The 52,631-nt window shown below is 64.9% G+C and carries 47 protein-coding genes and 1 pseudogene; 28 read left to right on the top strand and 20 right to left on the bottom strand.

What is annotated here, in order from left to right; all coding sequences use genetic code 11:
• Positions 1–229 precede the first annotated feature (229 nt).
• The gene (locus B2790_RS07280) at positions 230–493 is read right to left on the bottom strand and encodes a DUF3077 domain-containing protein (protein ID WP_025337923.1); all 264 of its coding nucleotides are present in this window, start codon (positions 491–493) and stop codon (positions 230–232) included.
• Between the two features lie 548 nt (positions 494–1,041).
• Between B2790_RS07280 and B2790_RS07285 the strand changes: the two genes are divergently transcribed.
• Positions 1,042–2,148, top strand: coding sequence for an NADH:flavin oxidoreductase/NADH oxidase (locus tag B2790_RS07285; protein WP_286918541.1), 1,107 nt, complete (start codon positions 1,042–1,044; stop codon positions 2,146–2,148).
• A gap of 126 nt (positions 2,149–2,274) precedes the next feature.
• Here B2790_RS07285 and B2790_RS07290 read toward each other — a convergent pair whose 3' ends face one another.
• The 5 genes from B2790_RS07290 to ydcS form a co-directional block, all read right to left on the bottom strand.
• A complete protein-coding gene (locus B2790_RS07290; RefSeq protein ID WP_286918542.1) occupies positions 2,275–3,699 on the bottom strand; it encodes a gamma-aminobutyraldehyde dehydrogenase in 1,425 nt (474 codons plus the stop codon).
• A gap of 17 nt (positions 3,700–3,716) precedes the next feature.
• The gene (locus B2790_RS07295) at positions 3,717–4,523 is read right to left on the bottom strand and encodes an ABC transporter permease (protein WP_025337926.1); all 807 of its coding nucleotides are present in this window, start codon (positions 4,521–4,523) and stop codon (positions 3,717–3,719) included.
• Entirely contained in the window at positions 4,513–5,424 is a 912-nt protein-coding gene (locus tag B2790_RS07300) for an ABC transporter permease (protein WP_274079222.1), read from the bottom strand. The genes B2790_RS07295 and B2790_RS07300 overlap by 11 nt, the downstream gene beginning before the upstream one ends.
• A gap of 1 nt (position 5,425) precedes the next feature.
• Positions 5,426–6,457 (bottom strand): ABC transporter ATP-binding protein, encoded by a 1,032-nt coding sequence (locus B2790_RS07305; RefSeq protein WP_274079223.1) that lies wholly within the window; start codon positions 6,455–6,457, stop codon positions 5,426–5,428.
• Positions 6,458–6,607: 150 nt separating this feature from the next.
• A complete protein-coding gene (ydcS, locus tag B2790_RS07310; protein ID WP_075043954.1) occupies positions 6,608–7,759 on the bottom strand; it encodes a putative ABC transporter substrate-binding protein YdcS in 1,152 nt (383 codons plus the stop codon).
• Between the two features lie 216 nt (positions 7,760–7,975).
• Here ydcS and B2790_RS07315 point away from each other — a divergent pair, with 216 nt between their 5' ends.
• From B2790_RS07315 to B2790_RS07385, 15 genes are all read left to right on the top strand, one after another.
• Complete coding sequence (locus B2790_RS07315; RefSeq protein WP_286918543.1) at positions 7,976–8,668, top strand: tellurite resistance TerB family protein; 693 nt, start codon at positions 7,976–7,978, stop codon at positions 8,666–8,668.
• A gap of 224 nt (positions 8,669–8,892) precedes the next feature.
• The gene (locus B2790_RS07320) at positions 8,893–10,515 is read left to right on the top strand and encodes a methyl-accepting chemotaxis protein (protein ID WP_274079225.1); all 1,623 of its coding nucleotides are present in this window, start codon (positions 8,893–8,895) and stop codon (positions 10,513–10,515) included.
• 5 nt (positions 10,516–10,520) lie between these two features.
• A complete protein-coding gene (locus tag B2790_RS07325) occupies positions 10,521–11,027 on the top strand; it encodes a chemotaxis protein CheW (protein ID WP_286918544.1) in 507 nt (168 codons plus the stop codon).
• Positions 11,024–12,301, top strand: a complete 1,278-nt coding sequence (locus B2790_RS07330) for a CheR family methyltransferase (protein ID WP_286918545.1) — start codon at positions 11,024–11,026, stop codon at positions 12,299–12,301. The genes B2790_RS07325 and B2790_RS07330 overlap by 4 nt, the downstream gene beginning before the upstream one ends.
• Positions 12,298–12,960: a chemotaxis protein CheW gene (locus B2790_RS07335; RefSeq protein ID WP_137163114.1), complete on the top strand. Its 663-nt coding sequence runs from the start codon at positions 12,298–12,300 to the stop codon at positions 12,958–12,960. The genes B2790_RS07330 and B2790_RS07335 overlap by 4 nt, the downstream gene beginning before the upstream one ends.
• On the top strand, positions 12,957–15,260 hold the full coding sequence (locus tag B2790_RS07340) for a hybrid sensor histidine kinase/response regulator (protein WP_286918546.1): 2,304 nt from the start codon (positions 12,957–12,959) through the stop codon (positions 15,258–15,260). The genes B2790_RS07335 and B2790_RS07340 overlap by 4 nt, the downstream gene beginning before the upstream one ends.
• Positions 15,257–16,270: a Wsp signal transduction system protein-glutamate methylesterase WspF gene (wspF, locus tag B2790_RS07345; RefSeq protein WP_286918547.1), complete on the top strand. Its 1,014-nt coding sequence runs from the start codon at positions 15,257–15,259 to the stop codon at positions 16,268–16,270. The genes B2790_RS07340 and wspF overlap by 4 nt, the downstream gene beginning before the upstream one ends.
• A gap of 51 nt (positions 16,271–16,321) precedes the next feature.
• Positions 16,322–17,326, top strand: coding sequence for a Wsp signal transduction system regulator diguanylate cyclase WspR (wspR, locus tag B2790_RS07350; protein WP_085618259.1), 1,005 nt, complete (start codon positions 16,322–16,324; stop codon positions 17,324–17,326).
• A 215-nt stretch (positions 17,327–17,541) separates the two neighbouring features.
• Positions 17,542–18,637, top strand: a protein-coding gene (gene prfB / locus B2790_RS07355) for a peptide chain release factor 2 (RefSeq protein WP_108480361.1) whose coding sequence is annotated in 2 segments (ribosomal slippage) — positions 17,542–17,613 and positions 17,615–18,637 — 1,095 coding nt in all. Because the reading frame shifts where the segments join, the coding sequence is not laid out codon by codon here.
• A gap of 93 nt (positions 18,638–18,730) precedes the next feature.
• A complete protein-coding gene (gene lysS / locus B2790_RS07360) occupies positions 18,731–20,233 on the top strand; it encodes a lysine--tRNA ligase (RefSeq protein ID WP_013971217.1) in 1,503 nt (500 codons plus the stop codon).
• A gap of 124 nt (positions 20,234–20,357) precedes the next feature.
• Complete coding sequence (locus tag B2790_RS07365; protein WP_025337938.1) at positions 20,358–21,062, top strand: TetR/AcrR family transcriptional regulator; 705 nt, start codon at positions 20,358–20,360, stop codon at positions 21,060–21,062.
• Positions 21,063–21,091: 29 nt separating this feature from the next.
• Positions 21,092–21,640 carry a hypothetical protein gene (locus B2790_RS07370; protein ID WP_286918548.1) on the top strand — a complete coding sequence of 183 codons (549 nt, stop codon included), beginning with the start codon at positions 21,092–21,094 and terminating at the stop codon, positions 21,638–21,640.
• Between the two features lie 139 nt (positions 21,641–21,779).
• The gene (locus B2790_RS07375) at positions 21,780–23,057 is read left to right on the top strand and encodes a flavohemoglobin expression-modulating QEGLA motif protein (RefSeq protein WP_013971219.1); all 1,278 of its coding nucleotides are present in this window, start codon (positions 21,780–21,782) and stop codon (positions 23,055–23,057) included.
• Positions 23,029–23,952 (top strand): alpha/beta hydrolase, encoded by a 924-nt coding sequence (locus tag B2790_RS07380; RefSeq protein ID WP_286101150.1) that lies wholly within the window; start codon positions 23,029–23,031, stop codon positions 23,950–23,952. The genes B2790_RS07375 and B2790_RS07380 overlap by 29 nt, the downstream gene beginning before the upstream one ends.
• A complete protein-coding gene (locus tag B2790_RS07385) occupies positions 23,949–24,275 on the top strand; it encodes a hypothetical protein (RefSeq protein WP_003252219.1) in 327 nt (108 codons plus the stop codon). Before B2790_RS07380 ends, B2790_RS07385 begins: the two co-directional genes overlap by 4 nt.
• Before the next feature lie 246 nt (positions 24,276–24,521).
• Here B2790_RS07385 and B2790_RS07390 read toward each other — a convergent pair whose 3' ends face one another.
• The 3 genes from B2790_RS07390 to B2790_RS07400 all read right to left on the bottom strand — a co-directional run bounded on the left by B2790_RS07390 (position 24,522) and on the right by B2790_RS07400 (position 26,397).
• On the bottom strand, positions 24,522–25,313 hold the full coding sequence (locus B2790_RS07390) for an OmpA family protein (RefSeq protein ID WP_025337942.1): 792 nt from the start codon (positions 25,311–25,313) through the stop codon (positions 24,522–24,524).
• 50 nt (positions 25,314–25,363) lie between these two features.
• Positions 25,364–25,777 carry a DUF4398 domain-containing protein gene (locus B2790_RS07395; RefSeq protein ID WP_274079229.1) on the bottom strand — a complete coding sequence of 138 codons (414 nt, stop codon included), beginning with the start codon at positions 25,775–25,777 and terminating at the stop codon, positions 25,364–25,366.
• A 275-nt stretch (positions 25,778–26,052) separates the two neighbouring features.
• On the bottom strand, positions 26,053–26,397 hold the full coding sequence (locus tag B2790_RS07400) for a type 1 pili tip component (protein ID WP_013971223.1): 345 nt from the start codon (positions 26,395–26,397) through the stop codon (positions 26,053–26,055).
• Between the two features lie 282 nt (positions 26,398–26,679).
• Between B2790_RS07400 and ppc the strand changes: the two genes are divergently transcribed.
• The 7 genes from ppc to B2790_RS07435 all read left to right on the top strand — a co-directional run bounded on the left by ppc (position 26,680) and on the right by B2790_RS07435 (position 34,025).
• Entirely contained in the window at positions 26,680–29,307 is a 2,628-nt protein-coding gene (gene ppc, locus B2790_RS07405; protein ID WP_286918549.1) for a phosphoenolpyruvate carboxylase, read from the top strand.
• A gap of 257 nt (positions 29,308–29,564) precedes the next feature.
• Entirely contained in the window at positions 29,565–30,215 is a 651-nt protein-coding gene (gene adk / locus B2790_RS07410; protein ID WP_003259830.1) for an adenylate kinase, read from the top strand.
• Positions 30,216–30,507: 292 nt separating this feature from the next.
• A complete protein-coding gene (tsaB, locus tag B2790_RS07415; protein WP_286918550.1) occupies positions 30,508–31,182 on the top strand; it encodes a tRNA (adenosine(37)-N6)-threonylcarbamoyltransferase complex dimerization subunit type 1 TsaB in 675 nt (224 codons plus the stop codon).
• Between the two features lie 131 nt (positions 31,183–31,313).
• Complete coding sequence (locus B2790_RS07420) at positions 31,314–31,604, top strand: hypothetical protein (RefSeq protein WP_025337946.1); 291 nt, start codon at positions 31,314–31,316, stop codon at positions 31,602–31,604.
• 3 nt (positions 31,605–31,607) lie between these two features.
• Positions 31,608–32,477 carry a DUF72 domain-containing protein gene (locus tag B2790_RS07425; RefSeq protein ID WP_085587642.1) on the top strand — a complete coding sequence of 290 codons (870 nt, stop codon included), beginning with the start codon at positions 31,608–31,610 and terminating at the stop codon, positions 32,475–32,477.
• A gap of 28 nt (positions 32,478–32,505) precedes the next feature.
• Positions 32,506–33,336, top strand: a complete 831-nt coding sequence (locus B2790_RS07430) for an isocitrate lyase/PEP mutase family protein (protein WP_286918551.1) — start codon at positions 32,506–32,508, stop codon at positions 33,334–33,336.
• Positions 33,336–34,025 carry an extensin family protein gene (locus B2790_RS07435; protein WP_286918552.1) on the top strand — a complete coding sequence of 230 codons (690 nt, stop codon included), beginning with the start codon at positions 33,336–33,338 and terminating at the stop codon, positions 34,023–34,025. The genes B2790_RS07430 and B2790_RS07435 overlap by 1 nt, the downstream gene beginning before the upstream one ends.
• A 12-nt stretch (positions 34,026–34,037) precedes the next feature.
• Here the strand turns inward: B2790_RS07435 and B2790_RS07440 are convergent, their stop codons facing one another.
• The gene (locus B2790_RS07440) at positions 34,038–34,658 is read right to left on the bottom strand and encodes an energy transducer TonB (protein WP_137163124.1); all 621 of its coding nucleotides are present in this window, start codon (positions 34,656–34,658) and stop codon (positions 34,038–34,040) included.
• Between the two features lie 103 nt (positions 34,659–34,761).
• Between B2790_RS07440 and B2790_RS07445 the strand changes: the two genes are divergently transcribed.
• Positions 34,762–35,538 carry a class I SAM-dependent methyltransferase gene (locus B2790_RS07445; RefSeq protein ID WP_025337951.1) on the top strand — a complete coding sequence of 259 codons (777 nt, stop codon included), beginning with the start codon at positions 34,762–34,764 and terminating at the stop codon, positions 35,536–35,538.
• 161 nt (positions 35,539–35,699) lie between these two features.
• Here B2790_RS07445 and B2790_RS07450 read toward each other — a convergent pair whose 3' ends face one another.
• Together B2790_RS07450 and B2790_RS07460 are read right to left on the bottom strand one after the other, a co-directional pair.
• On the bottom strand, positions 35,700–36,341 hold the full coding sequence (locus B2790_RS07450; RefSeq protein ID WP_286918553.1) for a TetR/AcrR family transcriptional regulator: 642 nt from the start codon (positions 36,339–36,341) through the stop codon (positions 35,700–35,702).
• Positions 36,342–36,677: 336 nt separating this feature from the next.
• Positions 36,678–37,082: pseudogene (locus B2790_RS07460) on the bottom strand (DUF5801 repeats-in-toxin domain-containing protein); the annotation flags it as partial.
• A gap of 96 nt (positions 37,083–37,178) precedes the next feature.
• Between B2790_RS07460 and B2790_RS07465 the strand changes: the two are divergent.
• Both B2790_RS07465 and B2790_RS07470 read left to right on the top strand, forming a co-directional pair.
• Complete coding sequence (locus tag B2790_RS07465) at positions 37,179–38,279, top strand: efflux RND transporter periplasmic adaptor subunit (protein ID WP_274079233.1); 1,101 nt, start codon at positions 37,179–37,181, stop codon at positions 38,277–38,279.
• Positions 38,280–38,285: 6 nt separating this feature from the next.
• On the top strand, positions 38,286–41,351 hold the full coding sequence (locus B2790_RS07470; RefSeq protein ID WP_286918554.1) for an efflux RND transporter permease subunit: 3,066 nt from the start codon (positions 38,286–38,288) through the stop codon (positions 41,349–41,351).
• 127 nt (positions 41,352–41,478) lie between these two features.
• On the opposite strand, the gene B2790_RS07475 is transcribed toward B2790_RS07470, so the two are convergent.
• The 4 genes from B2790_RS07475 to plsB form a co-directional block, all read right to left on the bottom strand.
• Positions 41,479–42,168, bottom strand: coding sequence for a DUF4197 domain-containing protein (locus tag B2790_RS07475; RefSeq protein WP_025337957.1), 690 nt, complete (start codon positions 42,166–42,168; stop codon positions 41,479–41,481).
• A 33-nt stretch (positions 42,169–42,201) separates the two neighbouring features.
• Positions 42,202–42,600, bottom strand: coding sequence for a YbaY family lipoprotein (locus B2790_RS07480; RefSeq protein ID WP_286918555.1), 399 nt, complete (start codon positions 42,598–42,600; stop codon positions 42,202–42,204).
• 227 nt (positions 42,601–42,827) lie between these two features.
• Positions 42,828–43,166 (bottom strand): YbaY family lipoprotein, encoded by a 339-nt coding sequence (locus B2790_RS07485; RefSeq protein WP_286918556.1) that lies wholly within the window; start codon positions 43,164–43,166, stop codon positions 42,828–42,830.
• 81 nt (positions 43,167–43,247) lie between these two features.
• The gene (plsB, locus tag B2790_RS07490) at positions 43,248–45,734 is read right to left on the bottom strand and encodes a glycerol-3-phosphate 1-O-acyltransferase PlsB (protein WP_286918557.1); all 2,487 of its coding nucleotides are present in this window, start codon (positions 45,732–45,734) and stop codon (positions 43,248–43,250) included.
• A gap of 231 nt (positions 45,735–45,965) precedes the next feature.
• Between plsB and B2790_RS07495 the strand changes: the two genes are divergently transcribed.
• A complete protein-coding gene (locus B2790_RS07495) occupies positions 45,966–46,175 on the top strand; it encodes a cold-shock protein (RefSeq protein ID WP_003252255.1) in 210 nt (69 codons plus the stop codon).
• 122 nt (positions 46,176–46,297) lie between these two features.
• Here the strand turns inward: B2790_RS07495 and B2790_RS07500 are convergent, their stop codons facing one another.
• The 4 genes from B2790_RS07500 to B2790_RS07515 form a co-directional block, all read right to left on the bottom strand.
• Positions 46,298–46,672 (bottom strand): hypothetical protein, encoded by a 375-nt coding sequence (locus B2790_RS07500; protein ID WP_003257701.1) that lies wholly within the window; start codon positions 46,670–46,672, stop codon positions 46,298–46,300.
• 17 nt (positions 46,673–46,689) lie between these two features.
• Positions 46,690–47,502, bottom strand: a complete 813-nt coding sequence (locus tag B2790_RS07505) for a putative RNA methyltransferase (protein ID WP_025337963.1) — start codon at positions 47,500–47,502, stop codon at positions 46,690–46,692.
• The gene (dapE, locus tag B2790_RS07510) at positions 47,502–48,653 is read right to left on the bottom strand and encodes a succinyl-diaminopimelate desuccinylase (protein ID WP_085618288.1); all 1,152 of its coding nucleotides are present in this window, start codon (positions 48,651–48,653) and stop codon (positions 47,502–47,504) included. The genes B2790_RS07505 and dapE overlap by 1 nt, the downstream gene beginning before the upstream one ends.
• Before the next feature lie 188 nt (positions 48,654–48,841).
• Positions 48,842–51,433: a glycosyltransferase gene (locus B2790_RS07515; protein WP_286918558.1), complete on the bottom strand. Its 2,592-nt coding sequence runs from the start codon at positions 51,431–51,433 to the stop codon at positions 48,842–48,844.
• Positions 51,434–51,552: 119 nt separating this feature from the next.
• On the opposite strand from B2790_RS07515, the gene tcdA reads away from it, so the two are divergent.
• Positions 51,553–52,362 (top strand): tRNA cyclic N6-threonylcarbamoyladenosine(37) synthase TcdA, encoded by an 810-nt coding sequence (tcdA, locus tag B2790_RS07520; RefSeq protein WP_166674220.1) that lies wholly within the window; start codon positions 51,553–51,555, stop codon positions 52,360–52,362.
• Positions 52,363–52,631 lie beyond the last annotated feature (269 nt).

Here is a 52,631-nt window from a genome sequence, read left to right on the forward strand (position 1 = left end):
CGAAGCCGGTGCCATCCACCGAGTCGCTGCTTCGCGGGCATGCCCGCTCCCACAGGGCCTGCACCGGGCTCAAGGCTCGCGCTGTACCTGTGGGAGCGGGTTCACCCGCGAACACCGGCGAAGCCGGTGCCATCCACCGCGTCGCCTGCTTCGCGGGCACGCCCGCTCCCACAATGCTCTGCGGCGGGCTGCGAATGTGCTCTAGGTACGATCGATGATCACACCAAACTCAGCGCGCCATACCTAACTCGGCATCATCCATCAGTGCCTTGGCCATTGCACTGAGATAGTGCGCAGCCCAGATCATCATGGGTTTCTCATCCATCAGCCCGACGATGGTCAACTCCCGCACATAGCCCATCAATTCCGAAGCCTGATCGCGGGCGTCTCGGCACGGAATGCCCGCTTCGATGCGAAATAATGGGTGGGTCTGGTTTTCACCCTGAAAGAAAGTGGTCTTGCCGACGGTGAACTGGGTGTCTTCTGTAGTCATTTTTCTAGCAATTCCTTGAAGGTTAAAGGAGTTGCCACCGCCGTTTCCACACGAAGGGCGGCAACTGTATGCAGGGTGGAAAACCGGCCTTCAAGGAACCCGGTAGGCCAAACGGCCTCCCGCACACAGCTGCCATTACGACAGGAACTTGAAGGTTGACCGGGTTTCCACACCCGCATCGCTGGGTTTCAGCGACCTGAAAAGACTAAGTAGCAGTGTTTCCAGGAACAATCAGACGCCTGTCGACAGAACATGTAGGGTATTTCCTCAGGTCAGGTATCACCAGATCCGACTCGTAGGGGATATCTGAAATGCCTGTCGGAGGGCTTGCCGGTAGCGGAGCTCAGGGCTCCCAGGTAACTGCCTTGAGAGCGATCTCATAGGCGACATCACCCTCGATCCAAACCCCTCGCATCCCACCTGAAATCCCATGGAACCTCCCCCCCAACCATTCTGGTCTAGTCTGAAGTTATGACCGGACCTGGGCCAGGGACGTGCAATTGAGTGTCCGGGCCGGATCACCATTGGAGTCCTTGGGAGGTGCCCTCATGAGCCTGCTGCTCGAGCCTTACACCCTGCGTCAGCTGACCCTGCCCAACCGCATCGCCGTTTCGCCGATGTGCCAGTATTCCGCCGTCGATGGTCTGGCCAACGATTGGCACCTCGTCCATTTAGGCAGCCGCGCCGTGGGTGGTGCTGGCCTGGTAATCACTGAAGCCGTGGCGGTGACCGCCGATGGCCGCATCACCGCTGAAGACCTCGGCCTGTGGGACGACGCTCAGATCGCCCCGCTGCAACGCATCACCCGTTTCATCACCGCCCAGGGGGGCGTGCCCGGTATCCAGCTGGCTCACGCCGGGCGCAAGGCCAGCACCTATCGCCCGTGGCTGGGCAAGCAAGGCAGCGTCAAGCTCGAAGAGGGCGGCTGGCAGCCGGTAGGGCCGTCGAAGATCGCCTTCGACCCGCAGCACACCGCGCCGCGTGAATTGAACCAAGATGAAATCCAGCAGGTGATCGCCGCCTTCGTCGCCTCGACCGAGCGCGCCCTGAAGGCCGGTTTCAAGGTGGTCGAAATCCACGCCGCCCATGGCTACCTGTTGCACCAGTTCCTGTCGCCGCTGAGCAACCAGCGTCGCGACGAGTACGGCAGTTGCTTCGAAAACCGCATCCGCCTGACCCTGCAGGTGGTCGAGGCCGTGCGCAAGGTCTGGCCTGCCGAGTTACCGCTGTTCGTGCGGGTATCGGCGACCGACTGGGTCGAGGACGGCTGGAACCCGGATGAAACCGTCGAACTGGCCCGCCGCCTGCGTGGCTTGGGCGTCGACCTGATCGACGTGTCCTCCGGCGGCACCTCGGTCAACGCCGAAATCCCCACCGGCCCGGGCTACCAGACGCGCTTCGCCGAGCGTGTGCGCAAGGAATCGGAAATCGCCACCGGCACCGTGGGCATGATCACCGAACCGGCCCAGGCCGAGCACATTCTGCGCACCGGCCAGGCCGACATCATCTTCCTCGCCCGCGAACTGCTGCGCGACCCGTACTGGCCGCTGCATGCCGACGACGACCTGGGCGGCAACAAAGCTACCTGGCCGGCGCAATACCAGCGCGCCACCAGCCGGGCCAACCCGATTCACGAGTCGGACCTGCGGGACTAGGTTTTACCTGCACTGGCCTCTTCGCGGGCTTGCCCGCTCCCACAGGTACATCACAAACCTCAAGGGCTGTGATGTACCTGTGGGAGCGGGCAAGCCCGCGAAGAGGCCAGTAGATTCAACCTTGGACTAGTGCTTGATCATCACATGCCGCACACAGGTGTAGTCCTCCAGTCCATACATCGACATGTCCTTGCCATACCCCGAATGCTTCTGCCCGCCATGGGGCATTTCGCTGACCAGCATGAAGTGGGTGTTCACCCACGTGCAGCCATACTGCAGGCGCGCCGCCAGGCGGTGGGCGCGGCCGGTGTCGCGGGTCCATACCGATGAGGCCAGGCCGTAGTTGGAGTCGTTGGCCCATTCCAGTGCCTGCGCTTCGTCGTTGAAGCGGGTCACCGACACTACCGGGCCGAACACTTCGTTGCACACGATTTCGTCATCCTGCAGGGCATCGGCCAGCACGGTCGGTTCGAAGAAGAAACCGTCGCCATCAATCGCCTTGCCACCGGTCACCAGGCGAATGTGCGGCTGGGCGATGGCCCGTTGCACCAGCCCTGCGACCTTGTCGCGGTGCTGGGCACTGATTAGTGGCCCCAGTTCGGTGTCCTCGGCTTCCTGCAGGCCTGGCTTTAGGCTGGCCACTGCGGCCCCCAGGCGTTCGACGAAACGCTCGTAGATGCCATCCTGCACGTACAGCCGACAGGCGGCGGTGCAGTCCTGGCCGGCGTTGTAGAAGCCGAAGGTACGGATGCCGTCGATGGCAGCATCGATGTCGGCATCGTCGAACACCAGCACTGGGGCCTTGCCGCCCAGTTCCATGTGCATGCGTTTCACGCTGTCGGCGGTGGCGCTGATGATGTGAGCGCCGGTGGGGATCGAGCCGGTCAGCGACACCATGCGCACCTTGGGGTGGTTGACCAGCGGGTTGCCGACCGTCTGGCCACGGCCGAAGAGGATGTTCAGCACCCCCGGTGGCAGCAGGTCCTGGGCCAGTTCGCCGAGGCGCAGGGCGGTCAGCGGGGTCAGCTCGGAGGGCTTGATCACCACCGTGTTGCCGGCAGCCAGGGCCGGGGCGATCTTCCACGCCAGCATCATCAACGGGTAGTTCCACGGTGCGATCGAGGCCACCACGCCCAGCGGGTCGCGGCGGATCATCGAAGTATGCCCCGGCAGGTACTCGCCGGCTGCCGAGCCGCCCAGGCAGCGCGCCGCACCGGCGAAGTAGCGGAACACGTCGGCAATTGCCGGGATCTCGTCATTCAGCGCGGCGCTCAGCGGCTTGCCGCAGTTCTGCGATTCCAGTCGGGCCAGTTCATCGCCATGGCCTTCGATAGCGTCGGCCAGCGCCAGCAAGGCTTGCGAGCGTTCCTTGGGGGTGGTTTGCGACCAGCTGTCGAAGGCCTGGTCGGCGGCGCGCACGGCGCTGTCCACCTGGGCCTCGCTGGCTTCGTTGATCTGCGCCAGGGCACTGCCCAGCGCCGGGTTGAGCACGGTCCAGGCCGGGCCTTCGCCAGCGACCAGCTGGCCATTGATCAGCATCTGCGTTTGCATCGGGGACTCCTCCAGGGTCATTTGCCACTGCCCGCGACGCTTTCACCGCCACGGGTCAGGTAATAGGCGCCAAGGATCGGCAGCATGGTCACCAGCATCACCAGCATGGCGACCACGTTGGTCACCGGCACGTCGCGCGGGCGGCTGAGCTGGTTGAGCAGCCAGATCGGCAGGGTGCGTTCGTGGCCGGCAGTGAAGGTGGTGACGATGATTTCGTCGAACGAAAGGGCAAAGGCCAGCATGCCACCGGCCAGCAGCGCCGAGCCGAGGTTGGGCAGGATGATGTAGCGGAAGGTCTGCCAGCCATCGGCGCCCAGGTCCATCGAGGCTTCGATCAGGCTCTGCGAAGTACGCCGCAGGCGAGCGATCACGTTGTTGTAGACGATCACCACGCAGAACGTGGCATGGCCGACCACGATGGTGAAAACCCCGGGCTCGATCCCCAGGGTCTTGAACGCCGAGAGCAGGGCGATACCGGTGATGATGCCGGGCAGGGCGATGGGCAGGATCAGCATCAGCGAAATGCTCTCCTTGCCGAAAAAGCTGCGCCGGTACAGCGCCGCCGAGGCCAGCGTGCCGAGCACCAGGGCGATCAGCGTGGCCAGGCAGGCCACTTGCAGTGACAGCTTGATCGCTTCCAGCACATCGGGCCGGGCGAAGGCCACGGCGAACCACTTCAGGGTAAAGCCCTTGGGCGGGAAGCTGAACGCCGCGTCTTCGGTGTTGAAGGCATACAGGAAGATGATCAGGATCGGGAAGTGCAGGAACAGCAAGCCGCCCCAGGCCGCCAGGCGCAGCCCGGTCGAGGCTTTTTCAGAGTGCATCGAAGGCCCCCAGTCGCTTGACGATGGACAGGTACACCGCGATCAGCACGATCGGCACTAGGGTGAACGCGGCGGCCATCGGCATGTTGCCGATCGCCCCTTGCTGGGCATAGACCATGCTGCCGATGAAGTAGCCGGGTGGGCCGATCAGCTGCGGCACGATGAAGTCGCCCAGGGTCAGCGAGAAGGTGAAGATCGAGCCGGCGGCAATGCCCGGGATCGACAGCGGCAGTATCACCTGCACGAAGGTTTGCCCGGGCCGGGCGCCGAGGTCTGCCGAGGCTTGCAGCAGCGATGGCGGCAAGCGTTCCAGCGAGGCCTGGATCGGCAGGATCATGAACGGCAGCCAGATGTACACGAACACCATGAAGCGCCCCAGGTGCGAAGTCGACAGCGTGCTGCCGCCCACGCCCGGCACCGCCAGCACCGTTTGCAGCAGGGTATCCAGGTGCAGTTGCTGGACGAACCATTGGGCCACGCCACCCTTGGCCAGCAGCAGGGTCCAGGCGTAGGTCTTGACGATGTAGCTGGCCCACATCGGCATCATCACCGCGATATAGAAAAACGCCTTGGTCTTGCCGCTGGTGTAGCGCGCCATGTAGTACGCGATGGGGAAGGCAAGTACCGCACTGGCCAGCGACACCGCCAGCGCCATGCCCAAGGTGCGCAAGATGATGTCGAAGTTCGACGGGTTGAACAGCGCGGCGAAGTTGCCCAGGGTCAGGTCCGGGGTCACCGCCATGGTGAAGTCGTCGAAGGTATAGAAGCCCTGCCACAGCAGGTTCAGCAGCGAACCCAGGTAGATCGCGCCGAACCAGGTCAGCGGTGGGATCAGCAGCAGGGCCAGGTAGAGGTTGGGGCGCCGGTAAAGCAGGTTGGACAGGCCGCGCAGTGTGCTCATGTCAGCGGCCCTCGGTTTCCTGCAGCACCGTCATGGCTTCGCGGGGCCAGTGCGCCTGTATCCGTTGCCCGGGTTGCCAGGCCTGTGCTTGCGCCTGCCAGCGGTCGTTGGCCTGGCTCACCGCCAGCAGCTGGCCGCTGTCCAGTTGCAGCTCGTAGCGGGTGGCACTGCCCTGGTACTGGATATCGCGCAGCTGGCCGCTGACCTGGACGTGCTGGCCGGCTGTGGCCGGGTCGCCGAGGCGGATGTGTTCGGGGCGGATGGAGAAGGGCGCCGGGCTGCCATTGAGGGCCATGGCCAGTTCGCCACGCACCACATTGGAGGTGCCGACGAATTCGGCGACGAAGGTGGTGGCAGGCTGCATGTACAGGTTGCGCGGGGTGTCGACCTGCTCGATACGGCCGCGGTTGAACACTGCGACGCGATCGGACATCGACAGCGCCTCGGTCTGGTCGTGGGTGACGAAGATGAAGGTGATGCCCAGCTGGCGCTGCAGCTTTTTCAGCTCGCCCTGCATCTGTTCGCGCAACTTAAGGTCCAGCGCGCCAAGCGGCTCGTCCAGCAGCAGTACCCGTGGCCGGTTGACCAGCGCGCGGGCCAGCGCCACGCGCTGGCGCTGGCCACCGGACAACTGCGCTGGCTTGCGTGCGCCGTAGCCAGCCAGGGCCACCATCGCCAGGGCTTCTTCGGCGCGGCTGTGGCGTTCGGCCTTGGCCACGCCTTTTACCTTCAGGCCGTAGGCGATGTTGTCCAGTACGTTCATGTGCGGGAACAGGGCGTAGTCCTGGAATACGGTGTTGACGTCGCGCTGGTAGGGCGGTACGCCCGCAGCCTCGACACCGTGGATGCGGATCGAACCGCTGGTGGGTTGCTCGAAGCCTGCGATCAGGCGCAGGCAGGTGGTCTTGCCCGAGCCAGAGGGGCCGAGCATGGAGAAGAATTCGCCATCGATGATGTCGATGCTGACCTGGTCGACGGCCTTGACCTCGCCGAAGGTGCGGGAAACCTGGGTGAACTGGACGGCTAAGGGCATGCATAGGCTCCGGACAACTGGCTTACTCCTGTGCTGGCCTCTTCGCGGGCATGCCCGCTCCCACAGGTAAAGCACCACCCTTACAGGTGGTGATGAACCTGTGGGAGCGGGTTCACCCGCGAAGAGGCCGGCACAGGCATTCAGGTAACCTCAGCGCCCGCCCATGATCGCAATGTAATCCTGGGTCCAGCGGCTATACGGCACGAACTTGCCGCCCTGGGCCTGCGGGGTTTTCCAGAAGGCGATCTTGTCGAAGTTGTCGAAACCGTTGGTCTTGCAGCCCTCGGCCCCCAGCAGCTCGCTGCCGGTGCAGGCCGCCGGCACCGCCGGCAACGAACCGAACCAGGCCGCCACATCACCCTGTACTTTCGGCTGAAGCGACCAGTCCATCCATTTGTAGGCACAGTTGGGGTGCTTGGCCTCGCTGTGCAGCATGGTGGTGTCGGCCCAGCCGGTCGCGCCCTCCTTGGGAATGGTCGAGGCCACGGGCTGCTTCTCGGCCTTGAGGCCATTGACCATGTAGCCCCAGGAGCTGGAGGCAACCACGCCTTCGTTCTTCACGTCGCTCATCTGCACCGTGGCGTCATGCCAGTAGCGGTGGATCAGCGGTTGCTGCTGGCGCAGCAGCTCCAGCACGGCCTTGTACTGCGCTTCGCTCAGCTCGTACGGGTCCTGGATGCCCAGCTCCGGCTTGGCCGCCTTCAGGTACAACGCCGCATCGGCGATGTAGATCGGCCCATCGTAGGCCTGCACGCGGCCCTTGTTCGGCTTGCCGTCGGGAAGGTTCTGCGGCTCGAACAGCACGCCCCAGCTGGTGGGCGCCTGCTTGAACACGTCGGTGTTGTACAGCAGCACGTTCGGCCCCCATTGGTAAGGGGTGCCGTAGACCTGCTTGTCGACCACGTACCAGCCACCGTTCTGCAGCCGTGGGTCGATGTTCTTCCAGTTGGGGATCAAGGCGGTGTTGATCGGCTGTACCCGCTTGCCCGCGATCAGCCGCAGCGAGGCATCGCCCGAGGCGGTGACCAGGTCGTAGCCGCCCTTGGTCATCAGGCTGACCATCTCGTCCGAGGTGGCGGCGGTCTTGACGCTGACCTTGCAGCCGGTTTCCTTCTCGAAGCCGGTCACCCAGTCGTAGGCCTTGTCGCTTTCACCGCGCTCGATGTAGCCGGGCCAGGCGACGATGTCCAGGCGGCCCTCGCCGGGCCCCAGGGCCTTGGGCGGTTCGGCAGCCTGCAGGCTGGCGCTGGCCAGCACGGCGCAGGCGGTTGCGCCGAGCAATGCGGTCTTGTGCACTGACATGGTGTTCCCTCTTCTTGGAGATTTTGGTCGGGGCAGTCATCAAGCAAGCCGTGAAGCGATCGTCATGAGCGTGGTGCGGTTAGCGCGGTATTGGCGATATCGAGTCTAGTTGGCTTTTTGCCAGCCAATGCAACATCCGGAAGCAAATCCCCCCATGGCGATCGGGCGGGCAGGGCTTAACCTGACGGCTCCCTTGGCCAACGTGGAGACCGTTTGATGAATACCCGGGGATTGCTCGACCAGTTGCTCAAGTCCGGCCAGGACTTGCTCGCCAGCCAGGCCGGCAAGGGCAGCGCTGGCAAGCCAGGCACCAGTGCCGGCGGCCTTGGCAGCCTGCTTTCCGGTGCCGGTGGCGGCGCCCTGGCGGCGGGCGCCATGGGTTTGCTGCTGGGCAACAAGAAGGCCCGCAAATATGGCGGCAAGGCCCTCACCTATGGCGGCCTGGCCGCGCTCGGTGTGCTGGCCTACAAGGCCTACGGCAACTGGCAGGCGCGCCAGCAGGTGGCCGCCACCGAGCCACAGACCGTCGACCGCCTGCCGCCGGCCCAGGCCGAGCTGCACAGCCAGGCGGTACTGCGGGCGCTGGTGGCGGCGGCCAAGTCCGATGGCCATATCGACGAACGCGAGCGTGCGCTGATCGAGGGTGAATTCACCCGCCTGGACAACGACCGCGAGTTGCAGCACTGGCTGCATGCCGAGCTGAACAAGCCGCTGGACCCGGCCGAAGTGGCCCGTGCCGCGCAAACGCCGGAAATGGCCGCCGAGATGTACCTGGCCAGCGTGATGATGGTCGACCAGGAAAACTTCATGGAGCGCGCCTACCTGGACGAACTGGCCCGCCAGCTGCGCCTGGACCCGGCCCTGCGTCAGGAACTGGAAAGCCAGGCAAGGCTTGCCGCCGGCCAGTGATGGGGGCTGCGTTGCAGCCGATCGCCGGCAAGCCGGCTCCCACAGGGATCGCACATGGCTTGCCGGCGATGGGCCGCGCAGCGGCCCCAATGGCGTTGGGCACAAATGACCGGTCTGTCGGCAAGGTTACCTGGTCACCCCACATTTCAGCCGCATGAGCGCTGGGCGCCTGGGCTATACTTCGGCGATTTTTCCCGCTCGTTGTGAATTCCTGAGGGCTGAATGTGAAGAACTGGACCTTGCGCCAACGGATCCTGGCAAGTTTCGCCGTGATCATCGCCATCATGCTGCTGATGATCGTGGCCGCCTACTCGCGGTTGGTGACCATCGCATCTGCCGAGCAGGCAGTGGGGACCGACAGCATTCCCGGCCTCTACTACAGCTCGATGATCCGCAGTGCCTGGGTCGACAGTTACGTCACCAGCCAGCAGCTGGTGGGGCTGTCCAATCACCGCGAATTCACCTCGGCCGACGCGGAGCTGTTCAAGAGCTTCCAGGACCGCCTGAAAGAGCACATGGCCAGCTACCAGGGCACCATTCAGGATGATGACGACCAGGCGCGCTTCGACGCCTTCATCCAGATGGAAGTTGCCTACCTCAAGATCGTCGACCAGGTGCTGGAAGCCTATCGACAGCGCAACTATGCGGAAGCCCAGCGGTTGATCACCGATGTGCTCACCCCAGCCTGGCTCGAAGGCCGCAAGCACCTGAACGAAGTGATCGAGCACAACCGCGCCTCCGCCGACACCGACACCAACGAGATCGTCGGCGCCGTAAGCACGGCCAAAGGCAGCATGATAGTTTCGCTGCTGCTGGCGATCATCGCCGCCGGTATCTGCGGCCTGTTGCTGATGCGCGCCATCACCGCGCCCATGCAGCGCATTGTCCATGCCCTCGACAAACTGCGCTCGGGCGACCTGAGCATGCGCCTGAGCCTGGACCGCAAGGACGAATTCGGCGCCATCGAAAGCGGCTTCAACGAAATGGCCGAGGCCCTGGCCAACCTGGTGGCCCAGGCCCAGCGTTCGTCGGTGCAGGTGACCACCTCGGTGACCGAAATCGCCGCAACCTCCAAGCAACAGCAGGCCACCGCCACCGAAACGGCCGCCACCACCACCGAAATCGGCGCCACCTCGCGGGAAATCGCCGCCACTTCTCGTGACCTGGTGCGCACCATGACCGAGGTCACCTCGGCCGCCGACCAGGCCTCCAGCCTGGCCGGTTCCGGTCAGCAGGGCCTGGCACGCATGGAAGAAACCATGCACCAGGTGATGGGCGCCGCCGACCTGGTCAACGCCAAGCTGGGCATCCTCAACGAAAAGGCCAGCAACATCACCCAGATGGTGGTGACCATCGTCAAGGTCGCCGACCAGACCAACCTGCTGTCGCTCAACGCTGCCATCGAAGCGGAAAAGGCCGGCGAGTACGGCCGCGGCTTTGCCGTGGTAGCCACCGAAGTGCGCCGCCTGGCCGACCAGACCGCCGTGGCCACCTACGATATCGAGCAGATGGTGCGCGAGATCCAGTCGGCGGTGTCGGCCGGGGTCATGGGCATGGACAAGTTTTCCGAAGAAGTGCGCCGCGGCATGTTCGAAGTGCAGCAGGTGGGCGAACAGCTCAGCCAGATCATCCACCAGGTGCAGGCCTTGGCCCCACGCGTGCTGATGGTCAACGAAGGCATGCAGGCCCAGGCCACCGGTGCCGAGCAGATCAATCAGGCGCTGGCCCAGCTCAGCGATGCCAGCACCCAGACGGTCGAATCGCTGCGCCAGGCCAGTTTCGCCATCGATGAGCTGAGCCAGGTGGCCGCTGGCCTGCGTGGCGGCGTGTCGCGCTTCAAAGTCTGACTGCGATGAACGACTTGCAACCGCGCGCCGCGCGGGCGGTCAACGCCAAGGGGGCGTTGTACCTGCAGTTTCGCATCCGGGAGCAACGCTTTGCCCTGAGCGTGCACGAGGTGATCGAGGTGCTGCCGCGCCAGCCGCTCAAGCCGATCGCCAAGGCGCCTGCCTGGGTCGCAGGCATCCTTGCACACCGGGGCCTGCTGGTACCGGTGGTCGACCTGGCGGCATTGAGCTTCGGCCAGCCGGCGGCGCAGCGCACCAGTACCCGCCTGGTGCTGGTGCACTACCGAGGTGGCCTGCAGCTTGGCCTGATCCTGGAGCAGGCCACCGAAACCCTGCGTTGCCACCCCGACGAGTTCCAGCCGTATGGCGTGGACAGCGCTGAGGCCCCGTACCTGGGTCCGGTGCGTCAGGATGAGCAGGGCTTGTTGCAGCGCATCGAAGTCAACGACCTGCTGCCCGATGCCGTGCACGAGTTGCTGTACGCGGATGATCCGACAGGGATGCCGACATGAACGAACAGCATTTCTTCCGCTTCCTGCGCGAACGCATCGGCCTGGACGTGGAGTCGGTGGGCGCGCCCATGGTCGAGCGTGCGCTGCGCCAGCGCTGCGTGGCCGTGAACGCTGCGGACCTGGATGATTACTGGCTGCACCTGCAGCAGTCGATGGATGAGCAACAGGCGCTGATCGAAGCGGTCATCGTCCCGGAAACCTGGTTCTTCCGTTACCCCGAGTCCTTCACCGCCTTGGCCAGCCTGGCGCACAAGCGCCTGGCCGAGCTGGCCGGGGCGCGCCCGCTGCGCCTGCTCAGCCTGCCTTGCTCGACAGGCGAGGAACCCTATTCGTTGGCCATGGCCTTGCTCGATGCCGGTATCGCGCCGGGGGCGTTCATGATCGACGGCATGGACATCAGCCCCAGTTCCGTGGCCAAGGCCGGGCAGGCCGTGTACGGGCGCAATGCCTTCCGTGGCAGCGACCTGGGCTTTCGCGAGCGTTACTTCGATGCCCTCGAAGAAGGCCACCTCCTGCATGAGCGGGTGCGCGAGCAAGTCAGCCTGCAGGTGGGCAACGTGCTCGATCCGGCGCTGGCCAGCCGCGATGGCCTGTACGACTTCGTGTTCTGTCGCAACCTGCTGATCTATTTCGACGTGCCGACCCAACAACGGGTGTTCGAAGTGCTCAAGCGCTTGTTGCACCCACAGGGTGTGCTGTTCATCGGCCCGGCCGAAGGCAGCTTGCTGGCGCGATTGGGCATGCGCCCGCTGGGGATTGCCCAGTCGTTCGCCTACGTGCGCCAGGAGGGTGGCGGCGCTGCGCTGGCTACGCCCCCGGTCCAGCCCTTGCGGCGCACATCGCCAGCACCGGCCAAGCCAGGCTATCCGTTACCGAGCGCAGCGTCGTCACCGCGCCCACTGCGAGTGCTGCCCGTGGCTGCCAAGCCAGCGCCGGCGCGCGAGCACAAGCGCGAGGAGGCAAGCGAGTTGCTGGCCAGCATTGCCCGGCTTGCCAATGCCGGCGCCAGCGAGCAAGCCCGTGCCGAATGCCAGCGCTACCTGGGCCAGTTCGCGCCTTCGGCGCAGGTTTACTACTGGCTGGGGCTGCTCAGCGATACCGAAGGCGATGCGCAGCAGGCACTGACCCACTATCGCAAAGCCCTGTACCTGGAACCGCAGCACCCTGAGGCGCTGGTGCACCTGGCGGCCTTGCTGGCGGCCCAGGGCGACCTTGCCGGTGCCCGGCGCCTGCAGGAGCGCGCCGCACGGGTTGGCAGGGAGTCTGAACGATGAAGGAATCCGCGATGCAATTGCTCGCCGAGGATGACGCGCACATCGACGACTGCTGGAACCGCATTGGCGTGCACGGCGACAAGCAGTGCCCGCTGCTGGAACGTCACGTTCACTGCCGCAACTGCGAGGTATATGCCGCAGCGGCCACACGCCTGCTCGACCGCTACGCGCTGATGCAGGACCACCAGGCTGCCGCGGCGCCACCGGTCGAGGAAAACACCGGCCGCTCCATGCTGCTGTTCCGCCTGGGCGAAGAGTGGCTGGCGCTGGCCACCGCCTGCCTGGCCGAAATTGCCCCGCTGCAGGCGGTGCATTCGCTGCCGCACCAGCGCTCGCGGGTGTTGCAGGGGGTGGCCAACGTGCGCGGTGCGCTGGTGCCGTGCCTGTCACTGGCCGACCTGCTGGGTGTGCAGGCCAGCGCTGCCGAGCAACGTAGCGGCCGGGCGATGCCACGCATGCTGATCCTGGCTGCGGATGGCGGGCCGGTGGTGATGGCGGTCGAGGAAATCGACGGCATTCACCGGCTCGACCCGCTGTTGCTGGGCAGCGGCCAGGACGCCTCCCACTTCACCGCAGCGGTCCTGCAATGGCGTGGCCGCAGCGTGCGGGTGCTGGACGATCAACACTTACTGTCTGCCGTGCAGCGGAGCCTGTCATGACCCCAGAGCAAATGCGCGACGCATCGTTGCTCGAACTGTTCAGCCTGGAGGCCGAGGCGCAGACCCAGGTGCTCAGCGTCGGCCTGATGGCGCTGGAGCGTAATCCCACGCAGGCCGACCAGCTCGAGGCTTGCATGCGCGCGGCCCACTCGCTGAAGGGCGCGGCGCGGATTGTCGGGGTGGACGCTGGCGTCAGCGTCGCCCACGTCATGGAGGACTGCCTGGTGGCCGCTCAGGAGGGCCGCCTGCGGCTGAGTGCCGAGCATATCGATGCCCTGTTGCAAGGCACCGACCTGTTGATGCGCATCGCCACGCCTGGCGATGCCGGGGCGCAGGCGACCCTGCCGGTGTTCCTTGCGCAAATGGCCAACCTGCTCGACCCGGGGGCAGCAGCCGTGCCCCCCGCGCCACCAGCCGTGCCAGCGCTGCCGGAAGCGCCGGTGCAAACCGTGCAAGCCGAACCTTTGCCGCTGCCTGTCGAACCCTTGGAGCCTGAGCCCGAGCCCGAGCAGGCCCCACGTCGCAAGGCCGGCAAGCGCACCGGCGAAGGTACGGAGCGGGTGCTGCGGGTCACCGCCGACCGCCTCAACAGCCTGCTCGACCTGTCCAGCAAGTCGCTGGTGGAAACCCAGCGGCTCAAGCCTTACCTGGCCACCCTGCAGCGCCTCAAGCGCATGCACGGCCAGGGCATGCAGGCGCTTGATGGCCTGCGCATGCAACTGGAGGACAGTGGCCAGAGCAGCGAGGTGCTCGAAGCCCTGGCACAGACCCAGCGCCTGCTGGCGGAAACCCAGCAGATCCTGCAGCAGCAGGCTGCCGACCTGGACGAGTTCGGCTGGCAGGCCAGCCAGCGCGCACAACTGCTGTACGACACCGCGCTGGCCTGCCGGATGCGGCCGTTTGCCGATGTGCTGACCGGCCAGAGCCGCATGGTGCGCGACCTTGGCCGTTCGCTGGGCAAGCCGGTGCGGCTGCTGGTGGAAGGGGAAAAGACCCAGGTCGACCGCGATGTGCTGGAAAAGCTCGAAGCACCGCTGACCCACCTGTTGCGCAATGCGGTCGACCACGGCATCGAGCTGCCCGAGCGGCGCCTGCTGGCGGGCAAGGCGGAGGAGGGGGTGATCCGCCTGCGGGCCTCGCACCAGGCCGGAATGCTAAGCCTGGAACTGATCGACGACGGTGCCGGCATCGACCTCGAGCGCCTGCGCAGCAGCATTGTCGGGCGTGCCCTGTCGCCCGCCGACACAGTGGCGCGGATGAGCGAGGCAGAGTTGCTGACGTTCCTGTTCCTGCCCGGTTTCAGCCTGCGCGACAAGGTCACCGAGGTGTCCGGGCGCGGCGTGGGCCTGGATGCGGTGCAGCACATGATCCGTGAACTGCGCGGTTCTATCGAGCTGACCCAGCTGGCCGGGCAGGGCTGCCGTTTTCACCTGCAGGTGCCACTGACCCTGTCGGTGGTGCGCAGCCTGGTGGTCGAGGTGGGCGGCGAGGCCTATGCCTTCCCGCTCGCCCATATCGAACGCACGCTGGAAGTGAGCGCCGAAGAGATCGTGCAGATCGAGGGGCGCCAGCACTTCTGGCACGAAGGCCGGCACATCGGCCTGGTGGCGGCCAGCCAACTGCTCAACCGCCCGGCCGGGCAAACGCAGGAGAGCAGCCTGCGGGTAGTGGTGATCCGCGAGCGCGAGCAACTGTACGGCGTGGCCGTGGAGCGGCTGGTGGGCGAGCGGGTGCTGGTGGTGATGCCGCTCGACCCACGGCTGGGCAAGGTGCAGGACATTTCTTCCGGCGCCTTGCTCGACGATGGCTCGGTGGTGCTGATCGTCGATGTCGAGGACCTGCTGCGCTCTGTGGAGAAACTGCTCAGCACCGGCAGCCTGGAACGCATCGAACGCGGCAGCAGCGGCGCCCGTGGCGTGGCGCGCCAGCGCATCCTGGTGGTCGACGATTCGCTGACCGTGCGTGAACTGCAGCGCAAGCTGCTCGGCAACCGTGGCTACGACGTGGCCGTGGCGGTGGATGGCATGGACGGCTGGAATGCCTTGCGTGGCGAGGACTTCGACCTGCTGATCACCGACATCGACATGCCGCGCATGGACGGCATCGAGCTGGTAACCCTGGTGCGCCGCGACCAGCGCCTGCAATCGCTGCCGGTGATGGTGGTGTCCTACAAGGACCGTGAGGAAGACCGACGGCGTGGCCTGGATGCCGGCGCCGACTACTATTTGGCAAAGGCCAGTTTCCATGACGATGCGTTGCTGGATGCTGTGGTTGAGCTGATCGGAGGTGCTCAGGGATGAAGATCGCCATCGTCAACGACATGCCCATGGCCGTGGAGGCGCTGCGCCGGGCGGTCGCCCTGGAGCCGGCGCACGAGGTTGTATGGGTGGCCAGCAATGGCGCCGAGGCGGTGCAGCGCTGCACCGAGCAGCAGCCAGACCTGATCCTCATGGACCTGATCATGCCGGTCATGGATGGCGTCGAGGCTACCCGGCGGATCATGGCCGAAACCCCATGCGCCATCGTCATCGTCACGGTCGACCGCAAGCAGAACGTGCACCGGGTGTTCGAGGCCATGGGCTACGGCGCCCTCGACGTGGTAGACACGCCGGCGCTGGGCGCGGGCGATCCCCGTGAAGCGGCGGCGCCACTGCTGCGCAAAATCCTCAATATCGGCTGGCTGATCGGCCAGCAGCGTGCGCCCGCCGCCCGCCCGGTGGCCACGCCGCTGCGCGAGGCTTCCCAGCGCCGCGGCCTGGTGGCGATCGGCTCGTCGGCAGGTGGCCCGGCGGCGCTGGAAGTGTTGCTGCAGGGCCTGCCGGCGGCGTTTCCGGCGGCCATCGTGCTGGTCCAACATGTGGACCAGGTGTTTGCCGCGGGCATGGCCGAATGGCTCAGCAGCGCTGCCGGGCTGCCGGTGCGCCTGGCCCGTGAAGGCGAGCCGCCGCAGCCGGGGCAGGTGTTGCTGGCCGGCACCAATCACCACATCCGCCTGCTACAGAACGGCCAACTGGCCTACACTGCCGAACCTGTCAATGAAATTTACCGGCCCTCGATCGATGTGTTCTTCGAGAGTGTGGCGCGCTATTGGACCGGCGATGCGGTGGGTGTGTTGCTTACCGGCATGGGCCGCGATGGTGCCCAGGGCCTGAAGCTGATGCGCCAGCAGGGCTTCCTGACCATTGCCCAGGACCAGACCAGCAGTGCGGTGTACGGGATGCCCAAGGCCGCTGCGGCCATCGATGCCGCAGTGGAAATCCGCCCGCTGGAACGCATAGCCGGGCGCTTGATGGAATTTTTCGCAAAATGACGAAGTGTATTGAATCACGCCGCCAGGCCGGCAGTGATCGGGTGAACAGGTATGAATGATTTACCGATCGAAGGTTTCACGACCCCCAACGAGAACTCGGCGATGGTGCTGCTGGTCGACGACCAGGCCATGATCGGCGAGGCGGTGCGGCGTGGCCTGGCCCATGAAGAGAACATCGACTTCCACTTCTGCGCCGACCCGCACCAGGCGGTGGCCCAGGCCGTGCGCATCAAGCCCACGGTGATTCTGCAGGACCTGATCATGCCTGGCCTGGACGGGCTGACCCTGGTGCGTGAATACCGCAACAACCCGGCGACCCAGGATATCCCGATCATCGTCCTGTCGACCAAGGAAGACCCGCTGGTCAAGAGCGCGGCCTTTGCTGCCGGGGCCAACGATTACCTGGTCAAGCTGCCGGACACCATCGAGCTGGTGGCGCGCATCCGCTATCACTCGCGTTCCTACCTGACCCTGTTGCAGCGCGACGAGGCCTACCGCGCCCTGCGCGTCAGCCAGCAGCAACTGCTCGATACCAACCTGATGCTGCAGCGGCTGATGAACTCCGATGGCCTGACCGGGTTGTCCAACCGCCGCCACTTCGACGAGTACCTGGAACTGGAGTGGCGCCGGGCCATGCGTGAGCAGCAGCAGTTATCGCTGCTGATGATCGACGTGGACTACTTCAAGGCCTATAACGACAGCTTTGGCCACCTGGCCGGTGACGAGGCCTTGCGCCAGGTGGCCGAGGCGATCCGCGGCTCGTGCTCGCGGCCGACCGACCTGCCGGCGCGCTATGGTGGCGAGGAATTCGTCCTGGTATTGCCCAACACCACGCCGGGCGGGGCACGCCTGGTGGCCGAGAAGCTGCGCCAGACCGTGCTCGGCCTGGGCATCCCGCACACCGCGCCGGTGCCCGACTCGTATCTGACCGTGAGCATTGGCCTGGCCACCCAGACTCCGTCCATCGGCAGCCATAGCCGGCAACTGATCTCGGCTGCGGACAAAGGCCTGTACCAGGCCAAGAATGGCGGGCGCAACCAGGTTGGCATCGCCTGACAGGGCCTCATCGCCGGCAAGCCAGCTCCCACAGGTACAGCGCATGCCTGAGACCTGCGCTGTACCTGTGGGAGCTGGCTTGCCGGCGATAGGCCGGGGCAGGCGTTCACCTCATTCTGCCGACACCACTTCTACCGCCCGGCGGGTCTGCCGCCCTGCGGCGGACTCGGTTATACTCGCAGGCTTTTCACCGAATTCGTGCGAGTAGCCAGCCCATGGAAATCCAACCGATCCTGAACACCATCAAGGACCTCACCGAGCGTTCCCAGTCCATTCGGGGGTATCTTTGACTACGATCACAAGCATGACCGCCTGATCGAAGTCAACCGCGAGCTGGAAGACCCCAACGTCTGGAACAAGCCCGAGTACGCCCAGGCCCTGGGCCGCGAACGTGCCATGCTGGCACAGGTGGTCGAGACCCTGGACAAGCTGTCCGGCGGCCTGGCCGACTGCCAGGACCTGCTCGACATGGCCGTCGAGGAAAATGACGAAGGCGCCGTCGGCGACGTCGTGACCGAACTGGAAGGCCTGGAAGAAAAACTGGCCCAGCTCGAGTTCCGTCGCATGTTCAGCGGCGAGATGGACATGAACAACGCCTACCTGGACATCCAGGCCGGCTCCGGTGGTACCGAGGCGCAGGACTGGGCCAACATCCTGCTGCGCATGTACCTGCGTTGGGCCGACAAGCGTGGTTTCGATGCCACCATCATCGAGCTTTCCGAAGGTGAAGTCGCCGGCATCAAGGGCGCCACCGTGCATATCAAGGGCGAGTACGCCTTCGGCTGGCTGCGCACCGAGATCGGCGTGCACCGCCTGGTGCGCAAGAGCCCGTTCGACTCCGGTGCCCGTCGCCACACCTCGTTCTCGGCGGTGTTCGTGTCGCCCGAGATCGACGACAAGGTCGAGATCGAGATCAACCCGGCCGACCTGCGTATCGACACCTACCGTTCCTCCGGTGCCGGTGGTCAGCACGTGAACACCACCGACTCGGCGGTGCGTATTACCCACGTACCGACCAACACCGTGGTGGCTTGCCAGAACGAACGCTCCCAGCACGCCAACAAGGACACCGCCATGAAAATGCTGCGGGCCAAGTTGTACGAGCTGGAAATGCAGAAGCGCAATGCCGCCTCGCAGGCGCTGGAAGACAGCAAGTCGGACATCGGCTGGGGCCACCAGATCCGCTCCTACGTGCTGGATGACTCGCGTATCAAGGACCTGCGTACCGGTGTCGAGCGCAGCGACTGCCAGAAGGTGCTGGACGGCGACCTCGACCAGTACCTGGAAGCGAGCCTCAAGCAGGGGCTGTAAACCGCACACAACCGCCGCGGTACCTGGCCTGGGGCCGGTATCGCGTGCCCTGCCCGAAAGGGGCACCGAACACCTGATGGAAAGAATGACGAAATGAGCGACCTCAAGACCGAAGCGCAAGACCTGCAACAGGAAGAAAACGCCCTGATCGCCCTGCGCAAGGAAAAGCTTGCCGCCGAGCGCGCGAAGGGCAATGCCTTCCCCAATGACTTCCGTCGCGACAGCTACTGCAACGACCTGCAGAAGCAGTATGCGGACAAGACCAAGGAAGAACTGGAAGCTGCAGCGATTCCGGTCAAGGTTGCCGGCCGCATCATGCTCAACCGCGGCTCGTTCATGGTCATTCAGGACATGACCGGCCGTATCCAGGTCTACGTCAACCGCAAGACCCTGCCGGAAGAAACCCTGGCCGCGGTCAAGACCTGGGACCTGGGCGACATCATCAGCGCCGAAGGCACCCTGGCCCGTTCCGGCAAGGGCGACCTGTACGTCGAAATGACCAACGTGCGCCTGCTGACCAAGTCGCTGCGCCCGCTGCCCGACAAGCACCACGGCCTGACCGACACCGAGCAGCGCTACCGCCAGCGTTACGTCGACCTGATGGTCAATGAAGAAACCCGCCACACCTTCCGTGTGCGTTCGCAGGTGATCTCGCACATCCGCAAGTTCCTCATCGAGCGCGACTTCCTCGAAGTCGAAACGCCGATGCTGCAAACCATCCCGGGTGGTGCTGCGGCCAAGCCGTTCGAAACCCACCACAACGCCCTGGACATGGCCATGTTCCTGCGCATTGCGCCGGAGCTGTACCTCAAGCGCCTGGTGGTTGGTGGCTTCGAGAAGGTGTTCGAGATCAACCGCAACTTCCGTAACGAAGGCGTTTCGACTCGTCACAACCCTGAATTCACCATGCTCGAGTTCTACCAGGCCTACGCCGACTACCGCGACAACATGGACCTCACCGAGGAACTGTTCCGCGAGCTGGCGCAGCTGGTACTGGGCACTACCGACGTGCCGTACGGCGACAAGGTGTTCCACTTCGGCGAGCCGTTCGCCCGCCTGTCGGTATTCGACTCGATCCTCAAGTACAACCCGGAGCTGACCGCTGCCGACCTGCAGGACGTCGATCGCGCCCGCGACATCGCCAAAAAGGCCGGTGCCAAGGTGCTGGGCCACGAAGGCCTGGGCAAGCTGCAGGTGATGATTTTCGAAGAGCTGGTCGAGCACAAGCTTGAGCAGCCGCACTTCATTACCGAGTACCCGTTCGAAGTGTCGCCGCTGGCCCGTCGCAACGACGACAACCCGGCTGTTACCGACCGTTTCGAGCTGTTCATCGGTGGCCGCGAGATCGCCAACGCCTACTCCGAGCTCAACGATGCCGAAGACCAGGCCGAGCGCTTCCTGGCCCAGGTGGCCGAGAAGGACGCCGGTGACGACGAAGCCATGCACTACGACGCCGACTTCGTTCGCGCCCTGGAGTACGGCATGCCGCCGACTGCTGGTGAAGGCATCGGCATCGACCGCCTGGTGATGCTGCTGACCAACTCGCCGTCGATCCGCGACGTGATCCTGTTCCCGCACATGCGTCCGCAGGCCTGAGTGAATTGAACGAGCCGCCTTTCGAGGCGGCTTTTTCTTGCCTGAAGCTGCATGTTGTCAGTACCGGCCTCTTCGCGGGCACTGACGAAACACTGTCCATGAGGTACACCCCGTGACACCCGCAATGCCTCACCAGGGCGCCGCCGGCATCGCCACCGCCGTCGCCGAAAGCGTGCAATACCAAGGCCGCAAGACTGCCCGCCAGGGCAGCGAGCAGCGTCGCCAACTGATCCTCGACGCCGCCATGCGCATTGTCGTGCGCGATGGCGTACGCGGTGTGCGCCATCGCGCCGTCGCCGCCGAGGCCGGTGTGCCACTGTCGGCCACCACCTACTACTTCAAGGACATCGAGGACCTGCTCACCGATACCTTCGCCCAGTACGTCGAACGCAGCGCGGCCTACATGGCCAAGCTGTGGGCCAATACCGAGGTGGTGTTGCGCCAGTTGCTGGCCGAGGGTGACGGCAGCCCACAGGCGCGGGCACGCCTGGCTGACGAGGTAGCGCGCATGACAGCCGACTACGTGCAGCGGCAACTGCTGAACCGCCGCGACTTCCTGATGGCCGAGCAGGCCTTCCGCCAGGAGGCGCTGCTTTGCCCGCGCCTGGCTCAACTGGTGTGCGCCCATGAACAGATCCTGCTGCATGGCACCCGCCAATTGCTGCAGGTGGTGGGCTCGCAGCAACCGGAACAGGACGCCCAAATGTTGACGGCGATTATCGAGCAGATGGAATATCAGGGCCTGCTCAAGGATGCGAACGCGCAAGCCGATGGGCAGATGCTCGCTATGCTTAGCCGATACCTGCAGCTGGTGCTGGCATCGGCCTGAGCCGAGACCGACTTTTCAAGGAGAACCTGATGAAAGCCTGGCGTGTGGTGTTGTTGACTTTGTCATTCCTGCTGCTGGGCGGTTGTCTGGTGACCTTCCACGAGCCCTTGCCGAGCAACCAGGCGGCGCCCAAGGCCCTGCTCGGCAAGTGGAGCAGCAAGGACGCCTGGGGCGAGCCGCTGAAGCTGGTAATCAGCCGTAGCGGCGGCGATGCCTACAAGGCAGTGGCCACGGCCAAGGGCAAGGCCCCCGAGGAATACGCGTTCACCGTGTCGCGCCACGGTAACCGCTGGTACCTGTCGGCTGGCGTGCCGAAGCGCCTGGGTGGCAACTTCCTGATCGGCGGTTTCGATATCGTCGATGGCAAGGAACTGGTGGTCTATAACCTGGATGTCGAGCAGGTGCAGCAGGCGGTGGACAAGAAGGAGCTGACCGGGCGCAGCACCGAGGTGCCGGAAGACAACGGCGACGGTGTGCTGATCGACAGCCCGTCGGCGCGGGTGCTGGCGTACCTGGACGACCCGGCCAACTCCGACCTGTTCGTTGAAGTGGCGCGGTTCCAGCGCTCCGGCAAGTAATTACCTGTGCCGGCCTCTTCGCGGGCTTGCCCGCTCCCACAGGTACAGCGCTGCTCTCGGCTGTGGCGCCGCTCCTGTGGGAGCGGGCGAGCCCGCGAAGAGGCCGGTACAGGTTTCTTGTACTAGAAAGGAGTCCTCGGTGGACGAATACCAGCAAACCATCCGTGCCCTGTCCGACCGCATCGTTGCGGCACAGACCCCGATCCGGGTTCTGGACGCGGTGAAGTGGGACGACAACATCCGCCAGGGTTTCCTCAAGGCCAAGGGCAAGGAGCCGCCGGCCGTCGACCGTGCTTACTACCAGTCGCGCCCGCTGGCGTTCGATTCCAGCGCGGTCAAGGCCGAGTTCCAGGGCATCGAGCGCGACATCATTCGCCAGCTCGGCCAGTTCAACCCGGTCGGGCAGATAATGAAGCGCATGTGCCGCGAATACCGCATGGTGGTGCGCATGCTCGAAGCGCGCGGCACCGAGGATTTCGGCCTGATCTCCCAGGAGCTGTACGGCGCTGCCTCGGATGCCTTCCACGCCGGTGATCCGACCTTGGCCGACCTCGGCCTGATGCTGTCGGACTACCTGAACAACATCGATGGCCGTGGCGACCTCAAGGACGAACCGAAGAACCTCACCGCCAAGGAGGCCGTGGAAATCCTCCAGCACCGGCTGAACAAGGTGTTTGGCGAGGCCGAGGAGACCATCCGTGTGTTCGAGTCCGACGGCATCGTCGCCGATGCCGCGGCCGGGGCCGACTACATCAAGGTGCGTGCCGACGCCATGTTCAACTCCCGTGACGTGCGCGCCCTGGAGGTGCACGAAGGGCTGGTGCATGTCGGCACCACGCTCAACGGCCTGAACCAGCCGATCTGTACCTTCCTGGCCAAGGGCCCGCCCTCGTCGACGGTGACCCAGGAAGGCCTGGCCATCCTCATGGAGGTGATCGCCTTCGCCTCCTACCCCAGCCGCCTGCGCAAGCTCACCAATCGCACCCGCGCCATCCACATGGTCGAGGAGGGTGCCGATTTCATGCAGATCTACAACTTCTTCCGCGAGCAGGGGTTCGAGATGGCGCAGAGCTACAGCAACGCCAGCCGGGTGTTCCGTGGGTCGGTGCCCAATGGCCTGCCATTTACCAAGGACTTGTCCTACCTCAAAGGCTTCATCATGGTTTACAACTACATTCAGTTGGCCGTGAAGAAGGGCAAGCTCGAACAGATCCCGTTGCTGTTCTGTGGCAAGACCACCCTGGAAGACATGCGTACCCTGCGACAGCTGGTCGAGGAAGGCCTGGTCGAGCCGCCCAAGTACCTGCCCGAGCAATTCCGCGACCTCAACGCGCTGTCGGCCTGGATGTGCTTCTCCAACTTCCTCAACCACCTGAGCCTGGACCGCATTGAAGCCGATTACGCGAACATTCTCTGAATGCTGCCGCCTGCTGGCCCTGGGTTTGATCCTGCTGGGCCTGGGCGGTTGCAGCAGCCTGCTGTTCTATCCCGAGCGCGGCCAGCCGTTCACGCCCGAGCGGGCCAGGCTCGAGTACCGCGATGTCACCTTGACCACTGCTGATGGCATCCGCCTGCACGGCTGGTGGCTGCCGGCCAAGGCCGGGGTCGAGGTCAAGGGCACGGTGCTGCACCTGCATGGCAATGGCGGCAACCTGCCTGGGCACCTGGGCGGCAGCTACTGGCTGCCGGAGCAGGGCTACCAGGTGTTGATGATCGATTACCGCGGCTATGGCCTGTCCCAGGGCGAGCCGAGCCTGCCCGAGGTGTACCAGGACATCGCCGCGGCCATGGCCTGGCTGGAGCAGGCTCCCGAGGTCAAGGGCAAGCCATTGGTACTGCTGGGGCAGAGCCTTGGCGGGGCCATGGCCATTCACTACCTGGCGGCCCACCCGGAGCAGCGCCAGCGTTTCAGTGCCCTGGTGTTCGACGGTGTGCCGGCCAGTTACCGTGCGGTCGGGCGCTTTGCCCTCAGCACCTCGTGGATGACCTGGCCGCTGCAGGTGCCGCTGTCGTGGCTGGTGCCGGACGGTGACAGCGCGATCCGCTCGATCGAGCAGCTGAGCAGCCCGCCCAAGCTGTTCTTCCACAGCATCGACGACACCCTGGTGCCGATGGACAACGGCATCCGCCTGTACCAGCACGCGCCAGCGCCGCGGGTGCTGCAACTGACCCGTGGTGGCCACGTGCAGACCTTCGCCGACCCGACCTGGCGCCAGGTGATGCTGCGTTTCCTCGACGACCCCAGCCATTTCAACGGCCTGCGGCGGCTGGCCGAAGTGCCCAATTACCCTGACGAGAAGAACAAGCAATGAGTGAAGAACGCAACGCCATCCCGCTGATCCTGACCGGTGTCGGCAGCATCATCGTGACGGTGGGGGCCTTGTGGTACTACGGTTACCTGCATTTCGCCAAGCCCGAGGATGCCCTGTTGCTGCAGGATTTCACCATGCTCAAGACCATCCCCGGCGAGGACTACAAGGTCTCGCTGGACCCGGCACCACAAGTGGCCCAGTGCGTCGATGGCGTGCTGGTGCTGTTCGACACCCAGCAGAAAGGCCTGACCGGGGTGCTGGTGGACAACCGCAAGCGCGCGGTGCGTTGCATGGGCGAGGAAACCCCGCAGCAGGTGCAGTGAGCCATTATCTCTGCTGCCTGTGCTGGCCCTTTCGCGGCTGAAGCCGCTCCCACAGGGACTGTGCAAAGCTCAAGATATCTGCTGCCTGAACTGGCCTCTTCGCGGGCACGCCCGCTCCCACAGGGATCGCGCAAAGCTCGAAACGGGCGCCGTACCTGTGGGAGCGGGCGTGCCCGCGAAGAGGCCGGAACAGGCAAAAGAAAGCCCCGCTTCGATCGCGGGGCTTGTCAGTTCAGCTAGCCAGCCTTACTGCTGTACCTGGCTCACCGAGCGCGGCGCCACCGGCTGGTTGTCGTTGGAGATGGTCACCTCCACCCGACGGTTCTGCGCACGCCCCGAATTGCTCGAGTTGTCCGCTACCGGGTACTCCTTGCCATAGCCCTGGGCGACGATGCGCGCCGGGTCGACGCCGGCACGTACCAGTGCCATGCGCACGCTGTTGGCGCGGCGCTCCGACAGGCCCTGGTTGTAGTTGGCCGAGCCGACGCTGTCGGTGTAACCCTCGACGATCACCTTGCGTTCCGGGTTTTCCTGGAGGAACTGCGCCAGCTTGGTGACGTTCGGGTAGGCGTTGCTCTTGAGTTCGGCTTTGTTGAAGTCGAACAGCACGTCACCGAAGGTGACCAGCGTGCCGCGGTCGGTCTGCTTGGCGTTGAGGCTGTCCTGCAGCTTGGCGATCTGTGCGTCGCGGGCGTCCAGCTTAGCCTGGGCGCGCTGGGCCGAGGCGTTCTTCAGTTCGCCTTCGGCTGTGCGCAGGGCGATGGTCTGCTTGGCCACTTCGACGCGCTGGTTGGTCAGGTAGGCCAACTGGTCGACCTTCTTCTCGTCTTCACGGTCCATGTAGGCCTTGTCGGCCTTGTTCAGCCAGTCCTGGGCGTCCTTGGTCTCCAGTGCTGCAACCTTGCTCGATTGCGGGTCGCTCTGCAGCGAGGAGAAGTTGGTGCGGGCCGATTCGAGGTTGGCGTTAGGGTCGTGCGAGCAGGCAGCAAGGCCGACGCTCAGGGCCAGCAGGGCGGGAATCATGACGTAGTTGCGCATAGTGTTCATCCTTTGATCGTGTGCGAAGGCCGAGGTGGGCGGGGCAGGGCTCACTGAGCGCTGCGCAGGCCTTCCTCACGTACGTCCTGAACGCCCTGGCGGGCATCCTGCACGGCCTTCTGGGCCTTGGCCGCCTGGGCCTTGCGTTCGGCGAGGCGGGCGTCCCACTCGGCCTGTTCGGCCAGGCGCCTGGCGTCGTCGTATTTCTTGTCATGCATGGCGATCTCGGCCTGCTTGAACTTGTCCTGTGCCGCTTTCATTTCCACGGCGGCGAACTCGGTGCCGCCAGCGCTGACGGCGGAGTTCACGGCGGACTGGGTGACTGCATACTGCTCGGTGGGCGGGTTGCCCGCACAGCCGGCCAGGATCAGGCTGCTGCCCAGGGCCAGCGCTGCCAGCTTGAACCCGCGCACATGAGTGGATGAGGGTTTGTAGATGCGGGTGTTCTTGGTGGTCAGTTCCATTGGATCACTCCTGTTTACGACGTTGTCCGTAGCAGTCCATCGCTCGTTCCCTGACACGTGCACGCGCTTCAGCTCAACGGTGCACAACGGCAGGTGTGCAGGGTTTTAGCGTGATGGCTATTGGCTGTGACTGGCGCGTTTTTCGGATAGTTCAGAAAAAATCATCCTGAGCGGATAACTATTTCTGACTAATCGGTCAGTGCGATTCACCCGGAACTTTCGCGGGGCGTAGCGGTATTCCGGGCCTTTGCCAGGCCCGGAGCGGGGGCGGCGGGTTACTTCTCGCTGTCGGCTGCCGGGTTGCTCAGGGCGTGCAGATGCTGTCGCGAAAGTGACAGAAAGCGCGGAGTAGGACCGATGTCCTCGTACAGCGGGTCGCCTTCCTCGTCGGTGGCAATGACCTGGCGGCCTTGCACATAGGGGAAGCTGGCTTCCAGCTCCTCGAGGGCTGCCGCGACCAGCTCACCGAGCAGTTCCTCGGCGGTGCGCTTGGGGTACATGTCGATCAGCGCGGCCAGGCGCGCTTCGGACTCAAGGTCCAGATGCAGGACATGGCCCGTGGGGCTGAGGGTACCGGCGGCATTCTGTTCCCAGTGCTGGGCGAGTTCACGGATTTTCATGCTGACCTCTGTTGACGCCTGAAAGGGCTGCAATGCATGGGAGTGTCGTGCTTTCACTTTAGTTTGCTTTGGCCGATCACGGCTTGCCATCGGCGCCTGGCTGTGGGCACTCTTGCCAGGTATGTCGCACCCTCTGTGGGAGCGGGCGTGCCCGCGAACACCGGCAACGCCGGTGCCAGGCACCGCGTTGGATTCTTCGCGGGCAAGCCCGCTCCCACAGGGGATCGCGTAAGGGCTGAAAAAGGGATGCAATGCGCCAGAGCCGCGCCGGAGAGAGGGCCAATGACCGATATCGATGTGCGTTTGCGTGAAGATGTCCATGTGTTGGGTGAGCTGCTCGGCGACACCATTCGCCAGCAGCATGGCGAGGCGTTCCTGCAGAAGATCGAGGACATCCGCCACAGTGCCAAGGCCGACCGCCGCGTTGCCGGCGAGCAACTGAGCTCGACTCTGGCGGACCTGGCCGATGAAGACTTGCTACCCGTGGCCAGGGCCTTCAACCAGTTCCTTAACCTGGCCAACATGGCCGAGCAGTACCAGTTGATCCGCCGCCGCGACGCCGACCAGCCCGAGCCGTTCGAGGCCCAGGTGCTGCCCGAGCTGCTGGCGCGCCTGAAGCAGGCCGGGCACAGCAATGATGCCCTGGCTCGGCAATTGGCCAAGCTCGACATCCAGCTGGTGCTCACCGCGCACCCCACCGAGGTGGCCCGCCGCACCCTGATCCAGAAGTACGACGCCATCGCCGGCCAACTGGCGGCCCAGGACCACCGCGACCTGACCCCGGCCGAACGCCAGCAGGTGCGCGAGCGCCTGCGCCGGCTGATCGCCGAGGCCTGGCACACCGAAGAAATCCGCCGCACCCGACCGACGCCGGTGGACGAAGCCAAGTGGGGCTTCGCGGTGATCGAGCATTCGCTGTGGCACGCCATCCCTAGCCATTTGCGCAAGGTCGACAAGGCCCTCCTGGAGGCTACCGGCCTGCGCCTGCCGCTGGAGGCGGCGCCGATCCGCTTCGCCTCGTGGATGGGCGGTGACCGTGATGGCAACCCCAACGTGACCGCAGCGGTCACCCGCGAAGTCCTGCTGCTGGCGCGCTGGATGGCTGCCGACCTGTTCCTGCGCGACATCGATGCGCTGGCGTCCGAGTTGTCCATGCAGCAGGCCGACGATGCCCTGCGCGAGCGGGTCGGCGACAGTGCCGAACCCTACCGTTCCCTGCTCAAGCAACTGCGCGATCGCCTGCGGGCGACGCGCGCCTGGGCGCATTCGGCATTGACCAGCAGCCAGCCGGCCAGTGCCGAGGTGCTGGTGGACAACCGCGACCTGATCGCGCCGCTGGAGCTGTGCTACCAGTCCCTGCACGCCTGTGGCATGGGTGTGATCGCCGAAGGCCCGTTGCTCGACTGCCTGCGCCGCGCCGTGACCTTCGGCCTGTTCCTGGGCCGCCTGGACGTGCGCCAGGACGCCGCCCGCCACCGTGATGCGTTGAGCGAGATTACCGACTACCTGGGCCTGGGGCGCTATGCCGACTGGGATGAAGAGCAGCGCATCGAGTTCCTCCAGGCCGAGCTGAAAAACCGCCGGCCACTGCTGCCCGCGCACTTCAAGCCGCAGGCCGATACCGCCGAGGTACTGGCCACCTGCCGGGAAATTGCCGCTGCACCAGCCGCCTCGCTGGGCTCTTACGTCATCTCCATGGCCGGTGCTGCCTCGGATGTGCTGGCGGTGCAGCTGCTGCTGAAGGAGGCCGGCCTGACTCGGCCCATGCGCGTGGTGCCGCTGTTCGAGACCCTGGCCGACCTCGACAATGCTGGCCCGGTGATGCAGCGCCTGCTCGGCCTGCCAGGCTACCGCGCCAACCTGCGCGGCCCGCAGGAAGTGATGATCGGCTATTCCGACTCGGCCAAGGACGCTGGTACCACGGCTGCAGCCTGGGCGCAGTACCGGGCCCAGGAAAACCTGGTGCGTATCTGCGCCGAGCACCAGGTCGAGTTGCTGCTGTTCCACGGCCGTGGCGGCACGGTAGGCCGCGGCGGTGGCCCGGCCCACGCGGCGATCCTGTCGCAGCCACCGGGTTCGGTGGCGGGGCGCTTCCGCACCACCGAGCAGGGCGAGATGATCCGCTTCAAGTTCGGCTTGCCGGGCATCGCCGAGCAGAACCTGAACCTGTACCTGGCCGCCGTGCTCGAAGCCACCTTGTTGCCACCGCCACCACCGCAGCCGGCCTGGCGCGAGGTGATGGACCAACTGGCCGCCGATGGCGTCAAGGCCTACCGCGGCGTGGTGCGGGAGAACCCCGATTTTGTAGAGTACTTCCGCCAGTCCACCCCGGAGCAGGAACTGGGGCGCCTACCGCTGGGCAGCCGCCCGGCCAAGCGTCGCGCCGGTGGCATCGAAAGCCTGCGGGCCATTCCGTGGATCTTCGGCTGGACCCAGACCCGTCTGATGCTGCCGGCCTGGCTTGGCTGGGAAACGGCATTGAACAATGCCCTGGCCCGTGGCCAGGGTGAACTGCTGGCGCAGATGCGCGAGCAATGGCCGTTCTTCCGCACCCGCATCGACATGCTCGAGATGGTGCTGGCCAAGGCCGATGCGCAGATCGCCGAGGCCTACGACGAACGTCTAGTGCAACCGCACCTGCTGCCTTTGGGTGCGCACCTGCGCGACCTATTGTCGCAGTCGTGCCAGGTGGTACTGGGCCTTACCGGGCAGCCGGTGCTACTGGCGCACAGCCCCGAGACGCTGGAATTCATCAGCCTGCGCAATACCTATCTGGACCCGTTGCACCGCCTGCAGGCCGAGTTGCTGGCCCGCTCGCGCAGCCGCGAAGCCGCTCTGGACAGCCCGTTGGAGCAGGCCTTGCTGGTGACTGTGGCGGGTATTGCAGCCGGCCTGCGCAACACCGGCTGAGGGTAGGCCCGGGGCGCACAGGGCAGGTGCCGTGCGGGGGATGCAAGTGGGCGAAGAGGGTGGTTGCGCCGGGCGCAACCGCCTGCCAGGCCAGCCGTAGGTGGCGCATTCCTGCAACTTTGGGACGCTTGTCTGGCTGCCGGGCGCTGTGTATCTTGAGCAGCCTTCTGACCGATTTATGGTCATACCCGATTTTCCGGACTTGGCCCTGGTCGCCGAATCCATTGAATTTCATAAAAAAATTTGAGGAGCACGAGATGCGCGTAATTCTGCTGGGAGCTCCCGGGGCCGGTAAAGGTACTCAGGCAAAGTTCATCACCGAAAAGTTCGGTATCCCCCAGATTTCCACCGGTGACATGCTGCGTGCCGCCGTCAAGGCCGGTACCCCGCTGGGCCTGGAACTGAAGAAAGTCATGGATGCCGGCCAGCTGGTCTCCGACGAGTTGATCATCAGCCTGGTCAAGGAGCGCATCGCCCAGCCTGATTGCGCCAAGGGCTGCCTGTTCGACGGCTTCCCACGTACCATCCCGCAAGCCGAAGCCATGGTCGCTGCCGGTGTCGACATCGACGCCGTGGTGGAAATCGCCGTGGACGACGAGGAAATCGTCGGCCGCATGGCTGGCCGCCGCGTGCACCTGGCCTCGGGCCGCACCTACCACATTCAGTACAACCCGCCGAAAGTGGAAGGCAAGGACGACGAGACGGGTGAAGACCTGATCCAGCGTGATGACGACAAGGAAGAAACCGTTCGCCATCGCCTGTCGGTCTACCACAGCCAGACCAAGCCGCTGGTGGACTTCTACCAGAAGCTGTCCGCCGCCAATGCCGGCAAGCCGAAGTACAGCCACATCGAAGGCGTCGGCTCGGTCGAAGCCATCACCGCCAAGGTCCTGGCAGCCCTGAGCTGATCCAGCGCCCGACGCACCTCGACAACGGCCCGCTTGCGGGCCGTTGTCGTTTGTGGGGGCGCGGCATTGCGGCCCTGATGCGGCCTTTGTGGGAGCGGGCGTGCCCGCGAAGAATTCAACGCGGTGGCTGGCACCGGCTGCGCCGGTGTTCGCGGGCGCGCCCGCTCCCACAGAGACCGCGCCAGTTCGCCATGTAGCGCATTAATGGCCGTACAGCTGCCCCTTCGGGACACAACGCCGCCGCTGCTCTATACTGCCGCTCTTTTCCCCCTAGTACCTGGATACCCGTTCGATGACCACCCTCCTGGCCCTGGATACCGCCACCGAAGCCTGTTCCGTCGCACTGCTGCATGACGGCAAGGTAACCAGCCATTACGAGGTGATCCCGCGCATGCATGCCCAGAAGCTGCTGCCGATGATCAAGCAGCTGCTGGCCGAGTCCGGCGTGGCGCTGAATGCGCTGGATGCCATCGCCTTTGGCCGTGGCCCGGGCGCGTTCACCGGCGTGCGCATTGCCATCGGTGTGGTCCAGGGCCTGGCCTTCGCCCTGGAGCGCCCGGTTTTGCCGGTGTCCAACCTGGCCGCACTGGCCCAGGGCGCGCTGCGCGAGCACGGCGTGCAGCATGTGGCGGCCGCCATTGATGCGCGCATGGATGAAGTGTATTGGGGCTGCTACCAGGCCACCGAAGGCGAAATGCGCCTGGTCGGCCAGGAGGCAGTGCTGCCGCCCGAGCAGGTGGCGCTGCCGGCGGGCAGCGCTGGCGAGTGGTTCGGTGCCGGTACCGGTTGGGGCTATGCCGAGCGCCTGGCGGTGCAGGTGGCAGCCAGCAATGCCAGTGCCTTGCCCAACGCCCTGGACATCCTCAGCCTGGCCAGCTTTGCCTGGGCACGCGGTGAGGCGATCGTTGCCGAACAGGCACAACCGGTCTACCTGCGCGATAATGTAGCGACACCCAAGAAGCGCTGAGTGTTGTTCGTCGGTTATCGCCGATGACACTAAAACCTTTTGCGCGATCTGTGGTCCAGTTATCACTCGAGCATTAGCGATGGAATCCTGATGCTGCTAAATTGCCATCATTGGTTCTGAGTGCTCATGCCATGCGTATCGACGGTTTCTCATCGCAGTCCTACCCGATCAAGCGCACCCCACGCAAGGCAGCGGTGCGTGACGAGGCCATCGATGATGCCGAGGTGATCGAGGAGGTCGAAACCGCCCCTCAGGAAGCCACCGCCCGCCGTCGCAGCGGTGGCCTGCCAGCCCGCCAGCAGGACATGATCTTCCCCCGCGCCCGTGACCGCCGCACCGCTACCGCATTGGCCAGCTACCTGAGCACCGCCGGTTTTACCGACTGGGACATGGAAGTGCTGGGGCTCGACCTGTACATTTAGTGGATGAGTCCATCACCACTGCCTTATTTTCTCGGTTGCCCGTCATGGAGCGAAAACGCCTGGCGCGACTACCTGTATCCCGCCGACGCCAACAGCAGTGAAATGCTCGGCTACTACAGCCAGGTGTTCAACGCCGTCGAGGGCAATACCACTTTCTACGCACGTCCCGCACCCGGCACCATTGCGCGCTGGGCGCAGATCATGCCCGAACACTTCCGCTTCACTGCCAAGTTCCCGCGGGACATCAGCCATGAAGGCGACCTGCGCGATCAGCTGGAACCGGCCTTTGACTTCACCCGCCTGATGGCCCCGCTGGGCCAGCGCGTAGCGCCGTACTGGCTGCAGTTGCCGGCCCAGTTCAGCCCCGCACGGCTGGGCGAGCTTTGCCACTTCCTTGACGAAGTCGGAGTGCCGGTGGCCGTGGAGGTGCGCAACCAGGCCTTCTTCGCCAAGGGTGAAGAAGAGCGGTTGCTCAACCGCCTGCTGCATGAGCGTGGCGTGGAGCGTATCTGCCTCGACCCGCGTGCCTTGTTCAGCTGCACCTCCCGTGACCCCGCCGTGCTGCATGCGCAGGCGAAGAAGCCCAAGGTACCGCCACGCCCGGCAGCCTTCAGCCAGCACCCGCAGGTGCGCTTCATTGGCCACCCGCAGCTGGAGGCCAACGAGGCCTTTCTTACCCCCTGGGTGGACAAGGTCGCCGCCTGGATCGAGGAAGGCCGCAACCCCTACATCTTCCTGCACACCTCGGACAACCGCCTGGCCGCCGCGTTGGCCCAGCGCTTTCACCAACGCCTGATGCAGCGCCTGCCAGGCCTTGCCGCGTTGCCGGAATTGCCGCGCACCCCCGAGGTCGAACAACTGGGGCTACTCTGACCTTTCCCTGACTGCCGGAGGTTGAACCATGGATGTGCAAACCCTGCGAGCCGAAGCCTTCAAGGCCCTGCACGAGCGTGACAGCGCCTTCGTCATCCCCAACCCGTGGGATGCCGGCTCGGCCAAGTTGCTGGCCAGCCTGGGCTTCGAGGCGCTGGCCACCACCAGTGCCGGCCTGGCCTTCAGCCTGGGCCGGCCGGACGCCGAAGGCGCCTTGAGCCTGGACGATACCCTCGATTATGCTGGCGAGATTGTCGACGCTACCCCCTTGCCGGTGGCCGCTGACCTGGAGAACGGCTTTGGCGACCTGCCCGAAGATTGCGCCCAGACCATTCTGCGGGCCGCCGAAGTCGGCTTGGTGGGTGGCTCTATCGAGGATGCCAGTGGTCACAGCGATACGCCGATCTATGATTTCGGGCTGGCAGTGGAGCGTGTGCGCGCAGCCGTGCAGGCCGCACGCAGCCTGCCGTTCCCGTTCACCCTGTGCGCCCGGGCAGAGAACCTGCTGCACGGGCGCATGGACCTGGACGACACCATCCTGCGCCTGCAGGCCTATGCCGAGGCCGGTGCTGATGTGCTCTATGCGCCCGGGCTGCGTACTGTCGAGGAAATCCGCGCGGTGGTGCAGGCCGTCGCGCCGCGGCCGGTGAATGTGCTGATGGGCATGGCGGGCGTGCCGCTGAGCGTCAACCAGTTGCAGGACCTGGGTGTACGCCGCATCAGCGTCGGCTCGTCGCTTGCCCGTGCCGCGTTGGGGGCCTTCCACCGGGCTGCGCTGGAGATTCGCGATGAGGGCACCTTCGGCTACGGTGAGCAGGCGCTGCCGTTCGCCCAACTCAACGACCTGTTCCGCCGCTGATGAGGGCCGTGCTGGCGTTGCTGGCCGGCCTGTCGTTGCTTGCGGGGCTGGCCTGGCACCTGGGTTGGCGGCTGCCCGCCGCGTGGAACCCGTGGGCGCCGCTGGACGTGCGTCAGCCCCCCAACCTGCTGACCCCCTACAAGCTTTCCCGCCTTCGTGATGACCCGATGCTGTGTCGCCTGGCACTTCAAACCAGCCAGTTGCGCTACCGGGCACAAGCCGACAGTTCGGCTGCTGCCGACTGCCCATTGCGAAACGTATGGCGTATCGACGGTGGTCAGGCGCGGCTCGGCGGCAGCTTCCTGGCCAGCTGTCCGTTGGCAGTGGCGTATGCACTGTTCGAAAACCATGGCCTGCAGCCTGTAGCGCAACGGGTGTTGGGGCAGCCGGTGGTTCAGGTCGACCACCTGGGCAGTTTTGCCTGCCGCAATGTCTACCACCGCAAGCAGGGCCGGCTGAGCCAGCACGCCACGGCCGATGCCCTGGACATCAGTGGCTTTCGCCTGCAGGACGGCCAGCGCATCGTCCTCGCGCGGGACTGGCAGGCGGGCGGGCAAAAAGCGGAATTCCTTCGTCAGGTGCAGCAGGCGGCCTGTGACAGCTTCAGCACGGTACTGGGGCCGGACTACAACGCTGCACACCACAACCACTTTCATGTGGACATGGGCCGCTGGCAGATCTGTCGTTGAGCGTGGGCACGTTCAGGCGTGGGCGCGCACGTTGTTCAGCACCACCGGGCGTGCCCAGTGGATGTCGAACTCCAGGTCGTTCTGTTGCTTGGCCAGGGTGGCGTCATCGAACGGTTCGGGCGCCGGGTCCAGCAGGTTGGTCTCGAACTCGGCGATCGGCAGGAACAGCGAGCGCGGGGTAGGGCCGGGGCCGGGTTCGGCAATCGGGTGACCTTGGCTCATCACCACCGGGCGTAGCCAGCTGTTGCTGATGTCGAGCTGGCGCTGCTGCTCGATCAACTCGACTGCGCTGAACGGCTCGGGGGCGGGCGGCAGCAGGTTGGCTTCGAGTTCTGCCTTGGGCAGGAACAGTGGCTCGGGCGGTGCCACCTCGGTGTCGTGTACCGGGCAGGCACGCTGGGCGTCGATCAGGGCCAGCGCACGGGCGCCGCCGATCGGCTCGCCGCTGCTCTGGTCGTATTGCACGAACGACTGGCTGACGCTGTCTACCGGCTCTTCCTGCTGCTCGGCCATGGCCCGGGCAAAGAAATCCTGCCACAGGTGGCTGACGCCCCCGAGTGCCTGGGTGTTGTGCTGACTGTAGTTGCCGACAGGCGACAGGTAGGTCAAGCCGATGGGAAGAGTATCTGACATGGCAGTCGCGCGCGTTGTGCTCTGGCAGAATAGCGGGATATTGCCTGTATCGGCCGAAGTAGCCGATACATTAACGGCTGGGTTCAATTTCTAGGTGTGAATGATGGAAGAGCAGGGCACAGGTATCCGGGTCGAGGCGCTGTCGGCTGAATTCGAGGCGCAAGCTGCTGCGTGGGCACAGCGCCTTGAGTTGCCGCTGCAGGACGATGCTGCCGGGTTTGCCGTGCAGGTGGGCGTTGATGGCTTGCAGATCCAGCAATTGGGCCCGCAGGCCCCGGGGCCGGTGCGGGTCGACTTTGTCGAAGGCCAGGCCGCGCACCGGCGCATGTTCGGTGGTGGCAACGGGCAGATGATCGCCAAGGCGGTGGGCATTGCCCAAGGCGTGCGTCCGCAGGTGCTGGATGCCACCGCCGGGCTGGGCAAGGACGCGTTCGTGCTGGCCAGCCTGGGCTGCCAGATGACCCTTATCGAACGCCAGCCGCTGATTGCTGCATTGCTGGAGGACGGCCTGGCGCGGGCGCGGTCGGATGAAGAGGTGGGGCCGATCGTGGGGCGCATGCGCCTGCTGACCGGCAACGCCATCGAGCGCATGCGCGCCTGGGAAGGCGAGGCGCCACAGGTGATCTACCTTGACCCGATGTTCCCGCACCGGGACAAGAGTGCGCTGGTGAAGAAGGAAATGCGGGTGTTCCGGCCCTTGGTGGGTGATGACCTGGATGCCCCGGCCCTGCTCGAAGCTGCCCTGGCGCTGGCCAGCCACCGGGTGGTGGTGAAGCGGCCGCGCAAGGCGCCGATCATCGACGGGCCGAAGCCGAGCCACAGCCTGGAGGGCAAGTCGAGCCGGTATGACATTTACCCTAAGAAGGCCCTCAAGGCCTGAGCTTTCCCGATGTGGCCGGCTAGCGCGGGTCATTGTGGGAGCGGGCGTGCCCGCGAAGTCGGCAACTCGGTGCCTGGCACCGGCTCCGCCGGTGTTCGCGGGCACACCCGCTCCCACAATGACCGCGCTGCTTGAATGCCATGTATGTCATTGACATTGCTTCAGGGGCGGAATGCCCGCAAGAACACCCCTACCACCTCGCGCACATGCGCCTCGGCCTCATCCCCCTCCAGCGGCCCCGCGCATCCCAGCAGCAACCGGTAATCCGGTGCGCCCTTGACCAGGCAGAAGAAGTGCTCCGCCGCACGCAGCGGGTTGTCGATGCGCAGCAGCCCGCGCTCGTGCGCCCCGCGCAGCAATGCTTCCATCCCCGCCAGCACGCGCTTGGGCCCGGCTTCGTAGAAGTACTCGCCAAAGCTCGGGTCGAGGCTGCCCTGGGCCATGATCAGGCGGCTGAGCTTGACCGCCTCATCGCTGCTGATCAGCGCCTGAAAGCCACGGGCAATGGTCAGCAGCACCTCTTCCACCGGCGCCCCCTCGGGGTACTCGAACAGCAGGTCGGGCAACTGGATCTGGCAGGTTGCCATGACCGCCGAGCCGAACAGCGTCTGCTTGTCGGTGAAGTGGCTGTATACGGTGAGCTTTGAAACACCTGCCGCCGCAGCGACCGCATCCATGCTGGTGTTGGCGTAGCCAAGGCTGAGGAACAGGGCCTTGGCTGCTTCGAGAATCGCCTCGCGTTTGGCCAGATCCTTGGGCCGGCCCGGGCCGATGGGGGCGTCGTTGGACATTGTGGTCTGCATCTGGTTGAAGAAACACCATCTTAACGGGTCAGGCGCCATCCGGCTAAAGCCTGCGGGCAAAACCTGCTGTTTGTCAGCGAAAAGCTGATCGACAGTGAGGTAGGAGATCGAGTGCAGCAAAAGCCCAACGCATGGCGAAAAATTGACGGGTTCCAGATGCGCTGGACCCGCTCGGGGTAGTTGCCGAACTCGCGCGCACTGGCGGAATGAAAGTGCTGGTGCTCAAGGGGGTGTACGAGACCGTCCCCGTTGCCCAGGCCATCGAGGAGGGCGTGCTTGGCATCGTACTGGTCGAGGATTCGCCGTCGAGGCGAGTGCTTTGGCGGAGAAGAACACGATCTCCGTCGGTCTTGGTCGCAGTCAAGGTCACCAGGTTGTTGGCGGTCAGGATCTTCGAGTCATCGGGGTTACTGGTGTCGGGGTGCACGATGGCGCGAAGCTGGTCGAGGGTAACGGAACCGTTGCTGGCGACGCTTACGGTGAACACCAGATGGTTGCCGATGGCGAACGGCCTTCCACCACGGCGCCATTGAGCGACAGGTTGACTGCCGAGCCGGTGGCCGTGTCGGTCAGGCCAGAGGCGCTCGTCACGACGCGCAGGGCATAGGTGAGCGTACCGGCACCATCGTTGCCGAAGGCCGAGGTGAAGTTGGCGGCGATGCCGATGAACACCTTGTTCAGCAGATTGACGGCATCGTCAGGATTGCCCGTGTTCGGGTGCTTCAGCGGCTGGTATTCCACCGTCTAGATCTTGCCGCCTCTTCCCGGCATCCGTTGCCTGATTTAATATACTCTCCAGTACAAATATTGAATGTGCCCTCCGCGAAAGGATTCATCATGTTGCGCCATGCCTTGTCCATCGCTCTGTCCGCCGCTGCCGTGCTGTTGCTGGCGGCGTGCGGCCAGGAAGCCGCCCCACCTGCAGCGCCGCGCCCGGCGCTGGTGGTGCAGCCGCAGCCGGCCGAAGCCGCTGCCGACAGTTACCCCGGCGAAGTGCGGGCGCGCTTCGAGCCGGAACTGGCTTTCCGCATTAGCGGCAAGGTCAGCAAACGCCTGGTCGAGGAAGGGCAGCGGGTCAAGGCCGACCAGCCGCTGGCCGAGCTGGACCCGCAGGATGTGCGCCTGCAACTGGAAGCCAACCGTGCCCAGCTGGCGGCCGCCGAGGCCAACCTGTCGCTGGTGCGCGCCGAGCGCGATCGCTACCAGAAGCTGCTGGACCGGCAGATGGTCAGCCATTCCCAGTTCGACAACGCCGAAAACCTCTACCGCGCCGGCCTGGCCCGGCTGAAACAGGCCAAGGCCGAGTTCGACGTGGCTGGCAACCAGGCTGAATATGCTGTGCTGCGCGCACCCCAGGCCGGGGTGATTGCCAAGCGCCAGGTGGAAGTGGGCCAGGTGGTCGCCGCAGGGCAGACCGTGTTCACCCTGGCCGCCGATGGCGAGCGGGAAGTGGCCATCGGCCTGCCGGAGCAGCAGTTCGCCCGCTTCGCCGTGGGCCAGCCGGTGAGCGTGGAGTTGTGGTCGCACCCGCAAGAGCGCTTTCAGGGGCGTATCCGCGAGTTGTCACCGGCCGCCGACCCGCGTTCGCGCACCTTTGCTGCCCGCATCGCCTTTACCACGGCCGCCACGCCGGCGGAGCTGGGCCAGAGCGCCCGGGTGTTCATCGCCCACGAAGGGCTGATCCCGCTGGCGGTGCCGCTGTCGGCAGTCACTGCGGAAAACGGCCAGGCCTACGTCTGGCGGGTCAACAAGGACAGCCGCCTGGAGCGGGCAGTGGTGCGCCTGGGGCCCTACGGCGCCGACAGCGTGCCCGTGCTCGAAGGCCTCGCTCCCGGCGACTGGGTAGTCGCCGCGGGTGGCCATGTATTACGCGAGGGCCAGGAGATACGCCCCGTGGACCGTACCAACCGCGTAGTGAACCTGACGGCCAAGGAGTAAGTCCCGATGGGTTTCAACCTTTCTGCCTGGGCGCTGCGCAACCGCCAGATCGTCCTGTTCCTGATGATCCTGCTGGCGGCCATTGGCGCCATGTCCTACACCAAACTCGGCCAGAGCGAGGACCCGCCGTTCACTTTCAAGGCCATGGTCATCCGTACCCTGTGGCCTGGTGCTACTGCCGAGGAAGTGTCGCGCCAGGTCACCGAGCGCATCGAGAAGAAGCTGATGGAAACCGGCGAGTACGAGCGGATCGTGTCGTTCTCTCGCCCGGGCGAATCGCAGGTCACCTTCATGGCCCGCGACTCGCTGCATTCCAAGGACATCCCCGAGCTGTGGTACCAGATCCGCAAGAAGGTCGCGGACATCCGCCACACCTTGCCGCCGGAAATCCAGGGCCCGTTCTTCAATGACGAGTTCGGCACCACCTTCGGCAATATCTATGCGCTGACGGGTGAGGGCTTCGATTACGCGGTGCTCAAGGACTATGCCGACCGTATCCAGATCCAGTTGCAGCGGGTCAAGGACGTGGGCAAGGTCGAGCTGATCGGCCTGCAGGACGAGAAAATCTGGATCGAGCTGTCCAACCTCAAGCTGGCCACCCTCGGCGTGCCGCTGGAGGCCGTGCAGCAGGCCCTGCAGGAACAGAATGCGGTCAGCACCGCCGGCTTCTTCGAAACGCCCAGCGAGCGCCTGCAACTGCGGGTGAGCGGGCGCTTCGACAGCGTCGAGCAGATTCGCCAGTTCCCCATCCGCGTGGGTGACCGCACCTTCCGTATCGGCGATGTGGCCGAGGTGTACCGCGGCTTCAACGACCCGCCCGCACCGCGCATGCGCTTCATGGGCGAGGATGCCATTGGCCTGGCGGTTTCGATGAAGGACGGCGGCGACATCCTGGTGCTGGGCAAGGCATTGGAAAGCGAGTTCGAGCGCCTGGCGCGCAGCCTGCCGGCCGGCATGGAGCTGCGCAAGGTTTCGGACCAGCCGGCGGCGGTCAAGGCTGGCGTGGGCGAGTTTGTCCAGGTGCTGGTCGAGGCGCTGGTCATCGTGTTGCTGGTGAGCTTCTTCTCGCTGGGCCTGCGCACGGGGCTGGTGGTGGCGCTGGCCATCCCGCTGGTGCTGGCCATGACCTTCGCCGCCATGCACTACTTCGGCATCGGCCTGCACAAGATCTCCCTTGGCGCGCTGGTGCTGGCCTTGGGCTTGTTGGTCGATGACGCGATCATTGCCGTGGAAATGATGGCGATCAAGATGGAGCAGGGCTACGACCGCCTCAAGGCGGCCAGCTACGCCTGGAGCAGCACCGCCTTCCCGATGCTCACCGGCACTCTGATCACGGCGGCGGGCTTCCTGCCCATTGCCACGGCAGCCTCCAGTACGGGCGAATACACCCGTTCGATCTTCCAGGTGGTGACCATCGCCTTGCTGACCTCCTGGGTGGCCGCCGTGGTATTCGTGCCTTACCTGGGCGAGCGCCTGCTGCCGGACCTGGCCAGGCTGCATGCCGCGCGCCATGGCAAGGATGGCCACGCGCCAGACCCTTACGCCACACCGTTCTACCAGCGTGTACGGCGTGTGGTGGAGTGGTGCGTGCGGCGGCGCAAGACGGTGATCCTGCTGACCATTGCCGCCTTTGTCGGCAGTATCCTGCTGTTCCGTTTCGTGCCCCAGCAGTTCTTCCCGGCCTCCGGGCGCCCGGAACTGATGGTCGACCTGAAACTGGCCGAGGGTGCCTCGCTGGCCAACACCGCCGAGCGGGTCAAGCAACTGGAGGCGTTGCTCAAGCAGCAGGAGGGTATCGACAACTACGTGGCCTATGTGGGCACCGGTTCGCCGCGTTTCTACCTGCCGCTGGACCAGCAGCTGCCGGCGGCCAGCTTCGCCCAGTTCGTGGTACTGGCCAAGTCGATGGAAGACCGCGAGCGCCTGCGCAGCTGGCTGATCAGCACCATGGACCAGCAGTTCCCCGACCTGCGTGCCCGGGTCACCCGCCTGGAAAACGGCCCGCCCGTGGGTTACCCGGTGCAGTTCCGGGTGACTGGCGAGCACATCGAGAAGGCGCGTGCGCTGGCCCGCGAAGTGGCCGACAAGGTGCGCCAGAACCCGCATGTCGTCAACGTTCACCTGGACTGGGAGGAGCCGAGCAAGGCGGTGTTCCTCGAGATCGACCAGGACCGCGCCCGCGCCCTGGGCGTGAGCACCGCGCACCTGTCGAGCTTCCTGCAAAGCTCGCTGACCGGCACCACGGTCAGCCAGTACCGCGAGGACAACGAGCTGATCGAGATCCTGCTGCGCGGCACCCGCGAGGAACGCAGCGAGCTGGGCAACCTCGGCAGCCTGGCACTGCCGACCGACAATGGCCAGAGCGTGGCGCTGTCGCAGGTTGCGACCCTGGAGTACGGCTTCGAGGAAGGCATCATCTGGCACCGTAACCGCTTGCCGACGGTGACCGTGCGCGCCGATATCTACGACAAGGAGCAGCCGGCGACGCTGGTGAAGCAGATCGAGCCGACCCTGCATGACATCCGCGCCAAGCTGCCGGATGGCTATTTGCTGGAAGTGGGCGGCACGGTCGAGGACTCCGAGCGCGGGCAGAAGTCGGTGAATGCCGGCATGCCGCTGTTCGTGGTGGTGGTGCTGAGCTTGCTGATGATCCAGCTGCGCAGCTTCTCGCGCACGGTGATGGTGTTCCTCACCGCGCCGCTGGGGCTGATTGGCGTGACCTTGTTCTTGCTGGTTTTCCGCCAGCCGTTCGGCTTTGTCGCCATGCTCGGCACCATTGCCCTGGCGGGAATGATCATGCGCAACTCGGTGATCCTGGTGGACCAGATCGAGCAGGACATCGCGGCGGGGCTGGAGCGCTGGCAGGCGATCATCGAAGCCACGGTGCGGCGCTTCCGCCCGATCGTGCTGACAGCACTGGCTGCGGTGCTGGCGATGATTCCGTTGTCGTGCAGTGTGTTCTACGGGCCAATGGCGGTGGCGATCATGGGCGGGTTGATCGTGGCCACGGTGCTAACCCTGCTGTTCTTGCCGGCTTTGTATGCGGCCTGGTTCAGGGTGAAGAAGGGCTGAACGTCGCAGGGGAGGGCTTTGCCCTCCTATCGCGACACAAGGCCGCTCCCACAAAGGTCCTGCATTCGCCGATCAATGTGGGAGCGGCCTTGTGTCGCGATGGGCTGCAAAGCAGCCCCCAGTGCCCTCAGAGGGCGCCGAAGACCTTCTTGGCCAGGCTGGTAGCCGCTTCAGCCGGGTTCTGGCGAATGCTCTGCTCCTGCTTGGCAATCATTTCGAACAGGCCATCCAGTGCCTTTTCAGTCACGTAGTTCTCGATGCTGGCGCTCTTGGCATCGACCACACCCAACGCCACGGCCTGCCCGGCAAAGTTGTTGTACTGCTGAGCCAGGCCAACCTTGTCGGTAGCCTGCTTGACGATCGGCAGGAACTTGGCGCGGATCTGCTCGCGGCTGCTCTTGTTCAGGTACTGGGTAGCCGAGTCGTCACCGCCGCTGAGTATGCCCTTGGCATCGGTCACGCTCATGTTCTTCACGGCATCCACCAGAATCGCCTGGGCCTGCGGCACGGCAGCCTCGGCGGCCTTGTTCATGCTGGTTTCCAGGGCTTCGACCTGTTCACCCTTGCCGAACATCTTCATCGCCTTGGCGGCCTTGCCCAGGTTGCCTGGCAGTTCGATGCGCACGTCCGGGTTGTTGCTGAAGCCGCCCGGGGTGCTCAGCTGCTTGACGGCCAGTTGTGCGCCTTGGGTCAGGGCATCTTTCAGGCCGCCGGTGGCGTCTTTCTGGGTCAGGTCGCCCAGCGACAGGGCCAGGGCACTGGCCGACAGCAGCAGGCCGGCGCACAGGGTGGTGAAACGCAGGGAAGTGCGGATCATGAAGCTTTCCTTGTAAACAGATGAGTACGGGTATCAGCGGACCGGATCGACCTTGATCCGCACGGGCTGTGGGTCACTGCCGTCGAGCATGACGCCGTGGTGTTCGGTGTTGATGAACAGCAGCTTGCCGTCCAGCTCGATGCGCGCGCTTACCGCATAGCGGTGGCCGGGCTTGACCTGGGCCGGGTCGTAGGTGAGGTGAAACGGCAGCGGTACGTTGCCCTTGACCGGGCCGGCCTGGCGGGCCAGGGGCACCGCCGGGGCGTCCATCAGCGAGACGTCCTGCAGTTCCACGCTGAGGGTGGCGGCAGGTGGCAGGGCGCTGCGCTGCAGGTAGAAGACTTCGCCATCCAGGCTGGCCTGGTTGGACGGGGTGTGGCTGGAACAGGCTGCGAGCAAGGATGCGCAACACAGCATAAAGAGCTTTTTCATGGTATCTCCGAAGTCCTTGGCGTTGGCTTGTGGCCAACCCCAGGGACTTTAGCGGATTTCTTCTGGTGGGTCCTTGATGAAGATGCGACAAAGAGTGGGAGAGCAAGGCAAAGCGTAATATTCAGCTGCGGCGCGGCGGTCGCAGGCTGATTGCATCCAGTTGGCAACGCTTGAAACGGCGAGGCCGCCCTGTGTAGTCCACAGGGCGGCACCGACAGGAGAGCGTTTCAGGTGGCAACCGGGTCGACAGTTACCCGTTGTATACCCGATACCGTGGCTGGTTCTATCGAGTGACGGCTGGTGTTGATGTAGCGCAGCTGGCCGTCTATCTCGATGCGCGCGGCGAGGGCATAGCTGCGGCGTGGGTCGATAAGGCTGGTATCAAACGTCAGCGGCAGATTGATCGGCATCAGGCCGCCACAGCGCAGACGCAACTCGGCAAGGCTGATGGAGCGCGCATCTGCCTTCGAAATATCGATCAGCTTCAATTCAACCAGGCCGGACGGTGCGAGCGTGTTATCGCCTGAGGAAACGATTTCAACGTCCAGCGTCTTCATTTGAGTCATGTTGGTGCTCCTTGAGAGGGATGGGCTTGAAGTAGCGCCGTGATCCTGATCCCTCCCAAGGGCCGAGAGCAGCCTGAAAGACTACCTTTGCATAACCTCCGCAGGCTCATCTTGGTGCAATGCCACCTGGCGGATCGAGAGGCGCAGCTCCGCCGACAGCACGCGCTTGGCCACGCCTTCGGCCAGCTCGCCGAGCTTGTCGTGATAACCCAGCTTGCCCTGGGCATCTGCATGCAGCACGCCTTGCTCGAGCAGGGTCTGGATGAAGTGGCGGAACAGGGTCTTGTCGAAGAACTCCGGGGCGTTCAGGCCGTGCAGGATCGACAGGCGCTGGGCCATCATCACGCACAGGTCTTCCAGTTCTTCGGCGCTGAGGCTGTTCTGCCCGCTGTTCAGCAGCAGCGAGGTGGCCATGTAGAAGCGCTGCAGGGTCTGGGTGATGGTGCGGGCGAGCAGGGTCAGCAACACGAACTGCCGCGAGCTGGGTCCCGGGCGAATGTAGGTGTCGTTGTCCTGGCGCAGCAGCCCTTGCTCGACCAGTGCGGTCAGCCACTGGTCGATCACCGCATCCAGTTGCTCCGGCGTCCAGCGCAGGAACAGTTCGGCCTGCAGGTAGGGGTACAGCGCGTGCACATACTGGCTCAGCAGTTCGCGGCTCATGCGCGAACTGCTGAGGAAGAAGCTGGCCAGCAGCGCCGGCAGGGCGAAGATGTGCAGCACGTTGTTGCGGTAATAGGTCATCAGTACCGCGTTGCCTTCATCCAGGTAAAGGATGCGGCCCAGGGCGTCCTTCTGCTCGGCCACCAGATTCATGCCGCGCACGTGCTCGATCAGCGCCTGGCCGTCGCCGTCGGGCAGGGTGGTGTGCGGCGAGTAGGGCACCTGGCGCAGCAAGGCCAGGTACAGGTCGAGCACGCGGGTCAGGGCGCGCTCGTCCAGGGCCAGGCGGCTGGTGGACAGCAGCGCCAGGGCTACCAGGTTGACCGGGTTGATCGCGGCCGCCTCGTTGAGGTGGCGGGCCACGGTTTCGCCCAGGCGGGTGGTGGTGGCGTTGAGCCAGGCCGGGCGGTACTGCGGGCCGTGGTCCTGTTCACGCCAGCCGGGCTGTTGCTGGTCGAGGAAGCCGGCCAGGCGGATCGGCTCGCCGAAGTTCACGTATACCTGGCCAAAGCGCTGCTTGAGGGCGCCGAACACCTTGAAGATATCGAAGATCGACTCTTTCTTCTTGCTGGCACCGCGCAGCTCGCCCAGGTAGGTGCGGCCTTCGAGCACGCGCTCGTAGCCGATGTACACCGGCACGAACACGATCGGCGTGCGCGACGAACGCAGGAAGCTGCGCAGGGTAATGGCCAGCATCCCGGTGCGCGGCTGCAGCATGCGCCCGGTGCGTGAGCGGCCGCCTTCGACGAAGTACTCGACCGGGAAGCCCTTGGTGTACAGGGTGTGCAGGTACTCATTGAACACCGCGGTGTACAGCGGGTTGCCCTTGAACGTGCGGCGCATGAAGAAGGCACCGCCACGGCGCAGCAGGTTACCCACCAGCGGCATGTTGAGGTTGATGCCCGCGGCCACGTGCGGCGGTGTCAGGCCGTTGCGGAACAGCAGGTACGACAGCAGCAGGTAGTCGATATGGCTGCGGTGGCACGGCACATAGATCACTTCGTGGCCGGGGGCGATGCCTTGCACCTGCTCGATGTGGTTGACCTTGATGCCGTCGTAGATCTTGTTCCAGAACCAACTCAGCACCACTTCGAGGAAGCGGATGGCGGTGTAGGTGTAGTCCGAGGCGATCTCGTTGCCATAGCGCAGAGCCTGGGCTTCGGCCTTGGCCAGCGGCAGGTTTTCGCGCTGCGCCTCATCGACGATGGCCTGGCGCACCTGGGGCGCGTGGATCAGGCCCTTGACCAGGTTGCGCCGGTGCGAGATGTCCGGGCCGATGACGGCGGTCTTGAGGTTGCGAAAGTGCACGCGCATCAGGCGCTGGGCCATGCGCACGGTGCGCTCGTGGCCCTTGTTGTGCTGTACCAGTTCGCGCAGGTGGATGGGCGCGGAGAACTGCACCCGGGTCTTGCGCCCGAGGATCAGCACGGTCAGCAGCCGGCGCAGGCGCCCGGTAACCGCCCAGCTGTCGGCGAACAGCAACTTCCACGGGCTGGATTCGCTCGCCGGGGTCTGGCCCCAGAACACACTGACCGGAATGATCTGCGCATCCTCTTCGGCATGCTGGCTGACGGCGGCGACCAGGCGCTCCAGGGTAGGCGGGGCGCCGCGCTTGTCATGGCGGCCGAGCCAGTCCGGGTCCGGGGTCAGGTAGAAGAACGCCGCCGGTTCCTGCAGCGGGCCAACCGCCACCGGCAGCACCGGGCGCGGCAGGCCTGCCTTGGTGCATTCATGGTCGAGCACGGCCAGGTCGGTGAGCGCGGGCGAGGGCAGGGCATAGAACACTGGGCGGCTGCGGTCGAGCTTGAGGGTGAGGGAGGACTGGTTGATGGTCTCGGAGCGCACCCACAGGTACAACAGGCGACGCAGGGCGCCGAAGATCAGGCGGCGCAGGGGGGAACGGGTCATGGGGTGTGTGCCCTGGGTGTGATTTTCAGGTGGGTATCCAGCCAATTAGTCTGCCGTATCCGCGCAAGTTCAGCAAAAATCGCCGAACGGCGCGACGGTCATCAAATTTTTTTGTTCTGTGTCATATACTCGGCCTGCCACTTGCAAGATATTTGCGCAAGCGGCGTCGACACAGGGAGGGACTCTGTGTCTGCAAGGCGATCTTCACAATAAAAATCCGGAGTAGTTCAGATGTCGTCTCGTGAGACTGGGAATGTAAAGTGGTTCAACGATGCCAAGGGTTATGGCTTCATTCAGCGCGAAGGTGGTGCGGATGTATTCGTTCACTATCGGGCGATCCGCGGTGAGGGGCATCGTACCCTGGTCGAAGGACAGCGGGTGGAATACGCCTGCGTGCAGGGCCAGAAAGGCCTGCAAGCCGAGGACGTGGTAGGCCTCTGAGCCTCATGCTGTAAGGCTTGTTGTGGGAGCTGGCTTGCCGGCGATCACCGGCGAAGCCGGTGCCAGGCACCGTGTTGCCTGCATCGCCGGCAAGCCGGGCTCCCACAAAGAATGCAGTGCATTCAGGTGCGCCAGGTGATTTCCTCTTCACCGTCGGCGCTGATGCGGACCCAGCGGTCGGCATCTTCTTCCCCATCTTCCTCCACCCAGCCACCCGGCGCGCAGCGCACTTCCACGCCCAGTGCGGCAAATGCGGCGCGGGCGCAGGCAACGTCATCGGCCCACGGCGTCTGGTCGCTTTCCAGGTACAGGCTGTTCCATTTCCCTACAGCCTTGGGTAACCAGGTGACCGGAATGTTACCGGCCTGGCATTTGAAGGTATGGCCTTTCTGCTTCCATTCGCTGCATGGGCCGATTGCCTGGGCGAGCCACTCGGCAATCTGCTTGTGGTCGACGTCGGCGTCCTTCAGGTAGATCTCGATATCAGGTTGGCGCATAAGGGCTCCGGGTGTGCTCAGTCTTGGCGCACGAAATAGTCATAACGCATGGAAACCGTGACCTCGAACGGCTCGGGCTGGTCGATCACCCGGGCACGCTTTTCGGCACTGGCGCGCCAGCCGTGCGGGGTCATGGCCAGCAGGTCGGCGCGGGCCTTGGGCGCGGCCAGGCTCAGGCGGAACTCCAGGGTTTCGCTGTGGGCATGGGCCATGCCTTCGGGGACCAGGGCCAGGTGTTTGTCGTCGGCGTACGGGCGTACTTCATCGTAGAGCACTTCGCGCAGCTCCATCAGGTGGCCGCTGGTGGGGCCGACCCGCATCAGGCCGCCGCCGGGGCTGAGCAGGCGCTTGGCCTCGGCCCAGTCCAGCGGGCTGAACACGCTGGCGATGAACTGGCAGCTGGCGTCGGCCAGCGGCACGCGGGCCATGCTGGCGACCATCCAGGTAACCTCGGGCGCGCGGCGGCAGGCACGTTTGACCGCCTCACGGGAGATGTCCAGGGCGTAGCCGTCGGCAGCCGGCAGGGCCTGGGCGATCTGCGCGGTGTAGTAACCCTCGCCACAGCCGATGTCCAGCCAGGCACCGGGCTGGCGCTCGGCGGCCAGCTCGGCCAGGCGGCGCGCCACCGGCGCGTAGTGGCCGGCGTCGAGAAAATCGCGGCGGGCTTCGACCATGGCCTGGTTGTCACCCGGGTCGCGGCTGTTCTTGTGCTGCACCGGCAGCAGGTTCAGGTAACCCTGGCGGGCGCGGTCGAAGCGGTGGCCGGCCGGGCACACCACACCGTTGTCGAGCCGGCTCAGCGGTGCCTGGCAAAGAGGGCAGGCGAGCATCAGGCGAGCAACCGGACCAGGGTCTGGTAATAGATTTCGGTCAGCAAATCGAGGTCGCTGGCCAGGATCCGCTCGTCCACCTGGTGGATGGTGGCGTTGACCGGGCCGAGCTCGACCACCTGGGTGCCCATGGTGGCGATGAAGCGGCCATCGGAAGTACCGCCGCTGGTGGACGGCTGGGTGTCGCGGCCGGTGACGCCCTTGATGCTGGCCGAGACGGCGCTCAGCAATTCGCCCGGTTCGGTGAGGAACGGCAGACCCGACAGTGCCCAGTCGATCGACCAGTCCAGTTCATGCTTGTCGAGGATCGCCGACACCCGCGCCTGCAGGCCTTCGACGGTGGACTCGGTGGAGAAGCGGAAGTTGAACAGTGCGGTCAGCTCGCCCGGGACCACGTTGGTGGCGCCGGTGCCAGAGTTGAGGTTGGAGATCTGGAAACTGGTCGGGGGGAAGAACGCATTGCCTTCATCCCAGTGCTCGGCCGCCAGTTCCGCCAGGGCCGGTGCGGCCAGGTGGATTGGGTTGCGCGCCAGGTGCGGGTAGGCCACATGGCCCTGCTTGCCGCGCACGGTCAGCTTGGCGCCCAGCGAGCCACGGCGGCCGTTCTTGACCACGTCACCCAGCAGGGTGGTGCTGGAGGGTTCGCCGACGATGCACCAGTCCAGGCGCTCGTTGCGTGCTTTCAGGCGCTCGACCACGGCCTTGGTGCCATGGTGGGCCGGGCCTTCCTCGTCGCTGGTGATCAGGAACGCGACCTTGCCGCGGTGGCCCGGGTAGTCCTGCACGAAGCGCTCGCTGGCAATCACCATGGAGGCCAGGCTGCCTTTCATGTCGGCGGCGCCACGACCGCAGAGCATGCCGTCGGCATCGATCAGCGCTTCGAACGGTTCATGCTGCCATTGCTGCACCGGGCCGGTGGGTACCACGTCGGTGTGGCCGGCGAAGCACAGCACCGGGCCATCCTGGCTGCCGTGGGTGGCCCAGAAATTGTCGACGTCCTCGAAGCGCATTGGCTCGAGCTGGAAGCCCACGGCGCCCAGGCGGTTCATCATCTGCGCCTGGCAGTCGGCGTCGACGGGGGTGACCGAGGGGCGGCGGATCAGGTCGCAGGCCAGTTGAAGGGTAGGCGAGAGCTCGGCAGGGGCCGTCATGGGGGACTCCGGGGCAAGGCAAGGCGGGGAAATCTGAGGGGCGTTATCTTATATCAAATGGTTTCAGGCGGCACGGCCCATTCGCGGGCACGCCCGCTCCCACAGGTACTGCACAGCTCTGAATGTCGGTGACAGACCTGTGGGAGCGGTCGTGCCCGCGAATGGGCTGCAAAGCAGCCCCGGCAATCTCAGGCCTGCTGCGCCTCGGCAGCCTTTTCCCCAGGCTTGGGCAGCGAAGACAGGAACGCCATCACCAGTGCCGCCACATAAGGCAACGACTGCACCAGCAACATTGCCACCCAGAAGCGCATGTCCGAGCTCGGTAGCCCCTGTACCAGGTAGATGCCCAGCGCTGCGCCCCACAGCAGCAACATGATGAACAACTCTTCCCGCGCCTCGGAAATCGCCACCAGCAGCCCGTGGCTGTCGGCGTTCTTCGGTGTGCGGAAGAACGGCATGCTGCTGGTGAAGAACCCGTACAGCACTGCCTTGGCAATGGTATGCGACAGCGCCAGCCCGGCCAGCGCCGCAGCAAAGGCATCCTTCAGGTTCACCCCTACCGCGCGGCGGTAGAGGAAGATGATCTTGCCGACCTTGAAGAAGAACAGCGCCAGCGGCGGAATGGCAAAGATCATCAGCGGCGGGTCGACCCGGTGCGGCACGATGATCATCGCCGCCGACCACAGCAGCGCGCCGATGGTGAAGAAGATGTTCATGCCATCGGCGATCCACGGCAGCCAGCCGGCCAGGAAGTGGTAGCGCTGGCCGCGGGTCAGCTCGCTGCCCTTGCCGCGCAGCAGGGCGCTGGCGTGGTGCTTGATGATCTGGATGGCGCCGTAGGCCCAGCGGAAGCGTTGCTTCTTGAAGTCGATGAAGGTGTCGGGCATCAGGCCCTTGCCGTAGCTGTTGTGGGCATAGGCGGCCGACAGGCCCTTCTCGAATACCCGCAAGCCCAGTTCGGCGTCCTCGCAGATGCACCACTCGGCCCAGCCCAGCTCTTCCAGCACGCTGCGCCGGGTCATGGTCATGGTGCCGTGCTGGATGATCGCGTCACGGTCGTTGCGGGTGACCATGCCGATGTGGAAGAAGCCCTTGTACTCGCTGTAGCAAAGCTTCTTGAAGGCGCTTTCGTGCTGGTCGCGGTAGTCCTGCGGCGACTGCACCACGGCAATCTTCGGGTCGGCGAAGTGCGGCACCATGTGCTTGAGCCAGTTGCGGTCGACGCAGTAGTCCGAGTCGATTACCGCGATCACTTCGGCGTCCTTGGCGGTGTGCGGGATCAGGTAGTTCAGTGCGCCGCCCTTGAAACCGGCCAGGGGCGCGACGTGGAAGAACCTGAAGCGCTCGCCGAGCTTCTCGCAATGGACCTTGAGCGGCTCCCACACGGCCGGGTCCTTGGTGTTGTTGTCGATCACCAGCACTTCGTAGTCGGGGTAGTCCAGCGCGGCCAGGGCATCCAGGGTCTGTTTGACCATCTCCGGCGGCTCGTTGTAGCACGGCACATGCACCGATACCTTGGGCCGGTAGGCGCTGTCGGCCTGCACCGGCAGGAATTCGCGCCGGCGCTTGTGTATCCATACCGCCTCGGCCAGTTCGTGGGCCTCGGTCAGCAGCACGATGAACACGCCCAGCGCGCCGAGGGCCAGCAGCACGCCCACGGTCAGGCTGAACCAGGTGCTGTATTGCTGGCTGTAGTCGTAGGCGATCCATACCAGCACCGACCCGCACAGGAAGGTGATGAAGGTCAGGAAGGTGCGGCCGCGCTGGCGCAGGGCCGAACCGTCGATGAACAGCACCATCAGGGCAATCATCGCCAGCACCACCGAGGCCACCGCCAGGGCACGCCATTGCGGGATCGCCACCACCGGGCCGTCAAAGTTGAATTTTTGCTGGCGTTCGGCGTTGTACACGCCCCAGTAGGCGCCCACCGAGCCTTCGTCGCTGGCCTTCCACGGCTGGTCGTAGGCCTCGATGACGAAGTAATTGTAACCACGGCGGTTGAGGGTGTTGACCAGGGTACGCAGGTAGATGGCCTGGTCGGCCTGGGTGGCATCGGCGCCGCCGCGCATGCGGCCGTTGCTCGGCCAGCCGACTTCCGACAGCAGCAGGGGTTTGCGCGGGAACTGGTGCTTCAGTTCGCGGGCGCGGTCGAGCACGAACTCGACCGAATCCTTCATCGGCACGAACTCCCAGTACGGCAGGATGTGCGCGGCAATCAGGTCGACGTGCTTGGCCAGCTGCGGGTTTTCCTTCCAGATGTGCCACTGCTCACTGGTGGTCACCGGCACCTTGACCGCTGCGCGTACCCGGTCCAGGTACTTGATCAGGTTTTCCGGGGTGACTTCTTCGCGGAACAGTGCCTCGTTGCCGACCACAACCCGCACCACGCTGCGCGAGGTGTTGGCCAGCTGGATGGCCGTGGCGATTTCGCGTTCGTTGCGCTCCAGGTCCGGGCTGATCCAGATGCCCAGCGTCACCCGCAGGCCGAATTCCTCGGCCAGGCGCGGGATATCCGCCTGGGTGCCCTCCACGGTGTAGATCCGGATGCTGTCGGTCAGTTTGCTCAACTGCTCCAGGTCCTGGCGCATCTCGTCGTCACTGGGGTACTGGCCCTTCTGCGGGCTTTCGCCCAGACGGAACGGTGAATACGAGAATCCAGAGATCTGTTCTGGCCAGGCGGGGGCGGAGACCGGGCGGTTGATCAGTGCCCAGAACCCGGTGAATAACGCGGCGATGGCCAGGACCACGACCAGGTTCAGGCCGAATTTACGTGAAGACATTGTCGTCCATATGTGTCGAAGTGATAGGACATTAAAGCAGGGTTGATAGTCTCTTTCCTAACGATGCAGGCCATGGGCCCGCTGGCATATAATGCGCGCCGGTTTTTTGGGGTATGAACATGAGCACAGAAGATCCACGCTTCGCCGGCGTTGCCCGGCTGTATGGCGACCAGGGGTTGCACCGTCTGGGCCAGGCCCATGTGGCCGTGGTCGGTATTGGCGGGGTAGGCTCGTGGGCGGCTGAAGCGCTGGCCCGCAGTGGCGTGGGCGAGATCACCCTGTTCGACCTCGACGACGTGTGCGTCAGCAACACCAACCGCCAGGCCCATGCCCTGGAAGGGCAGGTGGGGCGGCCCAAGGTCGAGGTCATGGCCGAGCGCCTGCGGGCGATCAACCCGGCGTGCACGGTGCATGCAGTGGCCGACTTCGTCACCCGCGACACCATGGTCGAGTACATTACCGAGAACCTCGACTGTGTGATCGACTGCATCGACAGCGTCATGGCCAAGGCGGCGCTGATTGCCTGGTGCCGGCGGCGCAAGATCGCCATCGTCACCACGGGTGGCGCCGGTGGGCAGATCGACCCGACACAGATCCAGATCGCCGACCTGAACAAGACCTTCAACGACCCGCTGGCCTCGCGGGTGCGTTCCACCCTGCGTCGCGACTACAACTTCTCGCGCAATGTCAGCCGCAACTATGGCGTGCCATGCGTGTTCTCCAGCGAACAGCTGCGCTACCCCAAGGGCGATGGCAGCGTTTGCCTGCAGAAAAGCTTCGTGGGTGAGGGCGTGCGGCTGGACTGCTCGGGTGGCTTTGGCGCGGTGATGATGGTGACCGCGACCTTTGGCATGGTGGCGGCGAGCAAGGCGGTGGAAAAACTGGTAGCGGGGGCCCGGCGGCCTTCGGAGCGGGTCAAGCCTGAATAGACCGCGTGGGCTTCTTCGCGGGCTTGCCCGCTCCCACAGGTACTGCATCTCTCTTCAGAAAGGTGAAGGTCCTGTGGGAGCGGGCGAGCCCGCGAAGAGGCCAGCACCGATTCAACGGTTGGACGCCAGCTCCGCCATCCGCTGCATCACCGCATGCAGCCCATTGCGCGGCCCTTTCGCGACACAAGGCCGCTCCCACAGGTACAGCGACACCTCGAGAGCAACGCTGTACCTGTGGGAGCTGGCTTGCCGGCGATAGGGCCGCAAAG

The organism is Pseudomonas sp. UBA6753 (genome assembly GCF_002453565.1).
In the GTDB taxonomy this organism is placed as follows: domain Bacteria; phylum Pseudomonadota; class Gammaproteobacteria; order Pseudomonadales; family Pseudomonadaceae; genus Aquipseudomonas; species Aquipseudomonas putida_Z.

Bases quoted from the DNA above. Each gene is read 5' to 3' on its own strand.
- wspR (WP_085618259.1), top strand. From the start codon at position 16,322: ATGAATGATTTACCGATCGAAGGTTTCACGACCCCCAACGAGAACTCG.
- B2790_RS07400 (WP_013971223.1), bottom strand. From the start codon at position 26,397: ATGAAAATCCGTGAACTCGCCCAGCACTGGGAACAGAATGCCGCCGGT.
- tcdA (WP_166674220.1), top strand. From the start codon at position 51,553: ATGAGCACAGAAGATCCACGCTTCGCCGGCGTTGCCCGGCTGTATGGC.
- B2790_RS07385 (WP_003252219.1), top strand. From the start codon at position 23,949: ATGAGTGAAGAACGCAACGCCATCCCGCTGATCCTGACCGGTGTCGGC.
- B2790_RS07450 (WP_286918553.1), bottom strand. From the start codon at position 36,341: ATGCAGACCACAATGTCCAACGACGCCCCCATCGGCCCGGGCCGGCCC.
- B2790_RS07435 (WP_286918552.1), top strand. From the start codon at position 33,336: ATGAGGGCCGTGCTGGCGTTGCTGGCCGGCCTGTCGTTGCTTGCGGGG.
- B2790_RS07465 (WP_274079233.1), top strand. From the start codon at position 37,179: ATGTTGCGCCATGCCTTGTCCATCGCTCTGTCCGCCGCTGCCGTGCTG.
- B2790_RS07295 (WP_025337926.1), bottom strand. From the start codon at position 4,523: ATGCACTCTGAAAAAGCCTCGACCGGGCTGCGCCTGGCGGCCTGGGGC.
- B2790_RS07285 (WP_286918541.1), top strand. From the start codon at position 1,042: ATGAGCCTGCTGCTCGAGCCTTACACCCTGCGTCAGCTGACCCTGCCC.
- B2790_RS07440 (WP_137163124.1), bottom strand. From the start codon at position 34,658: ATGTCAGATACTCTTCCCATCGGCTTGACCTACCTGTCGCCTGTCGGC.
- B2790_RS07500 (WP_003257701.1), bottom strand. From the start codon at position 46,672: ATGCGCCAACCTGATATCGAGATCTACCTGAAGGACGCCGACGTCGAC.
- dapE (WP_085618288.1), bottom strand. From the start codon at position 48,653: ATGACGGCCCCTGCCGAGCTCTCGCCTACCCTTCAACTGGCCTGCGAC.
- B2790_RS07305 (WP_274079223.1), bottom strand. From the start codon at position 6,457: ATGCCCTTAGCCGTCCAGTTCACCCAGGTTTCCCGCACCTTCGGCGAG.
- B2790_RS07340 (WP_286918546.1), top strand. From the start codon at position 12,957: ATGACCCCAGAGCAAATGCGCGACGCATCGTTGCTCGAACTGTTCAGC.
- B2790_RS07365 (WP_025337938.1), top strand. From the start codon at position 20,358: ATGCCTCACCAGGGCGCCGCCGGCATCGCCACCGCCGTCGCCGAAAGC.
- B2790_RS07515 (WP_286918558.1), bottom strand. From the start codon at position 51,433: ATGTCTTCACGTAAATTCGGCCTGAACCTGGTCGTGGTCCTGGCCATC.
- wspF (WP_286918547.1), top strand. From the start codon at position 15,257: ATGAAGATCGCCATCGTCAACGACATGCCCATGGCCGTGGAGGCGCTG.
- B2790_RS07485 (WP_286918556.1), bottom strand. From the start codon at position 43,166: ATGACTCAAATGAAGACGCTGGACGTTGAAATCGTTTCCTCAGGCGAT.
- B2790_RS07315 (WP_286918543.1), top strand. From the start codon at position 7,976: ATGAATACCCGGGGATTGCTCGACCAGTTGCTCAAGTCCGGCCAGGAC.
- B2790_RS07330 (WP_286918545.1), top strand. From the start codon at position 11,024: ATGAACGAACAGCATTTCTTCCGCTTCCTGCGCGAACGCATCGGCCTG.
- B2790_RS07445 (WP_025337951.1), top strand. From the start codon at position 34,762: ATGGAAGAGCAGGGCACAGGTATCCGGGTCGAGGCGCTGTCGGCTGAA.
- B2790_RS07290 (WP_286918542.1), bottom strand. From the start codon at position 3,699: ATGCAAACGCAGATGCTGATCAATGGCCAGCTGGTCGCTGGCGAAGGC.
- B2790_RS07425 (WP_085587642.1), top strand. From the start codon at position 31,608: ATGAGTCCATCACCACTGCCTTATTTTCTCGGTTGCCCGTCATGGAGC.
- B2790_RS07370 (WP_286918548.1), top strand. From the start codon at position 21,092: ATGAAAGCCTGGCGTGTGGTGTTGTTGACTTTGTCATTCCTGCTGCTG.
- adk (WP_003259830.1), top strand. From the start codon at position 29,565: ATGCGCGTAATTCTGCTGGGAGCTCCCGGGGCCGGTAAAGGTACTCAG.
- B2790_RS07470 (WP_286918554.1), top strand. From the start codon at position 38,286: ATGGGTTTCAACCTTTCTGCCTGGGCGCTGCGCAACCGCCAGATCGTC.
- B2790_RS07395 (WP_274079229.1), bottom strand. From the start codon at position 25,777: ATGGAACTGACCACCAAGAACACCCGCATCTACAAACCCTCATCCACT.
- B2790_RS07280 (WP_025337923.1), bottom strand. From the start codon at position 493: ATGACTACAGAAGACACCCAGTTCACCGTCGGCAAGACCACTTTCTTT.
- plsB (WP_286918557.1), bottom strand. From the start codon at position 45,734: ATGACCCGTTCCCCCCTGCGCCGCCTGATCTTCGGCGCCCTGCGTCGC.
- B2790_RS07495 (WP_003252255.1), top strand. From the start codon at position 45,966: ATGTCGTCTCGTGAGACTGGGAATGTAAAGTGGTTCAACGATGCCAAG.
- B2790_RS07505 (WP_025337963.1), bottom strand. From the start codon at position 47,502: ATGCTCGCCTGCCCTCTTTGCCAGGCACCGCTGAGCCGGCTCGACAAC.
- lysS (WP_013971217.1), top strand. From the start codon at position 18,731: ATGAGCGACCTCAAGACCGAAGCGCAAGACCTGCAACAGGAAGAAAAC.
- ydcS (WP_075043954.1), bottom strand. From the start codon at position 7,759: ATGTCAGTGCACAAGACCGCATTGCTCGGCGCAACCGCCTGCGCCGTG.
- B2790_RS07300 (WP_274079222.1), bottom strand. From the start codon at position 5,424: ATGAGCACACTGCGCGGCCTGTCCAACCTGCTTTACCGGCGCCCCAAC.
- B2790_RS07430 (WP_286918551.1), top strand. From the start codon at position 32,506: ATGGATGTGCAAACCCTGCGAGCCGAAGCCTTCAAGGCCCTGCACGAG.
- B2790_RS07325 (WP_286918544.1), top strand. From the start codon at position 10,521: ATGAACGACTTGCAACCGCGCGCCGCGCGGGCGGTCAACGCCAAGGGG.
- tsaB (WP_286918550.1), top strand. From the start codon at position 30,508: ATGACCACCCTCCTGGCCCTGGATACCGCCACCGAAGCCTGTTCCGTC.
- B2790_RS07335 (WP_137163114.1), top strand. From the start codon at position 12,298: ATGAAGGAATCCGCGATGCAATTGCTCGCCGAGGATGACGCGCACATC.
- B2790_RS07480 (WP_286918555.1), bottom strand. From the start codon at position 42,600: ATGAAAAAGCTCTTTATGCTGTGTTGCGCATCCTTGCTCGCAGCCTGT.
- ppc (WP_286918549.1), top strand. From the start codon at position 26,680: ATGACCGATATCGATGTGCGTTTGCGTGAAGATGTCCATGTGTTGGGT.
- B2790_RS07420 (WP_025337946.1), top strand. From the start codon at position 31,314: ATGCGTATCGACGGTTTCTCATCGCAGTCCTACCCGATCAAGCGCACC.
- B2790_RS07390 (WP_025337942.1), bottom strand. From the start codon at position 25,313: ATGCGCAACTACGTCATGATTCCCGCCCTGCTGGCCCTGAGCGTCGGC.
- B2790_RS07475 (WP_025337957.1), bottom strand. From the start codon at position 42,168: ATGATCCGCACTTCCCTGCGTTTCACCACCCTGTGCGCCGGCCTGCTG.